38 protein-coding genes are annotated in these 54,661 nt (G+C 74.1%); 16 read left to right on the forward strand and 22 right to left on the reverse strand.

Annotation, left to right across the window (positions count from 1 at the left end):
• Positions 1-20: 20 nt before the first annotated feature.
• The 8 genes from EBN88_RS04575 to EBN88_RS04610 all read right to left on the reverse strand — a co-directional run bounded on the left by EBN88_RS04575 (position 21) and on the right by EBN88_RS04610 (position 8,818).
• Entirely contained in the window at positions 21-1,157 is a 1,137-nt protein-coding gene (locus EBN88_RS04575; protein ID WP_122182495.1) for an ADP-ribosylglycohydrolase family protein, read from the reverse strand.
• Positions 1,158-1,226: 69 nt separating this feature from the next.
• Positions 1,227-2,558: an ABC transporter substrate-binding protein gene (locus tag EBN88_RS04580; protein ID WP_122182496.1), complete on the reverse strand. Its 1,332-nt coding sequence runs from the start codon at positions 2,556-2,558 to the stop codon at positions 1,227-1,229.
• Positions 2,555-3,445, reverse strand: a complete 891-nt coding sequence (locus EBN88_RS04585; RefSeq protein WP_122182497.1) for a carbohydrate ABC transporter permease — start codon at positions 3,443-3,445, stop codon at positions 2,555-2,557. Before EBN88_RS04585 ends, EBN88_RS04580 begins: the two co-directional genes overlap by 4 nt.
• A complete protein-coding gene (locus tag EBN88_RS04590; RefSeq protein WP_122182498.1) occupies positions 3,442-4,407 on the reverse strand; it encodes a carbohydrate ABC transporter permease in 966 nt (321 codons plus the stop codon). The genes EBN88_RS04585 and EBN88_RS04590 overlap by 4 nt, the downstream gene beginning before the upstream one ends.
• 7 nt (positions 4,408-4,414) lie before the next feature.
• Positions 4,415-5,593: a LacI family DNA-binding transcriptional regulator gene (locus tag EBN88_RS04595; RefSeq protein WP_233580455.1), complete on the reverse strand. Its 1,179-nt coding sequence runs from the start codon at positions 5,591-5,593 to the stop codon at positions 4,415-4,417.
• Between the two features lie 356 nt (positions 5,594-5,949).
• Positions 5,950-6,789 carry a maleylpyruvate isomerase family mycothiol-dependent enzyme gene (locus tag EBN88_RS04600; RefSeq protein ID WP_122182499.1) on the reverse strand — a complete coding sequence of 280 codons (840 nt, stop codon included), beginning with the start codon at positions 6,787-6,789 and terminating at the stop codon, positions 5,950-5,952.
• The gene (locus EBN88_RS04605; protein ID WP_122182500.1) at positions 6,786-7,655 is read right to left on the reverse strand and encodes a fumarylacetoacetate hydrolase family protein; all 870 of its coding nucleotides are present in this window, start codon (positions 7,653-7,655) and stop codon (positions 6,786-6,788) included. The genes EBN88_RS04600 and EBN88_RS04605 overlap by 4 nt, the downstream gene beginning before the upstream one ends.
• Positions 7,652-8,818, reverse strand: a complete 1,167-nt coding sequence (locus EBN88_RS04610) for a cupin domain-containing protein (RefSeq protein WP_122182501.1) — start codon at positions 8,816-8,818, stop codon at positions 7,652-7,654. The genes EBN88_RS04605 and EBN88_RS04610 overlap by 4 nt, the downstream gene beginning before the upstream one ends.
• A gap of 382 nt (positions 8,819-9,200) precedes the next feature.
• Between EBN88_RS04610 and EBN88_RS04615 the strand changes: the two genes are divergently transcribed.
• The 4 genes from EBN88_RS04615 to EBN88_RS04630 all read left to right on the forward strand — a co-directional run bounded on the left by EBN88_RS04615 (position 9,201) and on the right by EBN88_RS04630 (position 12,812).
• The gene (locus tag EBN88_RS04615) at positions 9,201-10,439 is read left to right on the forward strand and encodes a flavin-dependent oxidoreductase (RefSeq protein WP_122182502.1); all 1,239 of its coding nucleotides are present in this window, start codon (positions 9,201-9,203) and stop codon (positions 10,437-10,439) included.
• On the forward strand, positions 10,411-11,313 hold the full coding sequence (locus EBN88_RS04620; RefSeq protein WP_122182503.1) for an IclR family transcriptional regulator: 903 nt from the start codon (positions 10,411-10,413) through the stop codon (positions 11,311-11,313). Before EBN88_RS04615 ends, EBN88_RS04620 begins: the two co-directional genes overlap by 29 nt.
• 162 nt (positions 11,314-11,475) lie before the next feature.
• Positions 11,476-11,928 (forward strand): SgcJ/EcaC family oxidoreductase, encoded by a 453-nt coding sequence (locus EBN88_RS04625; protein WP_122182504.1) that lies wholly within the window; start codon positions 11,476-11,478, stop codon positions 11,926-11,928.
• A gap of 92 nt (positions 11,929-12,020) precedes the next feature.
• Positions 12,021-12,812: a GNAT family N-acetyltransferase gene (locus tag EBN88_RS04630; RefSeq protein ID WP_122182505.1), complete on the forward strand. Its 792-nt coding sequence runs from the start codon at positions 12,021-12,023 to the stop codon at positions 12,810-12,812.
• A gap of 34 nt (positions 12,813-12,846) precedes the next feature.
• Here the strand turns inward: EBN88_RS04630 and EBN88_RS04635 are convergent, their stop codons facing one another.
• Complete coding sequence (locus EBN88_RS04635) at positions 12,847-14,469, reverse strand: MFS transporter (RefSeq protein ID WP_122182506.1); 1,623 nt, start codon at positions 14,467-14,469, stop codon at positions 12,847-12,849.
• Positions 14,470-14,671: 202 nt separating this feature from the next.
• On the reverse strand, positions 14,672-15,760 hold the full coding sequence (locus EBN88_RS04640; protein WP_122182507.1) for a glycoside hydrolase family 43 protein: 1,089 nt from the start codon (positions 15,758-15,760) through the stop codon (positions 14,672-14,674).
• 278 nt (positions 15,761-16,038) lie between these two features.
• Here EBN88_RS04640 and EBN88_RS04645 point away from each other — a divergent pair, with 278 nt between their 5' ends.
• Positions 16,039-16,797 carry a GNAT family N-acetyltransferase gene (locus EBN88_RS04645; RefSeq protein WP_122182508.1) on the forward strand — a complete coding sequence of 253 codons (759 nt, stop codon included), beginning with the start codon at positions 16,039-16,041 and terminating at the stop codon, positions 16,795-16,797.
• Between the two features lie 43 nt (positions 16,798-16,840).
• Here EBN88_RS04645 and EBN88_RS04650 read toward each other — a convergent pair whose 3' ends face one another.
• Positions 16,841-18,856: a translation factor GTPase family protein gene (locus tag EBN88_RS04650; protein ID WP_325052722.1), complete on the reverse strand. Its 2,016-nt coding sequence runs from the start codon at positions 18,854-18,856 to the stop codon at positions 16,841-16,843.
• Positions 18,857-19,225: 369 nt separating this feature from the next.
• Here EBN88_RS04650 and EBN88_RS04655 point away from each other — a divergent pair, with 369 nt between their 5' ends.
• On the forward strand, positions 19,226-21,190 hold the full coding sequence (locus EBN88_RS04655; protein WP_122182510.1) for a tetratricopeptide repeat protein: 1,965 nt from the start codon (positions 19,226-19,228) through the stop codon (positions 21,188-21,190).
• A gap of 75 nt (positions 21,191-21,265) precedes the next feature.
• Here the strand turns inward: EBN88_RS04655 and EBN88_RS04660 are convergent, their stop codons facing one another.
• Both EBN88_RS04660 and EBN88_RS04665 read right to left on the reverse strand, forming a co-directional pair.
• Positions 21,266-21,649 carry a peptidase inhibitor family I36 protein gene (locus EBN88_RS04660; protein WP_122182511.1) on the reverse strand — a complete coding sequence of 128 codons (384 nt, stop codon included), beginning with the start codon at positions 21,647-21,649 and terminating at the stop codon, positions 21,266-21,268.
• A 143-nt stretch (positions 21,650-21,792) separates the two neighbouring features.
• Positions 21,793-23,481: a translation initiation factor 2 gene (locus tag EBN88_RS04665; protein WP_233580456.1), complete on the reverse strand. Its 1,689-nt coding sequence runs from the start codon at positions 23,479-23,481 to the stop codon at positions 21,793-21,795.
• 86 nt (positions 23,482-23,567) lie between these two features.
• Here EBN88_RS04665 and EBN88_RS04670 point away from each other — a divergent pair, with 86 nt between their 5' ends.
• Positions 23,568-23,999: a hypothetical protein gene (locus EBN88_RS04670; RefSeq protein WP_122182512.1), complete on the forward strand. Its 432-nt coding sequence runs from the start codon at positions 23,568-23,570 to the stop codon at positions 23,997-23,999.
• A 53-nt stretch (positions 24,000-24,052) separates the two neighbouring features.
• Here the strand turns inward: EBN88_RS04670 and EBN88_RS04675 are convergent, their stop codons facing one another.
• The 5 genes from EBN88_RS04675 to EBN88_RS04695 form a co-directional block, all read right to left on the reverse strand.
• Positions 24,053-24,652, reverse strand: a complete 600-nt coding sequence (locus EBN88_RS04675) for a dihydrofolate reductase family protein (protein ID WP_122182513.1) — start codon at positions 24,650-24,652, stop codon at positions 24,053-24,055.
• The gene (locus EBN88_RS04680; RefSeq protein ID WP_122182514.1) at positions 24,649-25,503 is read right to left on the reverse strand and encodes a metalloregulator ArsR/SmtB family transcription factor; all 855 of its coding nucleotides are present in this window, start codon (positions 25,501-25,503) and stop codon (positions 24,649-24,651) included. Before EBN88_RS04680 ends, EBN88_RS04675 begins: the two co-directional genes overlap by 4 nt.
• A gap of 164 nt (positions 25,504-25,667) precedes the next feature.
• Positions 25,668-26,723: an MDR family NADP-dependent oxidoreductase gene (locus tag EBN88_RS04685; RefSeq protein ID WP_122182515.1), complete on the reverse strand. Its 1,056-nt coding sequence runs from the start codon at positions 26,721-26,723 to the stop codon at positions 25,668-25,670.
• On the reverse strand, positions 26,720-28,465 hold the full coding sequence (locus EBN88_RS04690; RefSeq protein ID WP_233580457.1) for a phytoene desaturase family protein: 1,746 nt from the start codon (positions 28,463-28,465) through the stop codon (positions 26,720-26,722). Before EBN88_RS04690 ends, EBN88_RS04685 begins: the two co-directional genes overlap by 4 nt.
• An 81-nt stretch (positions 28,466-28,546) precedes the next feature.
• Positions 28,547-37,960 (reverse strand): non-ribosomal peptide synthetase/type I polyketide synthase, encoded by a 9,414-nt coding sequence (locus tag EBN88_RS04695; protein ID WP_122182517.1) that lies wholly within the window; start codon positions 37,958-37,960, stop codon positions 28,547-28,549.
• Positions 37,961-38,568: 608 nt separating this feature from the next.
• Here EBN88_RS04695 and EBN88_RS04700 point away from each other — a divergent pair.
• The 3 genes from EBN88_RS04700 (at position 38,569) to EBN88_RS04710 (ending at position 41,383) form a co-directional block, all read left to right on the forward strand.
• Positions 38,569-39,792 (forward strand): cytochrome P450, encoded by a 1,224-nt coding sequence (locus EBN88_RS04700; RefSeq protein ID WP_233580458.1) that lies wholly within the window; start codon positions 38,569-38,571, stop codon positions 39,790-39,792.
• A 432-nt stretch (positions 39,793-40,224) separates the two neighbouring features.
• A complete protein-coding gene (locus EBN88_RS04705) occupies positions 40,225-40,677 on the forward strand; it encodes a hypothetical protein (RefSeq protein ID WP_122182518.1) in 453 nt (150 codons plus the stop codon).
• 88 nt (positions 40,678-40,765) lie between these two features.
• On the forward strand, positions 40,766-41,383 hold the full coding sequence (locus tag EBN88_RS04710; RefSeq protein ID WP_122182519.1) for a carbonic anhydrase: 618 nt from the start codon (positions 40,766-40,768) through the stop codon (positions 41,381-41,383).
• A gap of 50 nt (positions 41,384-41,433) precedes the next feature.
• Here the strand turns inward: EBN88_RS04710 and EBN88_RS04715 are convergent, their stop codons facing one another.
• A complete protein-coding gene (locus EBN88_RS04715; protein ID WP_122182520.1) occupies positions 41,434-42,123 on the reverse strand; it encodes a TetR/AcrR family transcriptional regulator in 690 nt (229 codons plus the stop codon).
• Positions 42,124-42,246: 123 nt separating this feature from the next.
• Between EBN88_RS04715 and EBN88_RS04720 the strand changes: the two genes are divergently transcribed.
• Positions 42,247-44,628 (forward strand): MMPL family transporter, encoded by a 2,382-nt coding sequence (locus tag EBN88_RS04720; RefSeq protein ID WP_158621322.1) that lies wholly within the window; start codon positions 42,247-42,249, stop codon positions 44,626-44,628.
• A gap of 337 nt (positions 44,629-44,965) precedes the next feature.
• Here EBN88_RS04720 and EBN88_RS04725 read toward each other — a convergent pair whose 3' ends face one another.
• The 3 genes from EBN88_RS04725 to EBN88_RS04735 all read right to left on the reverse strand — a co-directional run bounded on the left by EBN88_RS04725 (position 44,966) and on the right by EBN88_RS04735 (position 47,525).
• On the reverse strand, positions 44,966-46,201 hold the full coding sequence (locus EBN88_RS04725) for a beta-ketoacyl-[acyl-carrier-protein] synthase family protein (protein ID WP_122182522.1): 1,236 nt from the start codon (positions 46,199-46,201) through the stop codon (positions 44,966-44,968).
• The gene (locus EBN88_RS04730) at positions 46,198-46,467 is read right to left on the reverse strand and encodes an acyl carrier protein (protein ID WP_122182523.1); all 270 of its coding nucleotides are present in this window, start codon (positions 46,465-46,467) and stop codon (positions 46,198-46,200) included. Before EBN88_RS04730 ends, EBN88_RS04725 begins: the two co-directional genes overlap by 4 nt.
• An 80-nt stretch (positions 46,468-46,547) precedes the next feature.
• Positions 46,548-47,525, reverse strand: coding sequence for a beta-ketoacyl-ACP synthase III (locus EBN88_RS04735; RefSeq protein ID WP_122182524.1), 978 nt, complete (start codon positions 47,523-47,525; stop codon positions 46,548-46,550).
• Positions 47,526-48,040: 515 nt separating this feature from the next.
• Between EBN88_RS04735 and EBN88_RS04740 the strand changes: the two genes are divergently transcribed.
• The 5 genes from EBN88_RS04740 to EBN88_RS04760 form a co-directional block, all read left to right on the forward strand.
• Positions 48,041-49,135, forward strand: coding sequence for a hypothetical protein (locus EBN88_RS04740; protein WP_122182525.1), 1,095 nt, complete (start codon positions 48,041-48,043; stop codon positions 49,133-49,135).
• Positions 49,136-50,140 carry an NAD-dependent epimerase/dehydratase family protein gene (locus tag EBN88_RS04745; protein ID WP_122182526.1) on the forward strand — a complete coding sequence of 335 codons (1,005 nt, stop codon included), beginning with the start codon at positions 49,136-49,138 and terminating at the stop codon, positions 50,138-50,140.
• Positions 50,137-51,666 (forward strand): AMP-binding protein, encoded by a 1,530-nt coding sequence (locus tag EBN88_RS04750; protein ID WP_158621323.1) that lies wholly within the window; start codon positions 50,137-50,139, stop codon positions 51,664-51,666. The genes EBN88_RS04745 and EBN88_RS04750 overlap by 4 nt, the downstream gene beginning before the upstream one ends.
• Positions 51,663-51,947, forward strand: coding sequence for an acyl carrier protein (locus tag EBN88_RS04755; protein WP_122182528.1), 285 nt, complete (start codon positions 51,663-51,665; stop codon positions 51,945-51,947). Before EBN88_RS04750 ends, EBN88_RS04755 begins: the two co-directional genes overlap by 4 nt.
• The coding region (locus tag EBN88_RS04760) for a beta-ketoacyl synthase N-terminal-like domain-containing protein (protein WP_233580459.1) at positions 51,940-54,661 on the forward strand (2,722 nt) is incomplete at its 3' end. The genes EBN88_RS04755 and EBN88_RS04760, both read left to right, overlap by 8 nt.

A 54,661-nucleotide genomic window follows, 5' to 3' on the forward strand; every position in this document is an offset into this window, starting at 1 on the left:
GCCCGCCGGGGTGCGCGCGGTCATGCGACCGCCCCCGCCCTGCCGCCGGGCGGTGGGGTCAACCGCTCGGCCACGTCCAGCACATGGCGCCCCGCCATCGACGGCAGGCAGCTGCCGCGCGCCGGGCCGATCGCGCCGGCCCACTCGGCGGGGATCGCGGACTCGCCGCCCAGCGCCCCGGCCAGCGCGCCGGCCACGGCCGCCGTGGTGTCCGCGTCCCGGCCCATGTTGACGGCCGTGATCACCGCGTCCCGGAAGTCGCCCCTGGCCGCCGCGAACGCGCCGAACGCCAGCCCGACCGCCTCCGGCGCCAGATCCGTCCACGGATAGCCGCCGATCACGGTCGCCGAACGGACCGCGCGTTCCACCGACAGCTGGGTGGCCAACGGGTCGCGCCGGGCGCGCAGCGCCGCCGCCACCGCCCGGTGCAGCGAACGCGCCGTCCACGAGTCCTCCGGCACCACCGACAGCGCGGCCTGCACCACCACCTCGGGGCGGTGCCCGACCATCGCCGCCGCCACGCCGGCCGCGACCGCGCGCCCGCCGTAGATGCCCTCGCCGTCGTGCGAGACGGTGCCGTCGATGGCGACCAGCCGGGCCGCCTCCGCCGGCCGCCCTGCCGCGAACACCCCGAACGGAGCCGCCCGCATCGCCAGCCCGTCGCTCCAGGCGTGCCGGTGCTGCGCCGAGATCGGCGCGGCCAGGCCGCGCCGCAGGTTCTCCAGGGTGCCGCGCTCGCTGAACCCGGCGCCCCGGAACGGGCCCTCGTCCCGGTCCGCGATCCACTCGTGCCAGGCCGACTCGACCTGGGCCACGGTCAGCCCCGAGCCGTGCTCGGCGAGCAACAGCCCGGAGAAGATGGCGTACTCGGTGTCGTCGGTGCCGGCCGGCTCGTCGCGGACGAAGCCGTCGATGCGGCCCCACCGCTCCCTGATCTGGGACGGGGTCAGGTTCTCGGCCGGCGCGCCCAGCGCGTCGCCGACGGCCAGGCCAAGCATCGCGCCCCTGGCCCGGTCCCTGGGCACGACGGGGGCGGGCGGCTGGCGTCGGGGAACGGTCCTGAGCCTGCGCGGCCCGTCCTGGTCCCCGGCGGCCTGCGCCGCCGGGGTCGGCTCGGGAACGGGGTCGAGGCTGACGCTCATGTGTGTCGTGCTCATTTCTTCGGTCGTGCGGGTGCCGCCGGACGAGGGGCCTGCCGGCCCGACGCGTCCGTGGCGGCGCGTGGGTCAGCGCTGGTAGCGGTCGAGAATTCGCTGGCCGTCGTCGGTGAGCTTCTCGCGTAGCGTGTCCAGATCGATGCCGCCGCTGTAGTACTCCTGGAGGGCGGGGGTGGCGATCTTGTCCTTCCACTCGGGGTAGCCGCGCACCCCGAGCACCGGGGAGGGGCGCAGCTCGTCGGCTATTCGGGCCCCGGTGCGCCAGCCGTACTCCTCGGTGTCCAACGCCGGCTCGGCCAGCGCCCGCTGGCTGGTCGGCAGCATCCAGTCGCCCAGCGCCAGGTCCACCTGGTGCTCGGGCTGGGTGAGGAAGGCGATGAAGTCGGCGGCGGCCTGCTGGTGGTCGCTGTCCTCGGCGACCGACAGCGTCTGCGGCACCACGCCCTGGGCCAGCCCGTGCTCGGGCCCGCCGCTCGGCATCGGCAGCACCGTCCAGTCGAAGCCGTCGGGCGCCTGCTGGGCGACCTGCTGCCGGAACGAGAAGTTCAGCGGCAGCATCGCGTACCGGCCGTCGTAGAAGCCGGGCAGGGTGTCCGAGCCCGACATGCCCAGGCTGCTGGCGGCGGCCGTGCCGTCCTCGTGGACCTGGCGGTTGATCAGCTCGGCGACGGAGGAGTCGGCCGCGTCGTAGCGGATCACGTTCTTGCCGTCCTCGCGGGTGAAGACCTCGCCGCCCGTGGAGAGCGCCAGGTTCACCGTCTGGGTGACCGGCTCCTTCAGCGACCAGGCCACGCCGTAGGTGTCGGTGTCCCCGTCGCCGTCGGTGTCCTCGGTCATCGCGGCGCTGGCCGCCTCGAACTCCGCCCAGCTCCACGGCTCGTCGGGCGTCGGCACCCGGGCCCCCGACCGTTCCAGCAGCTCCGCGTTGACCACCAGGACCCGGGGCTCCTGGAGGAACGGCACCCCGTAGATCCCGGGGCCGTCCCCTCCGTCGTACTCGGTCGTCGACCAGGCCGCCTCGGGGATGTCGTCGCGTAGCTCCCGCGGGAGCAGCCCGGTCAGGTCGGCGAGATAGCCGCCGTTGGCGAAGTCGGTCAGGTCGGAGGCGTCGTTGTGGATGATGTCGGGGGCCTCGCCGCCCTCGAACGAGGTCAGCAGGTGGTCGTGGATGTTGTCCCAGGAGCCCTGGACATAGCGGACCCGCACGTCGGGGTTGGCCGCGTTCCACTCCTCGACCAGCGCCTTGTTGGCCTCAACCGACTCGGCCTGCCAGGCCAGGCTCAGGAACTCCAGGGTGACCTTGCCGTCCCCTTCGTCCGACCCGCCGCCGCAGCCGGCGACCGCCAGCAGGGTCAACGCGAGCGCCGCGCCCGTCGCGCGGACGCGTCCGGCGGCCCTCACGCCTTCACCGCCCCGGCGAGCATCCCGCTGACCAGGCGCCGCTGGAGCAGCGCGAAGAACAGCAGGCTGGGCAGCGTCGCCACCAGCGCGGCGGCGGCCAGCGGGCCCAGGTCGGCGACGCCCTCGGCGCCGATGAAGTGGGTCAGGATCACGGACATCGTCTGCTTCTCCGGAGACTTGAGCAGGACCAGGGCGAAGAAGAACTCGTTCCACGCGGTGACGAAGGAGAACATCAAGGTCGCTACCAGACCGGGCGTCAGCAGCGGCAGCACCACGCTGGTCAGGGTCCGCAACCGGCTCGCGCCGTCCATCGCCGCCGCCTCCTCCAGGGAGATCGGCACCGCCTGCACATAGCCGCGCAGCATCCACAGCGAGAACGGCAGGTTCCACACCACATAGACGACGACCAGGCCAGGCAGCGCGTTGATCAGGTGCAGGTTCCGCAGCACCAGGAAGAGCGGGATGATCACCAGGACGAACGGGAACATCTGGCTGACCAGCACCCACACCGTGCCGGCCTGGCCGATCCGGGAGCGGTAGCGCACCATCACATAGGCGGCCGGCACCGCGATGGCGACGGCGATCACCGCCGAACTGGTCGCCACCAGCGCGCTGTTGAGCGCGGAGCGGAGCAGCGGCTGGGTGTCGAAGGCGGCCCGGAAGTTCTCCAGGGTCGGGTGCTCGGGTATCCAGGTCGGGTTGATGGAGCCCAGCTCCTGCGGGGACTTCAGCGCCGTGGACAGCAGCCACACCAGCGGGAAGCCGAGGAAGACCAGATAGCAGGCCAGCGCCAGGTACTGCCCGGCGCGGCCGGCGCCGCGCGTCAGCCGACGGCGGGTCGGCGGCCGGGAGACGGCGGGGGGCGTGGGGGTGCGGGTCGTGCTCATTGGGCGTCCTCCTTGAGCCTGCGGCGCAGGAACAGCACCAGCAGCACCGCGATCAGGGCGACCATCGCCAGCCCCATCGCCGCCGCGTAGCCGTACTGCCCGTACTTGAACGCCTCCTCGTAGGCGAAGAGCATCGGCAACCTGGTCCTGCCGCCCGGCCCGCCCTGGGTCAGCACGTAGACCAGGCCGAACGAGTTGAAGTTCCAGATGAAGTTGAGCGCGGTGATGGCCAGCACCACCGGACGGATCGCCGGCCAGGTCACCGTGGCGAACCGCCGCCACGCGCCGGCCCCGTCCAGCGCGGCCGCCTCCCGCAGCTCGACGGGCACGTTCTGGAGGCCGGCCAGCAGCACCACCGTGGTCTGCGGCATCCCGGCCCACACGCCCACCGCGATCACCGAGGGCAGCGCCAGCGAGAGGCTGGTCAGCCAGTCCACGTTGGAGTCGATGATCCCCAACTGGCCCAGGGTCTGGTTCAGGATGCCGGCGTCCTGGTGGTAGACCAGCCGCCACATGACGCCGACGACCACCTCGGGCATCGCCCAGGGCACCAGCGCCAGCGTCCTCGCCAGCCAGCGCAGCCGCAGGTTCTGGTTGAGCAGCAGCGCCAGGCCCAGGGCCAGCAGGAACTGGAGCGTGGTCACGCACAGCGCCCACACCATGCCGATCCGGAAGGAGTCCCAGAAGAGGGTGTCGTGGCGCAGGTCGGTGAAGTTGAGCAGGCCGACGAACTGGGTCGGCTCGGTGCGCCCCGCCTGGGCGTCGGTGAACGCCAGCGAGACCGCGTAGAGCAGCGGCCCCACGCTCAGCACCAGGATGGGTATCAGGGCGGGCAGCAGCAGGAACCAGGCGCCCCGGTCCAGGCCCAGGGCGCGTCTGCGCTGCGCCGGGGTCCTGGGGGGCGGGGTGCCCCGGTTTCCCTGTCCCGGGACGGCCTTGGCCCGGGAGGGCAACAGAGTCATGCGAACCTCATCGCGTCGGGGTGTCGGTCGCCGGCGCGGTGGAGGCGCGCACGACGAGGCGGGGGTGGGCGGTGCTGGTGCGGGGCGGAGCGGGGGCGGGGGAGCGGGAGCCGGCGTGGGCCGCCTCGCCGCCCGTCCGGTCGGCGGGTGCGGCGACCGAGGAACGGGGCTCGCCGACCGGGGAGCCTCCCGGCCCGGCGCCAGGGCCGGCGGCGCCCCACGCACCCGGCCCGGCGGCCGGGCCCGAGCCCGGGCCTTCGAGCCGGTCGAGAAGCAACTCGGCGGCGCGCCGGCCGCGTTCGGACGAGCCCAGGTCGACGCTGGTCAACGGCGGCCAGCCGACCTGGGCCAACTCGCTGTCGTCCATGCCGGCGACCGCGAGGTCATCCGGAATCCGCAGGCCACGGGCGAGCAGCGCGTGCGAGGCGCCCAGCGCCAACTGGTCGTTGGCGCAGAACACCGCGTCCGGGCGGGCCGGCAGCAGCCGTTCGACGGCACGCGCGCCCGCGTCCACGCCGAACTCGGTGTGGGCCACCAGCTCCGGGTCGTAGGGCAGCCCGCACTCGGCGAGCGCCCTGCGGTATCCCAGCTCGCGGTTGCGCCCGGGGACGGTGTCCGAGGGGCCGTTGACGAACGCGATCCTGCGTCGCCCGATGGCGTGCAGATGGCGCACCGCCAGGGCGGCGCCGGCCACCGAGTCGGCCCGCACGCTGTCCACCGGCACGCCGTCGGGCAGCGAGCCGATGACCACCACGGGCCCGGCGGCCTCGCCGAGCGCCGCGATATGGGCCTCGGTGATCCGGATCGGGACCAGGATCAGCCCGTCGCTGGTGCGGTCCTGAAGGCTGCGCAGCACGGCCAGTTCGTCCTCGGCCACCGCGTCCGTCGAGTGCAGCAGGAGTCGGTAGCCGGCGGCCTTGGTCACCTCCTGGATGGCCCGGACCATCGCCACATAGACCGGGTTGCCGATGTCGGGTATCGCGAAGGTGAGTTGACGCGTGCGTCCGCCCTTCAGGGAACGCGCCACCGCGTTGGGAACGTAGCCCAGCTCGGCCGCCGCCCGGCGCACGCGCTCGGTGGTGTCCCGGCGCGCGCCCTGTCCGTTGAGGACGCGGGAGACGGAGGCTATGGACACGCCGGCGCGTTCGGCTATGGACACGATGGTCGGCTGGCCGCCGTTGGGCATGTCCCGTCCCCTTGTGGTGTGTTCATCCGTGTTCGGTGTCGCTCCTGCCCGCTGTCTCCCGTCTGCCGGCTTTCTGGTGTTCTCCCACCTCTTGTGGCGTCTCGCGCCGCTATCGGTGGGCTCCGGTAAACGTTTCCAGGCGCTGGAATCGTTTACAGATGCTCGTGGTGGGGCCGCATCCCGTCAAGGGGGTGTCGACTGTGATCCATTTCTCAGGGGGTGCCGCCCTCGATTATGGCGGTTCTGTGGGTGAGTTGTCGCCCTTCTGTGGAGGCGCTCATGAGTGAGCGCCGGCGCGCGTCGTCCACGAGTGCGGACGGCGCGCGCCGGCGCGAGAAGGTCGCGAGATGGTGGTGTTACAGCCAGCGCGGAAGCGCCGGTGGTGCGTCGCCCGGGTGCGTCAGGCGCCGTGCGCCCCGGCCGGTGAGCCAGCGCACCAGATCCGCCTGGGCGCCCACGACCTCGGGGCCCGAGCCGTCGCCCACCACCAGCGGCTCGTTCCGGTCGGTCGGTACCAGGGTCAACGCGACCCGTTCGCCCCGCCGTCGCCAGCCGGCGAGCACATCGGCGGCCAGCCGGTCCAGCAGCTCCGGCGGCAGCTCGCCGAAGCCCACGCCGTTCGCCAGGTCCACGGCGTGCACCCAGACCTCCCTGGCCCGCATCCAGGCCGTCTCGCTGACCGGCACGGTGCGGCCCTGCGCGGTGACCACCTCGGCGCTCCAGGCGGCCGACGGCAGATCGCGCCAGGCCACGTTGAGATGGACCTCGCTGTGCGCGAAGAGCGCGCGCAGCGCCCTCGGCGGCAGGCTCGCCCCGCGTTCGATCTCCCGCGCCCGCTGCTCGGGCGAGGCGTACATCGGGGTCTCGACGCCGGTCTCGGCCCAGGCGACCAGCCGGGTCAACGCCCGTGCGTTGTACCCGACATGGGCCACCAGCGCCGCCCGGCTCCAGCCGGGCAGCAAGCTCGGGCCGGCCAGCTCGGCGTCCTCCAGCCGCGTCAGCCGCCGGGCGAAGAACGCGGTGCCCAGCCGGGCCAGCGCCAGCTCCGCGTGCGGCGCCGCCGCCGCGTCCTCGCGCAGCCCGGCGCCCTGCCGGAGCCGCAACGCGGCCCTGGCCTCGGCGAGTTCACCGCCGGCACCGGTGCCAGCACCGCCGGCGGCGCCGTCGAGACGGGCCGCCGCCGTGTCGCCGCTCATGCCGTCGCGGCGCCGGCCGGCGCCGCGTCCCCGGCCCCGGCGGCCCCCGGGTCGGCCACCGTCACGTTGCGCAGCGTGCCCAGGCCCTCGACCGTGGTGGTCAACGTCTGACCCGGCGTCAGATAGCGCGCCGGCCTCCTCGCGTGCCCGACCCCGCCCGGGGTGCCGGTGGCGATCACGTCGCCCGGCCGCAGCGTCAACACGGTGGACAGATAGGCGATCAACTCGGCCGGCCCGAAGACCAGATCGTCCGTCGCCGCCCGCTGCACCTCCTCGCCGTCCACCGACGTCACCAGCGCGGCGCCCGGGCTGAACTCGTCGGGGGTGACCAGCTCGGGCCCGAACGGCGTGGTCGCCTCGAAGGACTTGCCCGGCAGCCACTGGAGCGTGCGGTACTGCCAGTCCCGCATGGTCACGTCGTTGAGCACCGCGTAGCCGGCGATCGCCGCCTCGGCCGTCGCCCAGTCGGCGCGCCGCACCGTCGCCCCGACGATCACGGCCAACTCGCCCTCCCAGTCCGCCTGTTCGGACTCGGGCGGCAGCAACACCGGGTCGTTCGGGCCCACCAGGGCCTCCGGGTACTTGGTGAACACCGTGGGCGCGGTCGGCAGTTCGCGGCCCATCTCCAGGATGTGGCTGCGGTAGTTCAGCCCCACGCACAGGATCTTCCCGGGTCGGGGTATCACCGGCGCCAACTCCACCTCGGCGAGCGGCCGTCGCGGTCCCTCCGCAGTCCGCGCCCGCTCCAGGGCGCCGGCCGCCAGCAGCGCGCCCACGTCCTCGAAGTCCAGCTCCGTGACGGTCTCGCCCGTCACCCGCGCCGCCGAGGTGCCGCCCTCGGGCAGCCGGATCGTCGCCAGCCTCATCGTTCGTCTCCCTCGTTCCCCTGCGGGCCGCCAGGGCCCTCCGGGCCCTCGAGACCCTCAACATGCGTGCGCGCGAAGCCGAGTCGTTCCATCACCGGCGCGTCGGAGAAGCGGAACAGGTCCAGGGGCGTGCCGCCCTCGGCGCCCACCCACCACGGCACCCAGGAGGGCACCACGAACAGGTCGCCCTTCTCGACGGTGTGTTCGACGCCGTCCAGCACGACCAGGCCGCGTCCATCGAAGACCTGGAAGACGCTGGAGCCCACCTCCCTGCGGGTGGCGGTCCGCGCGCCGGGGCGCAGCCGGTGGAACTCGGCCCTGATGGTGGGCATCACGTCGCCGCCCGTGGTCGGGTTGACGTAGCGGACCGCCGCGTGCCCCTGTTCGACGGTCGCCGGCTGCCCCTCCTCCTCCAACAGCAGCTGCTCGGTCAGCGCCCGGTCGGTGTGCTCCCAGCGGTAGGCCGCGATGGGGGAGGAGACGGTGTCGGCGAGCCCGGTCAGCGGGCGCAGCCCCGGGTGGCACCAGAGGCGTTCGCCGCGCGAGTAGTTGGGCGTGGCGTAGTCGGTGACCCGGTCGGAGCCGAACTCGAAGAAGCCGACGTCGGTGTGGTGCGAGAACGGGATGTCCAACCCGTCGAGCCAGGCCATCGGCCGGTCGGTCTCGTTGTGGTGGCCGTGGAAGTGCCAGCCGGGGGTGAGCAGGAAGTCGCCCCGGCTCATCCGCACCGGGTCGCCGTTGACCACCGTCCACACGCCCTCGCCCTCCACCACGAAGCGGAAGGCGTTCTGCGAATGCCGGTGCTCGGGGGCGGTCTCCCTCGGGCCCAGGTACTGGATCGCCGCCCAGAGCGTCGGGGTGGCGTAGGCGTGCCCGGCCAGCCCGGGGTTGGCCAGCGCGATGGCCCGCCGCTCCCCGCCCCGGCCCACCGGGACCAGCTCGCCGGCCCGGGCGGCCAGCGGGTGGAGCGTGGACCAGCGCCACACGTGGGGCCTGGCCCGGGGCGCCGGGCTCATCGGCATCAGGTCGCCGAGCTGGGTCCACAGCGGGATCAGGTGCTCGGCCTCGAAGTCCTCGTGGAGTCGCCGCAGTTCGGGCGAGTCCTCGCCGGTCATGGTGTTGGCGACCGAAGCGTGGTCGGTGGGTCGCTCCTCCACGGTCATGAGCCGCTCCTTGTCTGCGCGCGCGTCTCGCGTCTCGCGCCTTCGGCGTCGCGACGCCGCCGCCCCGTGGCGTCGGCGCCCTGCGGGCCGCCCGCCGGTCGGCCCGTTCCGCCCGCCACGCTAGGAGCGGCACCGGCGCGGCCGAGGCGGAGCCGTCCCGGATTCTGTTATGGCGAACCGTGGAGGGCCACGGGCGCGCAGGGAGGGTTCAACGAGGTCGTGATCAGGTCGTCTCTTGTCGGGACGCGTCCCGTATAGCAGAATCGCCGAACGGAAGCCGCCCACCCCGCCGGGCGGAGTTCCTAGGGTGCGAGGCCGTAGGCAGGCCCGTCAGCGGCCGAGGAGACGGCCGTCGGGGCGGCCGGAAGGAAGGGCACGGCACATGAACGTTCTCGTCGTCGGCGCGGGGATCGGCGGGCTCACCCTCGCCCTGGAGCTGCACCAGGCCGGAATCCCCTGCCGGGTGCTGGAGGCCGTGCCCCGGCTCGCGCCCATCGGCGCCGGGGTGAACCTGCTGCCGCACGCCGTCCGGGTGCTGGACCGCCTCGGGGTGGCCGACCGGCTCGCCGCCGTCGGCGTGGAGACCGCCGAGTCCGTGTTCTTCAACCGCTTCGGCCAGCTCTGCTACCGCGAGCCGCTGGGCCGCCGCGCCGGCTACGACCACCCGCAGCTGTCCCTGCACCGGGGCGACGTCCAACGCGGCCTGCTCGCCGCCGTCCAGGAGCGGCTCGGCCCCGACGCGGTCCAACTCGGCCGCCGCGTCGTCTCGTTCGCCGACGACGGCGAACGGGTCACCGTCACCGTCGAGGACGCCGCGACGGGCGCGCGCGGCACCGATTCCGCCACCGTGGTCATCGCCTGCGACGGCATCCACTCAGCCGTCCGCGCCCAGCTCTACCCCGAGGAGGGCGAGCCCAGGTACTCCGGGGTCACCATGTGGCGCGGCGTGACGCCCTGGCGCCCGTTCCTCAGCGGCGCCAGCATGGTCCGCGCCGGCTGGCTCGCCTCCGGGAAGATGGTGATCTACCCGGTGCGCAACGACGTCAACGAGGCCGGCGAGCAGCTCGTCAACTGGGTCGCCGAGGTGGAACGTCCCCGCGACACCACCCGGGACTGGACCCGCGCCGGCCGGTTGGACGACTTTCTGGACGTCTTCGCCGACTGGCACTTCGACTGGCTGGACGTTCCGGCGCTGATCCGGGGCGCCGAGTCCGTGCTGGAGTACCCCATGGTCGACCAGGACCCGCTGCCCCGCTGGACCTTCGGCGGGGTCACCCTGCTCGGCGACGCCGCGCACCCCATGGTGCCGCGCGGCTCCAACGGCGCCGGGCAGGCCATCCTCGACGCCCACGCGCTGCGCGCCGCCCTGGCCGGAACGCCGGGCGACCCGCGCCGGGCGCTGCTCGCCTACGAGGCCGAACGCCTCCCGGCCACCACCCGGGTCGTGATGACCAACCGCGTCCAACCGCCGGACACCATCCTCAAGGAGGTCCACGACCGCACCGGGGACCGCCCCTTCGAGCGGATCGAGGACGTCATCAGCCGGGAGGAGATGGCCGCGATCTCCGACCACTACAAGAGAGTCGCCGCATATGACAAGGATCTCGTCAACCGCCAGTGACGCCGCCCCCGCCGCCCCCGCCGGCTCCGTCACGTCCGCGGGCCGCCCGTCCGTCAGGGAGCGGGAGACCGCGACCCGGGGCGCGGCGGCCGGCTGGTCCGCCACGCCCCCGCCCTACAGCCTCGCCTCGGTTGACAACGCGCTGCGGCTGATCCACGCGCTGGACGAGCGCGGCGAGCTACGGGTCTGTGAGGCGGCCGAACTACTCGGCGTGGCCCGTTCCACCGCGCACCGCCTGCTGTCGACGCTCTGCTTCCGGGGCTTCGCGACCCAGCGCGGCGACAGCCCCGTCTACCGTCCGGGCCCCGCCCTGGTGGACGCCGGGCTGCGCGCCCTGTCCCGCCTCGACCTGCGGCAGATCGCGCGGCCCCAACTCCGCGCGCTGGCCGACGAGACCGGGGAGACCGTGCACCTGGTGGTGCTGGAGGGCAACGGCGCGCGCTTCGTGGACGGCGTCGAGTCCACCCAGCCGCTGCGCGTCGGGCTGCGGGTCGGCATGGTGCTGCCGGCGCACGCCACCGCCGCCGGCAAGGCGATCCTCGCGGCGCTGCCGCCGGAGCGGGTCACCGACCTCTACCCGCGCGGCGTGCAGACCCTCACCGACCGCACCCTGGCCAGCCTCGCGGAGATCCAACGCCACCTGGCGACCGTGGCCCAGGCCGGGCACGCCACCAACCACGGCGAGAGCGCCGACGACGTGGCGGCCGTGGGCGTGGTCATCCGCGACCAGGCGCGCCACCCGGTGGGCGCTGTCGCGCTGGCGGCGCCGGCGGAACGGCTGCTGCCGCCCCGGATTCCGCTGATCGCGCAGCGGATGCACCGCGCGGCCGGCATCATCAGCGGGCACCTCCTGCCGGGGGCCACGGCCGGCTGAGCGCGGGCGGCCGAGCCTGGCCGGCCGAGCGTGGGCCCGCGCGGGCGCCCGCGCTCCGCGTTCCGCACGCCCCGGGCTCGGCTTGACCTGAAGCGGACTTGAGGTTGTCTGCTGGGGCGCGACGGGAACGACCCGCCACCGCCACGCCCGAGGAGCACCGCCATGAACGCCACGCCCGCCGCCGTCCCCACGCCCGAGGACGAGGCCGCCATCCGGCAGCTGGTCGCCGACGCCTCCGCCCACCAGAGCGATGTCGAGCGCTTCCTCGCGCTGCACACGGCCGACGCGACCGTGGTCAACTTCGGCGGCCGCCGGGTCGCCGGCCGGGACGCGCTGGAGGCGGCGATGCGCGCGGCGTTGGCCTCGCCGCTCGCCGACGTGACCACCACGGTGGAGATCGAGGCGGTCCGGCTGATCCGGCCCGATGTGGCGATCGTCGCCTCGATCAAGAACGTCTACGACGGGCGCGGCCCCGGCGCGGAGGGCGAGGAGGCCGCCCCCCTGCCGGCCAGCTCAGGCCGGCTGACCTATGTGCTGGTCAGGGAGGACAACGGGGGCCGGGCCGGCGGCGGTTGGCGGATCACCTCGGCCCAGACCACGCCCATCCCGAGCTGACCCCGGCGCCCCCCGACGGGAGCCCGAAGCCTGGTCCCGCCCGCCGAAAACCGTTGGGCGGCGCGGGGCCCGGCGCCGTATCGTTCCCGCCCATGATCTCGACCGCCGACCCCGCCGCCCAACTCCCCGCGCTGCGCGCCTTCCTGGCCGCCTTCGCCCGCCGCCAGGCGCCCCGCGTGGACGAACTGCCCTGCGGCTTCGCGGTGGTGAACGAGGAGCTGCCGCACTCCCGCGCCGACAACCAGCTCTTCGTGGACCGCGCGGTCGTCGACCCCACGGCCCTGCCCGCGCTCGTCGACCGGGCCCTGGCCGGTCTCGCGCACCGGCTGGTCACCGTGCTGGACGACGAGACCGGCCAGGCCCTGGCCGCGCCCCTGACCGAGGCCGGCTACGACCACACCGTCCAACTGCTGATGGTCCATCAGGGACCGGTTCCGCAGGCCGAGTCGGGGCGGCCGCGCGCCGAGGTGGTCGATCTGGACGCGCTGCGCGCGCCCCTGACCCGCCGCTGGCGCGGCTTCCTGCCGGGCGCGGACGAGGAGACGCTCCGGCAGCTGGTCGAACGCCGCGCGGTCCGCCATCGGGGCGCCCCCGTCGTGCGGTTCGTCGGCTCCCGCGCCTCCGGCGGCGAGGTCGCCTCGTGGGCCGACCTCTATCTCGACCCGGCCGCCGGGCTCGCCCAGATCGAGGACGTGCTCACCGCCGAGGAACACCTGCGCGGGGGCCACGGCAACGCCGTGCTGGGCGAGGCGCTGCGCCTGGCCGACGCCGAAGGCTGCGCCACCCGGTTCCTGATCGCGGAGGCCGACGACTGGCCGCGCCACTGGTACCGCAGGCTGGGCTTCGTCCCCGTCGGCCGCGTCCACTGCTTCGAACGCGGCTGACGGGGACCCGCTGGCCCAAGCGCGGCCCGCCGGCTCAGGCCGAGCCGCTCAACGCGCCCTCGCCGGCGCGGCGTTCGCCCCGTTCCTCCGGCTCGGCGTGTTCGCCGTCCGCGCCGCCCCCGGCGGCCTCCGGCCGCTCGGCCCCGATCGGCCGGAGCCCGCGCAGTCCACGCAGCGCCAGCCAGGCGACGGCCAGCATCAGCCCGGAGCTGAGCAGCGTGGTCAGCCCGGCACCCGAACTGAACGCGTCCCGAGCCGAGTTGAGCAGCGTCTCGCCGGCCGCCCCGGGCATCTCCTCGACGACGGCCACCGCGCCCGGCAGGCTGTCCTCGGCGAACTCGGCCGCCTCCGCCGGCAGTCGCTCCGGGCTCTCGCCGTCCATCCGGTTCCGGTAGACCGCCGCGCCGACGCTCCCCAGCACCGCGATGCCCAGCGCCATGCCCAACTCGGTGGCCGTCTCGGAGAGCGAGGACGCGGCCCCCGCCTTCTCCGGCGGCGCCGTGCCCAGCACCAGGTCCGTGCCCAACACCATCGCTGGCGACAGTCCGACCGAGCCGACCAGCAGCCCGGTCACCGTCCACGCCAGCGAGCCGGGGTCCACCGACATCAGCGCATAGCCCACCGCCGCCAGCACGAACCCGGCCGCGACCACCCGCCCGGGCGGAACGCGGCGGGCCAGGGCGGGCGCCAGGACGGAGCCCACGATCATGCCCGCCGTCATCGGCAGCATCCACAGCCCGGCCCGCAGCGTCGACATGCCCTGCACCATCTGGAGGCCCTGGACGAAGAAGAGCAACACCCCGCCCGAGGTGAAGGTGGCGAGCAGCAGCAGCGTCAGCGCGCTCGTGAACGCACCGTTCCGGAAGAGCCTGATATCCATGAGCGGCGCCGGCAACGTCCGCTGCCGCCGCACGAACAGCAGTCCCATCAGCGCGCCGAAGACCAGCGAGGCCAGCGGCAGCGTCGCCAGGCCGTCCTTCGCCAGCTCCTTGATCCCGTAGATCAGCGGGATCATGGTGGCCAACGACTGACCGACGCTGATCGGGTCGAGCCGCCCCGGCTTGTCGTCCCGGTACTCCGGCAGCAGCAGCGGCCCGGACACCAGCAGCACCGCCATCACCGGCACGCCCAGCAGAAAAACCGAGCCCCACCAGTAGCGTTCCAGCATCACCCCGCCCAGCACCGGGCCCACGGCCGCGCCGGCGGAGAAGCAGACAATCCACACGCCGACCGCCATCGATCGTTGCCGGACGTCCTTGAACATGTTGCTGATCAGAGCCAGCGTGCTGGGCATCAACGTCGCTCCCGCGACGCCCAACAGCGCTCGCGACACGATCAACATCAGCGGCGAGGTGGCGTAGGCCGCCGCCACCGAGGCCGCGCCGAACGCCGTCGCGCCCAGCAACAGCAGCTTCCGTCGCCCGATCCGGTCACCGAGCGTGCCCATCGTCACCAGGAAGCCCGCGATCATGAAGCCGTACACATCGAGAATCCACAGCAGCTCGCTGCTGCTGGCCCCGAGATCAGCGCTCAGCTGCGGCGCGGCCAGGTGCAGCACGCTGATGTCCAACGCCAGCAGCAGCGTGGGCAGCGCCAGCACGCCCAGCCCGACCCACTCACGCGCCCCGGCTCTCTCGGTGGCCTCGTCGACCGTCATCACACGGCCCTCCCCTCACATCGTTCTCACCCTCTCAGGCGCGAGACGCGACCTCGCGACCGGCAGATCCGGTCTAGCGGCGGCCGGCGGCGGGCCCGGCCGGCGCGTTCCGGGCCCGGCGGGAGACGAGGCGGAACCGGCCGCTCCGCGCCGTCGCACCGTGCGGGGAGCGGCCGGCCCGGGGATGGGCGCGGACCCGGGGCTACTCGCCCGCCGGCCCGGGGAGTTCGACGCCCTCGGCGACGGGGGTGCCGAGGTTCGGCGTGCCGTCCGCGTTCCAGCGCACCGGCTGGGCGCGGCTGGTGCGGGTGCCGCTACAGCCGTCGGACGGCGAGGAGTTGGCGTGGTAGACGATCCAGGTCTCACTGCCGTCCGGCGAGGTGAAGAACCCGTTGTGTCCCGGGCCGTAGACGCCGGCGGCGTCGTCACGCTGGAGGATCGGCTCGGGGTGCTTGACCCAGCCAGCCGGGTCCATCGGGTCGCCGACCAGCTCCAACATGCCCAGCTTGTAGTCCGGGGTGTCGCAGTGCGAGGCCGAGTAGACCAGGAACGTCCGCCCGTCGTGGCGCAGGATCACCGGGCCCTCGTTGACGCTGCCGCCCTGCTGCTCCCACGCGTGGGTCGGCGTGGAGATCCGCACCCCGGGCGCCGCCGGGGTCCAGGGGTTGGTCAGCGGGGCGACATAGAGGTTCTGCGTGCCGCCCTCCCAGAACGAGTACAGGAGGTAGAGCCGGCCGTCGGGCATCGTGAGATAACTGCTGTCGATCATCCAGCGGTTGTCGCCATGGGGGTCGATCTGGCCCCGGTGGGTGTACGGGCCCAGCGGGTCGTCGCCGGCGCTCTCCAGCACGTGGACGTGCTGGTGGTCGATGTTCTCGGCGACGCCGGCCGAGTACGTCAGATACCAGCGCGGCCCGTCGGGGCCCTGGAGGCGGTGCAGCTCGGGCGCCCAGAAGTTGCAGCAGCGGCTGGGGTCGTTCTCGGTGTAGACGGTCACCGGCTCGGCGTTCCCCAGCCCGCCGAGGGTGTCGGCGACCCGCATCTCCCAGTGCGAGGCCCAGGTGGTACCCAGGTGGTAGTAGCGGCCCTCGTGTTGGACGATCCAGGGATCGGCGCCGTTCTCGGCGACGATCGGGTTGCTGAACGCGGCGGTCGGCGCCGGGTCGTCCGGCGCCTCCTGCGACGCGCCGGCGGGGCCGCCGGCCTGGAAGACCAGCAGCAGGCAGCCGAGCAGGGCGGCGGTCAGAGCGCCCAGCCGCCGCTTGCGGCGGAGGGGGTGAGGGGATCTCATCGCGGCTCCAGTGAGGGGACGTGTGTGGGGGCCATGCGGGCAACGGGCGCGGGAACGACCGGAGCGGTCGACCCGCCTGTTCGGCATATCGAACACATGCCGATATCCCGGAAACGCGAGGGTAGGGCGGAGCCGGGGCCCGGTCCAGGGACAAAACCGGCCCCATCCCCGGGGCAAACGTTCACCACGCGCGCGGCCGGCCGGCCCCAACTCCCGTGGCCGGCCCGCCGAACGAAAACCGGGTGTGGCGCGGTACGTTCCCGCCTACCCTCACGCGCATGACGCCGAGGGTGGAACGGCGGGCCGACCGGTGGCTCGCCACCGTGGCGGGGCGGCCGGCGGGCGAGTTGAGCTGGCTGGACCGGCCGGACGGGCGGCGGTTCCTGGTGGCGCGGGACTGCGCCGGCGAGGCCGTCGGGCCGCTGCTCGACGCCGCCCTCGCCGGGCTGCCGCCGGGGGAGTTGGCCATCGAGTGTGACGAGGCGGCCGACCAGGGACCGTTCCTGGAACGGGGGTTCACCGTACGGCGGCGCGAGCACGAACTCCGGCTGCCGGCCCGGGTGGCTCTCCGGCCGCTGCCGGCCGGCCTCGCCGTGATCACGGCCGCGACCGCCGACCCCGTGCGGCTGGCGGCGCTGGATGAGGCGTTGCGCCGTGACGTTCCGGGCGTGGGGAAGTGGCGCAACGACCCTCTGCGCTTCGCCGAACGGCTGCGGGCCGACCCGCAGTTCGACCCGGCCACCTGGCTGGTCGCCGTGGACGAGGCCACCGGCGACTACCGGGCCCTGGCCCGGATCTGGATCAGGGCGGGTGGCGAGCCGCGCCTGGGGCTGATCGGCGTGCTGCCGGCCGCCCGCCGGCGCGGCCTCGCCGGAGCCCTGCTGACCAGGGCGTTGACGGTGGTGGCCGAACGCGGCGCCGCCCGGGTGGTCGCCGGGGTGGACGACACCAACGCCGGCTCGCTCCGGCTGCTGCGCTCGCTGGGCGCCCAACGGGTAGGCGGCGCCGTCGAGTTGGTGCGCCCGGCCGTCGCGTGACGGCCGGGCCGGCACCGTCGGGAGACCGGGCGCCACCGCGCGGTCACTCGTACCCGGTGCCCGTCAACCCCAGGGCCAGGTACCGCTGGTACTCGTGGCCGTCCAGCGGGTTGCCCGTGTGCCGTGGCCGGCTCGGCGGGGTGCCGCGCATCCGGCGGTCGCCCTCGGGGCGCGACAGCGCGATCCCCTCGCCACGGGTCAACTCGGGTAGCGCGGCCAGCAGTTGGGGCGCCAGCCGGCTCGGCACCTCGGCGGTCAGGAGCCAGGCGTCCCCACGCTCCTCGGAGTTGAGCACCCGGCCCTCGGCCGTGGCCAGGTGGGCGGTCACCGCGCCGAGGGTGTCCGGCGGGATCTCGATCTCCAACGTCAGGCACGGCTCGAAGACATGGGTCCCGGCCGCCTGAAGGGCCCGCATCAGCACGACCGGGGTCAGGCCCCGGAAGTCGGCGGCGACGCTGTTGGGCGAGTGGTGGCCCACCCGGAACAGCGTGACCCGACAGTCCGTCACCTCCCAGTTGTGCAGGCCCTGACGCAGGGTGTGGAACACGGCCTCCTCCACGGCCTGGTGGAACGCGCGCGGCATCGCGCCCCACTCCACGTTCCGCTCGAACCGCACCCCGCCGCCCGGCGGCAGCGGCTCCACCCGCAGGCCCACGGTGGCCCAGAACTCGTTGGGTCCCCGCTTCCTCAGCTCCGTCAACGACTCCCCGACGCCCGCAGGGCGCTCGAAGTAGACCGGGGTGACCGGCGCGAAGACCGCCTCCACGCCGAAGTCGCGGCGCAGCCGCTCGCCGATCACCTCGCGCTGCACCGCCCCGTAGAGCAGCACGCTGAGCGTCCCGTCGAACGCGGTGCGCGTCCTGATCAGCGGGTCCTCGTCGGCCAGCGCCGTCAGCGCCGCGTGCAGGGCCACCCTCTGCTCGGGGCGGGTCGGCGCCACCACGGTCTCCAGGCTGGGCGGGGCGAAGTGCGTCGGCTCCGCCGCGCGCGGCGGCGACCCGATCCGGTCCCCGATGCGCACCCCGGGCAGCCCGTGCAGCCGCCCGATCTCCCCGGCGCGCAACGGCCGTTCACCGTACCCGGGCCCGACGGCGTCCGGTCCGTCGCCCGGCGCGACGACCTCGATCCGGCCGATCCGGCCGCCGAACTCGCCCTCGGCGCCCCCGGGTTCGCGCCGCCGGAAGGTAACCCGCCGCCGGGCGCGCAACTGCCCGTCGAAGAGCCGCAGATACGCCACCTTCGCGCCGTCCCCGCCGCGTTCGACGGCGAAGACCGTGCCGCTGGGCGCGGCCTCCTCGCGCGGCTCCCGGGGCGGCGACAGCGCGGCCAGCGCCCTCGCGAGCGCGGGCACGCCCTCCCCGGTGAGCGCCGAGCCGGCCAGCACCGGGTGCGCCTGTCCGGCCGAGGTCCGGGCCGCCAGCAGCGCGCCCAGCTCGCCGCCGGACGGCGGCCGGTCCTCGACCAGCCGGGCCAGCAGCGTCTCGTCCCGCTCGGCCAGCGCCTCCGCGACCTCGGCCGCCACCGCCGGGTCGTCCAGCGGGCGCGCCCGGGCCGCCGCCCGGCGGCTGCCGGCGTCGAGCACCGTGGTCAACGGGACGGCGGCCGGCGTCAGCCGCGCCCGGATGTCGGCGAGCAGGGCCGCGGGGCGGGCCCCCGGCCGGTCGATCTTGTTGACGAAGAGCAGGGTGGGCAGCCCCGTTCGGCGCAGCGAGCGCATCAGCACCCGGGTCTGCGCCTGGACGCCCTCCACGGCGGAGAGCACCAGCACGGCCGCGTCCAGCACCGAGAGGGCGCGTTCCACCTCGGCGATGAAGTCGGGGTGTCCCGGGGTGTCCACGAGGTTGATCTGGCGGTCGCCGAGCGCGAAGGGGGCGACGGCGGTGCGGATGGTGATGCCGCGTTCGCGCTCCAGCTCGCCGGCGTCGGTGCGGGTGCTGCCGGTGTCGACGCTGCCCAGCCGGGCGATGGCGCCGTTGTCGAAGAGGAGGCGTTCGGTCAGGCTGGTCTTACCCGCGTCGACGTGGGCGAGCACGCCGATGTTCAGAGTGGGCAAAGGCACGGAGGTCCTCGGAGATCAGGAAGGAACGGGTGGACGCTTCGACTGCTCCGAAGTGACGCCGCATCTGCCTCTCCTGTCCGTTTCCGTTCACACATCCGTATCCGTGCGCGCGGTCGGTGCCCCGGTCGAGGGGATCCCGCCCGGGCAGCGTACTCGCGCCACGGCGCGACGCCAGCCATTAAACGCCGGCGGCGCGACCCGGAGGCCCGACCGACCGAAACTGGCCTGAACAGGGCGGAAACGGACCGGTGTTCGCTGGTTCCCTTAGCTCCGGTGCACCTAGAGTGAGCAGACGCTCCACGGGGGGCGTCGCCCGGCGGCGGCCGATGCCGGCGTGGGCGTGCAGCGGACATGCGGAGTCGGCCCGGAATGGTGTACCAGGTTCCACCGGAGACAGCACACTTCGTCGATCGGGAGGAAGAGCAGGCCCGGGCGTTCCGCGCCGTCTCGGAGTGGAAGGGCGCCTCGCGGCCGCTGTGCCTTGCCCTCAGCGGGCTGGGCGGCACGGGCAAGACCGAGCTGGCCTACCGGCTGGCCCGCACCCTGCGCGACCGCTACCCGGACGGGGTGCTGCACGTCGACCTGGACGACCTGCGCCGGGACGGCGCCGTCGAAGTCACCGACGCCCTGGGCCAGTTGCTCGCCGCGCTGGACGTCGAGGGCCGCTGGCTCGACCGGACCCTGCGCGACCGCAGCCGGCAGTACTGGGACCGCACCGACGGACGCCGGCTGATCGTGCTGATCGACAACGCCCGCACCGCCGCCGAGGTGGTGCCGCTGCTGCCCGCCTCCGGCGACAGCCTCGTCATCGTCGCCAGCCACGGCCCGCTCTACGACCTGGAGAGCGGCTCCGCCGTCGAGCTGCCGCTCGCCCCGCTCGCCGACCGGGACGCCACCGAGCTGCTGCGGCTGATCGTGGACGACCCCCGGCTGGTCGAGGAGCCGGAGGCGGTCGGCGGGCTGCTGCGGCTGTGCTCGGGGCTGCCGGCGGCGCTGCTGGTCGCCGGGCGGTGGATGCGCCGCCACCGCAGGCGGCCGCTGGCCCGGCTGCTGGCCGAGCTGGACGCCCAACTCACCGACAGGGGACTGCCGATGATCGAAGCCGTGTGGGACGCCGCCTACCGTTCCCTCGACGAGAACGCCGCCCTGCTCTACCGACTGGTCCCGCTCTTCCCCGGCGGATCGTTCACCGCCGAGGGCGCGGCGGCGCTGCTGGGCCGGGGCCGCGAGGCGGCGGACGACGCGCTGGACGCGCTGGAGACGGCCGGGCTGCTCGACCCGAGGGGCCAACGGACGCGGCTGCCCGACCTGTTGCGCGCGCACGCCGAGCGCAGGTCGCGGGAGGACGGCGACGAGGAGGAACGGCGGGCGGCGGCGACCCGCGCCGTCCGCTGGTATCTGCGGCAGGCGCAGCGCGCCGACCTGCTGGCCGCCGGGCCCCGCCTGACCCTGGCCGCGCCGGCCGGGCCCGTGCCGGGAGCGCCCGACGTCGAGTTCGGCGAGGGCCGGCCCTCGGACGCCCACCGCTGGCTGGAGGCCGAACGCCACGCGCTGCACGGCTCGGTGGCCCTCGCGCTGCGGCTCGGCCTGCACGCGGAGTGCTGGGCGCTGGGCGAGCCGCTGTGGACCCACTTCCTCGACCACCCGCACCACGCGGAGACCGCCGAGTCCTTCGGCCTGGCCATCGAGGCCGCGCAGCGCGACGAGAACCCGCCGGCCCTGGTGCGGATGCGCAGCCAGCTGGCCCGAGTCCACTGGGAGCGGGGCGAGTTCGATGAGGCGTCCGAGCAGCTGACGCAGGCTCAGGCCACGGCCGCGCTGCTCGGCGACGGGGAACGGGACCGCAAACTCGCCGCCTCCGTCGTGGAGTTCAGGGGCACCCTGCACGGCAGGCGCGGCGACTGGCAGTCGGCCGCCGCCGACTTCGCCGAGGCCCGGCGGGCCCACCGGGCCATCGACAACGCCTACGGCGTGCTGCTCGGCACCTACCGCCTGGGCGAGGCGTTGGCCGCGCTCGGCGAACTGGACCGCGCCGAGGAGCTGTTGGCGCAGGCTCGCGCCGGCGCCGAGGAGCGGGGACGCGAACGCATCGCGGCCCGCGCGGCGTTCGCCCTGGCCGGCGTGCTGCGCCGCCAGGGGCGTGCCGCCGAGGCCCGCCCGCTCTATGAGGCGGCCCTGGCCGCCGCCCGCGCACGCGGCGCCGACTGGGACGAGGCCCGGGTGCTGCGCGCCTACGCCGACCTCGCCGAGGAGCAGGGCGAGCGCGCGGAGGCGGCCCAACTCCGCGCCGCCGCCCAGGCGATCGAGGAACGGCGCGGGGCCGCCGCCGGCTGAACCGTCCGAGGCCGAACGGGCCTCCCCGTCCCCCCGCCACGGGAAGGCCCGTTCGGCGTTCGACCGCTCTGCCCGTCAGCACTCGCCACCCCAGCGCGCCCACTCGAAGGTGACCGGGCCCGAGACAGTCCTGTAGTTCGGCGTGTCCGGCGGGTAGTGCGGGCAGCCCTCCACCACCTCGCCGTCCCCTTTCGTCACGCGATACCAGATGTGGTCGGCGTTCTGGTGGTGCACGCCGTTGTTGTAGATGCGGATGCCCGTGTTGGATGTGAGGTTGGTCTCGATGTCCCCCTGCGACATGCGCGTCGGCTCGCCCTCGAAGCTCGGGGTGTCCCAGACACACACATAGCCGCGCGGACAGTCGGCCTTGGCGGCCGACGCCGAGGGCGCCAGGGTCAGGGTGGTGGCGGCGACGGCGAGCGCGGCCCCCGCCGCGCCGACGGTCCTGCGAAAACGCATGAGGTCCCCCTCCGTTCACGACCCCGCCGGGATCGGCGGGGGATCTCAGCTTGCCGCCGGGGGAGGGGGATTGGGCGGCGCTTCAGTCCCGCGTGAAGGGACCCCGAGATCGCGCCGCCGATGCTATGCGGCCTGACGTCCCGTCACACCGCCCGCCCGGCCTCCTCCGCCGTGGCCCGACGCAGCACGACGGGGAACGGCCGGCCGCCGACCACGGCCGTGAACGCGCCCACACCGTCCGGGCGTTGGAGCAGCCGGGCGTGCGCGGCGCACAGCGCGGCCACCGGGTCGGTGTGGATCAGCCGCCCGCCCGTCGCCAGCGGCCCCAGTTCCAGCGCGAGCGACGGGCCGCCCCTGGCCCGCAGCACCACCCGGTCCGGGGAGAGCACCACGCCGGCCGTGGCGCACCCCGGATGGTCGTCAAGCGCCGTGTCGATCCAGCCGGCAGCCGTCCACGCGACCCGGTGCGCGGCGCCGGAACGCTCGACGTGCCGATAGAGCAACCCGGCGCTCTGGGCGTGCCGTTCACCCGCCACGCCCTGCTCGGCGGCGAGGAAACGGGCCGGCGCCTCACGCCACGGCGGGTGCCGTTCCACGGTGACCCGCTCGCCCGCCACGGTGGCGTTCACCGCGAACGCCGCCGGCACGCGCGGCGGTTCGGCCAGCACCGGCAGCGGCTCCGGCTCGGGCGGCGGGCCGACGGGTGCCAACTCCAGTAGCCCGTAAAGCTCTTCGCGTAGCAGCGCCAACGCCCGCCCGCGCCGGGCGAACGCCGCGTCGGCGGCGGCCCCGACACCGGGCGGCACCGGCGCCGACAGCAGCGCTGGCAGCTCCTCGGCGGCGGTCAACCGGGGGCTGGCGGCCAGTAGGTGGGCCATCGGGCTGCCCGGGATCAGCTCCCGACCGCCGTCATACGCCGCGATCACCCGCCGGCCCAGCGCTGCGGCGTAGAGCGCGGTCGAACCGTGGTCGGTGACCACGGCGTCCGCCGCCACCAGCAGCGTCGCCCACTCGGCGTGCGGCCCCGGCGCCAGCAGCCCCGCCCGCAACGCCGGCCCCAGCCACTGCTCCAGGTCGAACGAGCCCAGCTTGCTGCGCTCGTTGGGGTGGGCGACCAGCGCCAGCTGATAGCCGTCGCACGGCAGCGACCCCAGCAACTCCGTGGCCAGCCTCGGGCGTTGGGCCAGCAGCGACTCCGTGCCCCAGGTCGAGGCCAGCACCACCAGGCGCCGCGCCCCGGTGCCCAACGCCGCCCGGTACCGGTCCCGGTGCCCCACCGAGGCCAGCAGCCGCTCCAGCGTCGGGTCCCCGACCACCACGGCGCGGGCGGCGGCCTGCGGGCTGGCCTCGGCGAGCCGGGTCACCTGCTCGGGATGCGCCAACAGATGCCGGGCGGCCACGGTCGCGCCGCCGGCCAGCAGGAACGCCGGATCGAGCCCGGAGGGCGCGCCCTCGGTGCCCTCGTCCGGCAGGGTCTTGCCGAAGCCCGCGCCGTGCGGGAGCAGGGCCAGCGTTCCCTTCAAGGAACTCAGCTCGCCCTTGGGGCTGGCCGCCACGATCAGGTCAAACCTGTCGGCGTTCGCCCGCCCCCACGGCACCGTCCTGCCCCCGGCGCGCTCCACCGCCACCAGCGCCTCGGCGTCGAACTCCGAACCGGGAACCAGCGTGAACCTGCGGGCGATCCTGTCGTCCCCCGCGAAGACCGGCAGCACGTCCAACAGGCGGTGGAGCGCGGTCGCCGAGCGGGCCGCGAAGAGCACCGTCCGGGCCGTGCGCCGGTTGTCCGCCGTCGCCGCGCCGGCGGCGGACCTGGGGCTGTCGCCGCTGGTCACCGGCGGTTGCATGGGTTGTCCGACGGCATGGCTCGATCGTACTCGTCGGGGGTGGGAGGGCCAGCCGCCCTGGGAAGAATGCCGGCATGACGGAGTGGGGAGTGGCGTTGATCGCGGCCGGCTCGGCGTTGCTGGCCAGCCTGATCAGCGGGATCTTCGCCCGGTCGGCCGGCCGGCGGCAGGCGGCGGCGATGCTGGAGACGGTGCGCATCACCGTCGAGCAGCAGCGGCAGGAACGCGCGCTGGCCGCGCGCCGGGCCACCTACCTCCGCTTCCTCGACGCCGCCGAGACGGTGCTGCTGGCCCGCAGGGTCGGCGGCTCCACCGCCGAGGACCGCGCCGCGCTCCAACGCGCCATGGGCGCCGTGCAGTTGGAGGGCCCGGCGGCGAACGAGGCGAGCGCCCTGCTGGAGGCGCTGCGCCGCGAGCGCGGCCTGGACGAGCTGGAACGCGCGCGGTTCGCGTTCATCGCCGCCGCGCGGGAGGCCCTCCGGGCGGCGGACGCGCCGCGGGTGTGAGGGGGCGGTGCCGCCTGGCCCGGGAGGCCCGGGGGCCTCCCGGGGTGGCCGGATCAGCGCGACCGGTCGTAGACCAGGGCGATCTCGCCCAACTCGCCGGTCTCCTGGTGCGCGAGGTGCCAGCGCGAGCCCGGCAGGCCGTCTTCGAACAGCCGCTGCCCACCCCCGACGATCTCCGGAACGATCAGGAGATACAGCCGGTCCACCAGGTCCGCCGTGAGAAGCGGCTTGATGACGCTGGCGCTGCTGTTGACGAGGATGTCGCCCTCGCCGGTGGCCCTGAGGTCGGCGACGACGTCCGAGGCCGGCGCGTTCACCACGCGGGTGTGCTCCCACGGCGCCTCGGTCAGGGTGGTCGAGAGGATCACCTTCTCCACGTCGACCAGCCACTTCGCGTAGCCACGGTCACGTGGGTCGGCACTCTCGTCCTCGGCGACCGACGGCCAGTACCCCAAGAACCCCTCGGCGTTGACCCTGCCGAGCAGCGCCGTCGTCGCGCACTCCCAGATGCGGGTCAGGTGGTCGCGCGCGACCTCGGAGGTCACATAGGGGGCGAACGCGGCGAAGTCGTGCGCCCCGCCGGGGCCGTTGTACCGCCCGTCGAGGCTGAGGGCCAGGTTCGCGGTCACCTTGCGGCTGGTCGGGTGAGTCATGTGGTGCTCCTGGTGTTGGTGCTGGTGGTGTCTTGCGGGTCCCCGGCGAGGGTCGCCGCGAGTTTGTCGAGGCTCTGGCCGAAGCCGATCTCGATGCCGGCGACGAAGTCCGCCGCGTCGACGGTGCTGTCGCTGATCCGCCAGTGGGCGTCGAGGCCGGTGCCGGTGCCGGTGGGCGTGAGCCGGAGGTCGATGTGGGCGGTGAAGGCGACGCCACCGCCGGGCAGCGTGGGGGAGAGTCGGTAGACGAGGCGCTCGCCCGGGAGGAGGACCTCGACGGCTCCCTCCGCGCGGCCGACGACCTGGTCGGAGCCGCCTGAGTCCTCGGCGTCGCGATACTCCTGGATGATCCGCCCGCCCGGCCGTGCCTCGAAGACCAGCTCCGAGACGCGCAGGTCGTCCGGCGTCCACCAGTGGGCGAGCAGGGGCACCTCGGTGAGGTGGCGCCAGACCAGCTCGGGTGGCCCCGCCAGCGAACGGTGGAACTCGAACGAGCGGCCGTCGGCCCACCCCGGCTCCGCGGCGGCGAGCCGTTCCTCGCGGAGGCGGAGTCCGTAGCGGTCGTAGGTCGCGTGCGAGCTGCCGTCCTGGTCGGCGGTGTCGGCGAGTTGGTTGAGCGCGGCCGCCAGCTCCCGCAGCGGGGCGGACCTGAGGGCGTAGACGCGGCGCTGGCCGCTCCGCTGGGAGGAGACGATCCCGGCGCGCTCAAGGGTCTGGAGATGCTTGGTCGTCTGCGGCTGGCGCGCCTCGGCGAGCTGGCTGAGAACGCCGACCGAGCGGGGTCGCTCGGCCAGCAGTCCCACGAGCCGCCAACGGGCTGGATCGGCCAGCGCGATCAGGAGTGCGTGCATGGCCACGAATATTCCCCATCGAGAATATTCGTGTCAAGGAATAAATTGAAACCTCGCGCCTGCCGTCTTCGCCGCCCGCCCCCGCCGGGGGCGGGCGGCGCCGCCGCGCGCTCCCCGAAACCCCCGGAGGGAACCCGCCGGATGGGCCCGCCGGAGGGAAAGCGTCAGACCTCCACCAGCACCTTCCCCCGGCTGGCCGCCCGCAGGGCATACAGGTTCTGGTACGCCGTCGGGAACGCGTCGAAGCCCCGGTGGATCGTCTCGTCGAAGGCGATCTCGCCGCGTCGGACCGGTTCGCCCACCTCGCGGCGGAGCGTGGCCAGGTTCTCCTCCGTGAACCACTCCTCGGCGAAGATCCCGCGAATCGTCGTGCGCGGGAACATGATGTACGGCAGCAGCCTCGGGCCCATCCAGTCGCCGTTGACCGTCGTGGACCACTGCCAGCACACGGCGACCCGGCTGTAGGGCCGCAGCATCCGGAACGCCGCGTCGGTGACGCTGCCGCCGAGGTTGTCGAAGTAGCGGTCGATGCCGTCGGTCGCGGTCAGCAGCGCCTGGTGGGTGGCGTCCACGTCGTCGCCCTGCCGGTAGCGCACCACCCGGTCGAAGCCGAAGCGTTCCAGGTAGGGGATCTTCTCCTCGCTGCTGGTGGTGCCGATCACCCGCGCCGCACCGGCGCGCTTGGCGAGCTGCGCGGCGAGCGTGCCGATCGCGCCGCTGGCCCCGCTGATCAGCACCGTGTTCCCCGGCTGGACGTCGAGGAACTTCGTCACGGTGCCCCAGGCCGTGATCCCCGGCGTGCCCATGATGCCCAACGCCGTGGTGAGCGGGAGCCGTTCGTCGTGGTCGGCCGGGTCCAGGCGGCGCATCGCCGGCAGCCGGAGCGGGAAGCCGCCGTACCGCCAGACCCAGGCGCGGCCGTCGCTGACCAGGTGGGTGCGCCAGCCGCCGAAGCCCTGCACCAGGTCGCCGACGGCGAACGACGCCTCGGGGCCGGCCTGGATCACCTCCATGATGGAGTCGCCGCCGACGTGGTGTCCCAGCGGCGTCTCCAGCGACAGCCCCACCAGGTACGGGTCGACGGAGACATAGCGGGTCCGCAGCAGCATCTCGTCCTCGCGCAGCGAGACGTTCAGCTCCTCGGTGACCTTCTCGTAGATGCGGCTCGCCTCGGGGATGCCGGGAACGTGCTCGCGGACGACCCACTTCTCGCTCTTCAACGTGAGTGCTCCTCGGTGAGGTTGGGGACGGTGACCGGCCGCCGGGTCGGTGCGGGGGCCGGCTGTTCGGCCAACGGGCCGACGGGAATGACGAGTTGGCGGGGTGGCGGGAGGTGCCGGTCGATCTCGGCGGTGAACTCCCGCCCGTCGTCACGGCAGATGAACTGCATGACCTGCCGCCCGGCGGCCGCCGCGCGGATCAGCCCGCCGACGGTGACCCAGACGCCCGACATGTAGAAGTTGGCCAGCCCCGGCAGGACCGGGCCCAGGCGGTTGATCTCGCGTTCCAGGGTCTCGCCGCCGTCCTCCATGAACGGCTGCCAGCCGGGGAACGCCCCGTTGTGCGCGGCGGTGTAGCGGATCTGGGTCAGCGGGGTGGCGACGTCCCGCACCGCCACCGCGTCCCGCAGCCCGGGGAAGCGCTCGTCGAGAAACGCCTCAAGGGTTGTGCGCACGCGGCGCTTCGCCGCCAGGTACGCCTTGCCGTGCCGCACGGGCAGGGTGTGCAGGACCTGGCCGCGCCGCACCCGGCTGGCCTGTTCGGGGCCCTCGCGCAGCGCGCGCCAGGGCGCGGCCTCGGAGAAGTACGTCGCGTACACCACGCTGGTTCCGGCGGGGGACAGCTCGGGGTAGTGGCGGTCGCGGAACTGGACGTTGACGCTCGGGTGCCGCATCCCCGGGAGCCGGTCGGCGAGTTCGGGGTCGAGGAGGTAGGTGGTGCAGGGGTCGGCCTCGGGGAAGTCGCGGCGCAGCCCGAGGAAGAGGGAGACATAGCCGGGCGAGAGCATCCCCGGCTCGTCGATGGTGCGGGTGTAGAGCCTGCGGTAGGTGTCGTTGAGGTAGCGCCCGCCGAGCATCCCGAGCACGGCGGTGCGCATGTCGCAGGCGGCGACGACGATGTCGGCGCGGAACTCCCGGCCGTCGCTCAGCCGCACGCCCACGGCCCGGTCGTCCTCCACCAGGATCTCCTCGACCCTGGCGTTGTAGGTGATCTCGCCGCCCAGCCGCCGGTACCGCTCCTCGATGGAACGGGCCAGCCCCAGCGAGCCGCCCTCGGGCACGCCGGCCGAGCCGTTGGCGTGCGAGGCGAGCTGGAAGTAGAACGGCAGGACGGGGAAGTCGGGGTGCTTCTCGTAGAGCACGAAGTTGAACGCCTCGCGCAGCAACGGGTGTTGGAAGCGCCGCGCGTAGTCGGTCATCAGCTCGGTGATGGACCGTCGGATGGCGTTGAGGTAGGGGAGGAAGGAGGCCATCATCCGCCACCGCTCCAGGCGGCCCATCATCGCGACGGGTTTGAGGAACGGGTAGACGTCCAGGGCGCGTTGGAAGGTGCGCAGGTTCCGGCAGAAGTGCCGGATCTGGCGGGCGTCGGCGGGGGAGATGGCGGTCAGGTGGCGGCGCAGCCGCTCGGGGTCCGAGTAGAAGTAGACGGCCCGCCCGTCGCGGGCCCGGACGACGTTGAAGACGTCGAACTGCCGGATCGTCTTGCCCTGGAGGGCGCCCAGCTCCAGCCAGATCTGGTGCATCTCGTTGCCCGGGCCGCTGCCCAGCAGCCAGGAGACGCACCAGTCGAAGGTGAAGTCGCCCCTGGCCCAGGAGGTGCAGGAGCCGCCGGGGATCTCGTGCATCTCCAGGATGTGGGTGCGGTAGCCGTTCATCCTGGCGTAGGCGCCGGTGGCGAGGCCGCCCAGGCCGCCGCCGATGATGATCATGGTCTCTCGGGTCCCTCGTGGATCTGCCATCCTCCTGCGCTCTCCCTCTGTTCTCGCTCCTGGTGCTGTCTCGCGCCCCGCTGAGCCCGGGGCGGCCCCGGGCGCCCGGGCTCAGCGGGGCGCCCCGCCGTTGCACGGGCCGGCGTCCTGTCCGGCGTCCTGGCCGGTCAGCAGCGACCGCACCAGTGCGGCGGTGTGCTCCACCCCGTCGGCGTCGAGCAGTTCGGCGTGACCGCTCCCGCCGCGCAGCACGACCGTTCCGGCCGTGCCCGCGCCGTGCCAGCTGCCGGCGCCGCCCGGCGCGTACAGCTCGGCGTTGCCCCGCTCGGTGATCACGCCCAACGCGGCGCGCAGCGTGCCGGAGTTGGGCGTGCGGCTGGCGAACTCCAGGTAGTCCCTGGCCTGTTGGCGGGTCTCCTCGGCCACGACGCGGGAGCCGGTGTGGCGGCGCAGATGGTCGTGGAGTTCCTCGTCGAACGCGTCGAGCACCCGCTCGGTGAGCTGGAACGTCGCGGTCTGCCGGGGCGAGTCCACGACCACCACGCGTCGCACCGAACGGCCGCGCGCCTCAAGCGCCTTGGCGACCTCGAAGGCGAGGTTGCCGCCCAGCGAGTAGCCCAGCAGGTCGAGCGGCCCCTCGGGGGCGATCCCGGCGACCTGGTCGGCGTAGCGGGCGACCTTGTCGTCCCCGGCCAGGTAGTTGAACGCGACCAGCCGCCACTCGGGCAGCCGCTCGGCGAGCCGCCGGTAGACCAGGCCGTGGCCGCCGGCCGGCGGGAAGCAGAACAGCGTCGGCTCCCGGTCGGCGTTGAACGTCAGCCAGGGGCGGGCCCCGGCCAGCCGTCCGGTGACGACGGCCTCCACCGTGCCGGCCATCCCGTGCAGCGTGGTCACCCGGAACAGCTCGCTGACCGGGATCGTCACCTGGAACTCGACCTGGAGCGCGTGGATCAGCTCGATCAGCCGCACCGAGCTGCCGCCCACCGCGAAGAAGTCGTGGTGCAGCCCGGCGCGTTCGACGCCCAGCAGCCGCCGCCAGTGCGCCGCCATCCGCTGCTCGTAGAGGGTGACCGGCGCCTCGTAGGGAACGGCGTCGCCGCCGGCGGCCGGGGCCGGCAGCGCGGCCAGGTCGACCTTGCCGTTGGGGGTGAGCGGCAGCCGTTCCACGGCCACCAGGTGCGCGGGGATCAGCTGGGTCGGCAGCGCGGCGGCCAGGTGGCGGCGCAGCTCGGCCTCCTCGGGCGCGTCCCCGGGGACGCCCGGCACCCAGTAGCCGCAGAGCGCCGGCTCGCCGGCCGCGTCGGCCCGCACGGTCACCACGGCCTGGGCCACGCCGGGGACGGTCAGCAACTCGGCCTCGACCTCGCCGGGTTCGATCCGGTGGCCGCGCACCTTCAGCTGTGTGTCGGCGCGGCCCAGCAGCCACACCAGCCCGTCGGCGTCCCAGGTGGCCAGGTCCCCGGTGCGGTAGCGCCGCCGGCCGTCGCCCAGCAGGTCGGTGCGGAACCGTTCGGCGGTCAGCTCGGGCTCGCCCACATAGCCGAGCGCGACCCCGCCGCCGCCGATCCACAGCTCCCCGGTCACCCCGGGCGGCACCGGCTCGCCCCGCTCGTCCAGCACCCACAGCGTGGCGCCGGGGAACGGCCGGCCGATCGGCACCATCCGGTGCTCGTCCATGCCCTCGGTCGGGCCATCGAAGAAGCAGCTGTCCACGGCCGCCTCGGTCAGGCCGTAGGAGTTGACCACCCGGGTCTCGGGCCCGGCCAGGGCGACCAGCCGCCGGTACTCGCCGACCTTCCAGGAGTCGGAGCCGACCACCAACAGCCGCAGGAAGTCCAGCCGTTGGCCGGTGGACTCGCAGTAGGCGGCGAGGGTGCGCACCACGGCCGGCACGAACTCCGCGCAGTCCACCTTCTCCTGACGCATCGTCCGGTAGAGGGCTTCGGTCTGGAAGAGCAGCTCGCGCTCCACCAGCACCAGCCGGCCGCCGGAGCCCAGGGCGCGGGCGGTGTCGCCGAAGAACACGTCGAAGGACGGCGAGGCCAGTTGGAGATGCACCCCGACCTCGCTCTCCAGCAGGTAGGCGGCCCGCCAACCGGCGTAGGAGTGGGCCAGGTTGCGGTGGCTGACGGCCACCGCGCGCGGCCGGCCCGTCGATCCCGAGGTGAAGACCAGATAGGCCGGGTCGTCCAGGCCGGCGGGCCCGCCCCCGGCGCCGCCCGGTGTCTCCTCGTCCGCCGCGCCCTCCAGGTCGGCCAGCGCGGCCGTGGCGCCGGGCAGCCCCTCGGGCGCCGGCCCGTCGACCAGGGTCAGCGCGACGCCGGCCGTGGCCGCCATGGTCGCCAGCCGCGCCGCCGGATAGCCGGGGTCCAGCGGAACGCACGCGCCCCCGGCCTTCCACACCGCCAGCAACGCCACCAGCAGCGCGGGCGACTTGGGTAGGCACAGGCCCACCGCGGCGCCGGGCCGCACGCCCCGGGCGCGCAGCCGCCGCGCCAGCGCGCCGGCCCGCCGCTCCAACTCGCCGTAGGTGAGCCGGATCGCCTCGCCCGAACCGTCGGGCAGCACCACCGCCACCCGTTCCGGCGCGCGCCGCGCCCAGCCCGAGACCAGCTCGTGCACCGGCCGGGTCACCGTGACGGTCTCGCGCGCGCCGCTGAACTCGTCCAGCAGCCGGGCGCGTTCGTCCGCCGCCAGCATCGGCAGCGCGGTAGCCGAACGTTCGGCCTCGGCAAGGGTCAACGCGTCGAGCAGCCGGGTGTAGTGGCCGGCCATCCGCGCCACGGTCTCGGGCAGGAACAGGTCCGAGTTGTACTTGAGCACGCAGTGGAACCGGCCGTCGGCCGCCTCCTCGTACGCCGAGAGCGTCAGGTCGAACTGCCCCTCCTCCTCGGGGAGTTCGATGTACTCCAGCCGGTAGCCGTACTTCTCGGTGGCGACCCGGTGGTGCAGCAGGATGAACATCGCCTGGAAGACCGCCGAGCGGCTCGGGTCGTGGGCGAGGCCCAGCCGCTCCACCAGCAGCACGAACGGGTACTCCTGGTGGTCGAGGCCGCCCAGCACCACCGTCCGCACCCGGCGCAGGAGTTCGGCGACGGTCGGCTCCCCGGACAGGTCCAGGGCGAGCGGCAGCGGGTTGACGAAGTAGCCGTAGACCGAGCCGAACTCCTCCCTGGTCCGCCCGGTCACCGGGCTGCCCACCACGATCCGCTCCTGGCCCGCGTAGCGGTGCAGCAGCAGGTAGTAGGCCGCCAACAGCACCATGAACACGGTGGTGTGGTGCTCCCGGGCCAGCGCGTGCACCCGGGCGCTCAGCTCCTCGTCCAGCGCGAAGAACTCCGAGCCGCCGTTGTGGGTCCGCACCGCCGGCCGGGGCCGGTCCGTCGGGAGCGTCAACACCGGTGTGGTGTCGGGCAGTTGGTCCCGCCAGTAGCGGAACATCCGCTCGGCCTCAGGGCTGGCCAGGAACGTGTTCTGCCAGTTGAGGAAGTCCAGGTAGTGGGTGGTGGGCGCGGGCAGTTCGCCGGTGCCGCCGCGCCGCAGGTCCTCGTGGACCGCGAGGAGTTCCTCGATGAAGGTGAACGTGGAGATGGCGTCCGAGATGATGTGGTGGACGCCCTTGGTGATGATCCAGCGGTCGTCGGCCCGCCGCAGCAGCCGGAACCGCACCAGCGGGTCGCGTTCCAGGTCGTAGGGCCTGCGGTACTCGCGGATGATCAGCTGGTGGATCGCCTCCCACGGCTGGTCGGCGACGTCGAAGACCGCGCTGTCCTCGCGCGGCTCCGGCGCGATCCGCTGCACCGGACTCCCGTTCTCCAGAAGGAAGTTGGCGCGCAGCTGCGGATGGCGGGCCAGCAGCCGGCGGAACGCCTCCAGCATCAGCTCCGGGTCGAGGGCGGCCCGCACCTCGACCGCGCCGCCGATGTTGTAGGCGAAGCCGTCCGGGTCGAGCTGCTTGAGGAACCACAGCGCCTTCTGGTTCTGCGTCAGCGGGTAGCGGGTCGGGTCGGTGAGAACCGGAACGGCCGCCCCCTCCGAGCCCTCATCGCCCTCCGCCAGCCGCGCCAGCAGCTCCTGGCGCAGCTGGCCCCGCAGCTCGCCGACCGTCGCGCCGCTCAGCAGCGCCACCACCGGCAGCGTCACCCCCAGCTCGGCACCCAGCCGCGCCCGCAGCTCCATCGCCAACAGCGAGTCCAGGCCGAGGGGCTGGAGTCCCGTCTCCGCGTCGAGCCGCTCGGCCGGCACCCGCAGCACCGCGCCCACCACGGCGGCGAACCGCTCGCCCAGCAGCCGGTCCCGCCCGGCCTCGTCGGCCGCGGCGAACGCGGCCGCGAACTCCTCGGCGCCGGCCGCCCCTTGACCACCCGCCCCGTCCGTGCCGCCGGCGGCGGCGCCAGCGGCCAGCTCGGCGACCAGCGGCGGCGGAGTCGTGTACCAGGACAGGAACGTCGGCCAGTCCGCCACCGTGGCCACCAGCAGCTGTGGAACGTCCTGCCCGACGATCCGCTCCAGCACCGCCATTCCGGCGGCCGGCGCCAGCGAGGTCATGCCCCTGGCCTGCCGGTAGTGCTCGACCAGCCCCAGCTCCTCGATCATCCCGGTCGCCCACGGGCCCCAGTCCACGCTCAGCGCCGGCAGCCCCAGCGCCCTGCGGTGGTGGGCCAGCGCGTCCAGGAACGCGTTGCCCGCCGCGTAGTTGGTCTGTCCCGCCGTCGGCAGCCAGGCCGCGACCGAGGCGAAGAGCACGAAGTGCTCCAGCGGCTCCCCGGCCAGCCGCCGGTGCAGCGCCCAGGCGCCCAGCACCTTCGGGTCGTGCACGGCGGCGAACGTCTCCCGGTCCATCCCCGCCAGCAGCGTGTCCCGCACCTCGCCCGCCAGGTGGAAGACGCCCCGCACCGGCGGCAGCGCGGCCGCCCGGTGCCCGTCGAGCCACGCGCCGAGCGCCGCCTCGTCGGTCACGTCCACCGTCACGGGCGTGACCTGTGCCCCCAGCGCCTCCAACTCGCTGACGAACCGGACCCGTTCGGCGGTCCGCTCGTCCAGCCCGGCGACCTCACGCCAGCGGGAGCGCTCCGGCAGCGCGGTGCGCCCCAGCAGCACCAGCCGCCGGGCCCCGCGCGCCGCCAGCGTCCGGCACAGCAGCCGGCCCAGCGCGCCGAAGGCGCCCGTCACCACATAGCAGCCGTCGGCGCGCAGCCGCAGCGGCAGCGGCCGGGTCAGCCCCGACGGCGGCCGCAGCCGGCAGCCGAACCGCCGCCCGCCGCGCAGCGCCACCTCGTCCTCGCCGGCCCCGCCGACTCCGTCAGCCCCGGCGCCGCCCGCCCACAGCTCGGCCAGCAGCGCCTCGGCCTCCTCGCGCGGCCCGGCCGCGCCCGCGCCGTCCAGGTCGACCAGCACCCCGGGCCAGCCCGTCAGCTCCTGGTAGCGCAGCACCCGCACCACGCCCCAGGCGCGCGCCCCGAACGGCGCCACCGGCTCCCCGGCGCGCACCGCCTGGCTGCCCCTGGTGACCACATGCAGCCGCCCGGAACGCCCCGAGGCCAGCAGCGTCCGGGCCAGCGCCACCAGCCCATACGGGCCCAACGCGGCGTCTGCGGGGGACAGTTGGGCATCGGCGGCCGGCTGGTCGAGCGCCCTCAGGTCCACCACCGCGTCGCACGCCCCGAGCCCGTCCAGCGAGCGCGCCACCTCCTCGGCGACGTCCGCCCCCAACGGGCCGTCGGCCCGCACCAGGTGGCAGTGGCCGCCCCGCTCGGCGACCAGCGCGGCCAGCGCGTCGGCCACCCCGCCGGGCGGGTCGGCGAGGACCAGCAGACGCCCGGGCGGCGGCGCCGACTCCCGCTCCAGCGGCGGCAGTTCGTCCCAGGCGGGCGCGCTGAGCCAGCCGTCGACGGTGGCCGTCGAGACCGCGCCGGCCGCCCGTTCCACGTCGGCGGCGCGGAAGCCGGCCACCGCGCCCAGCGGCGCCCCGTCGTCCCCGTACACCGTCAGGTCGCCGACCAGCAGCTCGGCCGTCCGCTCGGTGACCCTCGCCCGCACCCACACCGGGCGCTCGCCCACCGGGCCCAGCCGCACCTCGTCGATCGCCACCGGCAGCCGCACCGCGCCGCCCTCCCGCGCCGGCTCGCCGGCGAGCGCCCCGGCCAGCAGCGCCTGGAAGCAGGAGTCCAGCAGCACCGGGTGCAACTGGTGGTCCCCGCCGTCGTGTTGATGCGCCGCAGCCGGCAGCCGCAGCCGGGCCAGCGCGCCGTCGGGCCCCAGCCACAGCTCCTCGATCCCCTGGAACGCCGGCCCGTAGTGGTAGCCGTGCTCCGCCAGCAGCCCGTACACCTCGGGCCCCGAGCGTCGTTCCGCCGCCCGTCTCCGCTCCGCCGCCAGGTCCAACGGGGCACCCAGGGAACGGGGTTGGCCGCTGCGCACGGTGCCACAGGCGTGCGTGACCGGCTCGGGCCCGCCCGTGGCCACCACATGGAACGCGGCCGACTCCGGGGCGAACGTCAGCCGCACCGGCACCGCCCGGTCCTCCGGCAGGAACAGCGCCCGGCGCAGCTCCACCTCCGCGACGGCCGTGTGCTCCCCGCCGGTCAGCGCGCGCACCGCCTGCGCCGCCATCTCCAGATAGCCGGCCGCCGGGAAGAGCGCCCGCCCCTCGACCCGGTGGTCGCGGAGATAGGGCGCGCGTTCCAGGTCGAGGGCGGTCTCCCAGGCGGGCGCGGCGCCCGGCAGCCTGCGGCCGAGCAGCGGGTGGTCCCGCTCCCCGAGCCGCACCCCGGCCACCGCCGGCGGCTCCGTCCAGTACCGCTCGTGCCGCCACGGATAGGTCGGCAGGGCGACGGGCCGGCCGGCGGGGTGCAGCGCGTGCCAGTCCGGCTCAACGCCCAGCGTGAACAGCGCGCCCAGCGTGCGGGCGAACCGTTCCGGCTCGTTCTCGCCCCGCCGGATCGACGGCAGCGCCAGCCCGGCGACCTCGCGGCGCGCCAGGCACTCCCCGATGGAGTGCCCCAACACCGGGTGCGGGCCTATCTCCAGGAACAGTTCGAAGCCGTCGTCGACGAGGCGGTCAACCGCCGCCTGGAACCAGACGGTGTCCCGCACATTGCGCCACCAGTAGTCGGCGTCCAGCTCCTCGCCGCGCGCCACCGCGCCCGGCAGCGCGGTCAGATAGAGCGGCACCTGGGCGCGGCGCGGCTTGAGGTCGGCCAGCGCCTCGCGCAACTCGCCCTCGATCAGGCGCATTCCGGCGCTGTGGTAGGGCACGTCCACGTCGAGGAAGCGGGCGAAGACCCGCTCGCCGCCCAGCTCCTCGGCGAGTTCGGCCAGCGCGGCCGACTCGCCGGCGAGCGTCACCGAGCCGGGCCCGTTGACCGCCGCCAGGTCGATCCGCCCGCCGTACCGCCGCGCCCTGCGGGCGGCCTCCGCCTGCGGCAGGCCCACCGCCAGCATTCCGCCGGTGCCCACCAGCCGGTGCTGGAGGCGGCTGCGGTGCACCGCCACCGCGACGGCGTCCGCCAGGTCGTACACCCCGGCCTCGTGGAACGCGGCGATCTCCCCGGTGCTGTGCCCCACGATCGCGTCCGGGGTCACGCCCCGGGACCGCCAGAGCGCCGAAAGCGCCGTCTGGAGCGCGAAGTTGGCCGGCTGCGCCAGCCAGGTCTCCGCCATCAGGGAGCGCTCCTCGTCGGCCAGCAGCTCCTCGCGCAGCGACCAGTCCACCAGCCGCGAGAACTCCCGGTCGCAGCGGTCGATCGCCTCCCGGTAGACCGGCTCTTCGGCGTAGAGCCGCCGGCCCATCGCCCACCACTGCGGGCCCATCCCGGTGAACACCCACACCAGCCGCCGGCGCAGCCCCTCCCGGCGCTGCCCGGTGACGACCAGGGGGTGCGGCTCGCCGCGCTCGGCCGCCGCCAGCGCCTCGTCCAACTCCTCGGCGGAGGAGTAGGCGACGGCCATCCGCCGCCCCAGGTGCTCCCTGCGGTGCGCCAACGTCCAGGCCACGTCGGCGAGCTGACCCTCGTTCAGCTCGCGCCGCACCGCGCCGGCCAGCTCGGGTAGCGCCTCCTCGGCGCGGGCGGTCAACGGCAGGACGGTGTAGGCGGGTTGGGGCGACTCGGGCGCGTCGGGCGGGGCCTGGGGCGGCGGCTCCTCCAGCAGCACATGGGCGTTGGTGCCGCCGAAGCCGAACGCGTTGACCCCGGCCCTGGCCGGCCCCTCGTGCTCGGGCCAGGGCGTCGCCTCCCGGGGGATGCGGAACGGGAGCGCCGCCTCGTCGATCGCCGGGTTGAGCCGCTCAATGTTGAGCTGCGGCGGGATCGTGCGGTGCTTCAGCGCCAGCGCGGCCTTGATCAGCCCGGCGACGCCCGCGGCCGACTCGGTGTGCCCGATGTTGGCCTTGACCGAGCCAACGTAGGGCAGGTTCCCGGGAGTTCGGCCGACGGGCAGGGCGCGGGCCAGGGCGGCGGCCTCGATCGGGTCGCCGACGGCCGTCGAGGTGGCGTGCGCCTCCACGTACTGGAGGTCGCCCGGGGTGATCCCGGCCTCGGCGCAGACCCGTTCGATCAGCCGGACCTGGGCGTCGGCGCTGGGCACGGTGATCCCGGCCGTGTGGCCGTCCTGGTTGACCCCGCTGCCGGTGATCACCGCGTGGATGGGGTCCCCGTCGGCCAGCGCGTCCGCCAGGCGCCGGATCGCGACCAACGCCACGCCCTCCGCCCGCACATAGCCGTCGGCCGAGGCGTCCCAGGGGCGGGAGCGGCCGGCGGGGGAGAGGAAGCCGCCCTTGGTCTCGGCGATGGTGTACTGAGGCGCGGAGTGCAGCAGCGTGCCGCCGGCCAGCGCCAGGCCGGTCTCGCCCCGCCGCAGGGACTCGCAGGCCAGGTGGACGGCGACCAGCGAGGAGCTGCACGCGGTGTCCAGGGAGAGGCTGGGGCCCCGGAAGTCGAAGCAGTACGAGATCCGGTTGGAGACCATCGTCATCATGGTCCCGGTCGCGGTGTGGGCGGCCAGTGTCTCGAAGTCCAGGTCGGCGAACTGGAGGATCTTGTAGTCGAGGGTGAACGCCCCGACGAACACGCCGACATCGGTGCCGGCCAGCCGCCCGGGGAGCTGGCCGCCGTCCTCCAGCGCCTCCCAGGCCACTTCGAGCAACTTCCGCTGCTGCGGGTCGAGATGGGCCGCCTCGCGGGGGCTGATGCCGAAGAAGGCGGGGTCGAAGGCGTCGAAGCCGTCGATATAGCCGCCGCGTCCGCCGACCAGGCGGCCGGGCTTGTCGCGGTCGGCGCTGCCCAGGGTGGCCACGTCGTAGCGGTCGCGTGGCGTGGGGGTCAGGCAGTCCCGGCCCTCGACGAGGTTGCGCCAGTAGGAGCGGTGGTCGTTGGCGCCGCCGGGGAAGCGGCAGCCGATGCCGACAATGGCGAATCCGCCGGAGCCGGGGCCGAATTCGGACGCGGATTCGGACCTGGAGTCGGCCCCGGATTCGGGGGAGGCGGGGGCACCGGGGCAGGAGGGGACGGGGACGGAGTTCTTCATGGTGATCCTTCGGGGATGACGCGGGGATGGGTCAGCCGGAGGAGGGGGGACCGTTTGCCCGTCCCGCCGTTTCGCGGGAGAGGACAACACGCCAAGAGAACCGGAATATCCCGAGGGGCATTCCTGTGGTCGTGCGGTGATGTGATCGTGTGCCCTCATGGTAAAGGCGGTGTGTTTCCGTGGGTGACGCTCGGTGGCGTCAACGCGCGCCGGCGCACGGGGAGTTCACCGGCGGAGCGAACGGCGTGAACGGCCCTGACGTGCGACGTTGCCGGCGGAGGTGGCGTCGGGGGGAGGGCGCCTGGCCGCGCGCCGATTCACGAAGAGGCGATCAGGGGAAAGCATTTCTGATTTCCCGGTTCGAAGGTGTGAACGGGCGGGTTCGGGGCGTGCTTTGGAAACACGCGCCCCGGGATGCGGCGTTTCCCGGGCCCGCTTCGGGCCTTCGTGGAAACCGTTCCGTCGAACCCGGTCGGTCGCCATCGCCAAACGACAGAACCGTTCCCCGGGCGCCTCTCCCGGCGCGGGGCCTTCGGGCGGTCTGTTCCGTCCGCCGGCCGCTCCATAACCTGGAGGGCCGCGGCGCACACCGATCCGAGGAGCGTTCCGTGTCTCTCCCCCAGGTGCCCGACATCCTCTCACCCGAGTTCGCGGCCGACCCCTACCCGGCCTACCGCGTGATGCGCGAGAGCGCGCCGCTCATCTGGCACGAGGCCACGCGGAGCTACCTCGTCTCGCGCTACGAGGACGTCCAGCGGATCTTCCGGGACAGGAACGGCGAGTTCACGACCGACAACTACGCCTGGCAGATCGAGCCGGTGCACGGCAGGACCATCCTCCAGCTCGACGGCCGGGAGCACGCCGTGCGCCGCGCCCTGGTCGCGCCCGCGTTCCGGGGCGCCGAGCTGCGGGAGAGGTTCCTCCCCGTGATCGAGCGCGACTCGCGTGAACTGATCGACGCCTTCCGGCACGCCGGCTCCGCCGACCTCGTCGCCGACTACGCCACCCGCTTCCCGGTCAATGTGATCGCCGACATGCTGGGCCTCGACAAGGCCGACCACCCCCGCTTCCACCGTTGGTACACGTCCGTCGTCGCCTTCCTCGGCAACCTCTCGGGCGACCCGGAGGTGAGGGCGGCGGGGGAGCGGACCCGCGTCGAGTTCGCCGCGTACATGCTGCCGATCATCCGCGCACGCCGCGAGAACCCGGGTGACGACCTGCTGTCCACGCTGTGCGCCGCCGAGATCGACGGCGTGCGGATGAGCGACGAGGACATCAGGGCGTTCTGTAGCCTGCTGCTCGCCGCCGGCGGCGAGACCACCGACAGGGCGATCGCCAGCCTCTTCGCCAACCTGCTGCGCCACCCCGACCAGTTCGCCGCCGTCCGCGCCGACCGTGGTCTGATCCCCCGGGCCTTCGCCGAGACCCTGCGCCACACCCCGCCGGTCCACATGATCATGCGGCAGTCGGCGGCCGAGGTGACGCTCAGCGGCGGCACCGTGCCTCCCGGGGCCACCGTCACCTGTCTGATCGGCGCCGCGAACCGGGACGAGACCCGCTACCGCGACCCCGACCGCTTCGACATCCGCCGCGACGACCTCACCACCACGACCGCCTTCTCCGCCGCCGCCGACCACCTGGCCTTCGCGCTCGGCCGGCACTTCTGCGTCGGCGCGCTGCTCGCCAAAGCCGAGGTGGAGACGGGCGTCAACCAACTCCTCGACGCCCTGCCCGACCTCCGCCTCGCCGACGGCTTCGAGCCGGTGGAGCGGGGCGTCTTCACCCGTGGCCCACGGTCCCTCCCGGTGCGGTTCACCCCCGCCGGCTTCTGAGGGGCCACCTGCCCAACTCGACGGTCTGGCGGGCCGGTTGCCCATAAACGGGACTAGACTGGCTGGTCGGTCGGCTGTTACTGTGGTCGCGACCAGGACCGAAGCAGGGGGAAGAGACGTGGGGAAGCAGACGGGATCGGACGGCCCGCGGAGAACGCCGCGCCGCGTCCTCGGGCATCATGCCCACGCGAGGCCAGAAACTAATCTCGCTCGTTCACCGATCTGTGCCCGTTGGCTCCCTTCCCGTGGAGCCCACCGTGCCTGACGGGACGTCAGGCTGAGCCTCCGGGCCGCCACGCCCGTTCGCGGTGCTCACCCGCACCGTCCGTCCACCCCGCCGGGGCCGCTCGTGCCCGCCTCGGCGGCGGCACAGCCCAACTCACCGCGCCTCGACCCGACCGGTCGACGCCGCGCTCACTCGGGAGTCGCTTCGTGACCGGGACCATGCTCCGCGCGCGTGCCCTGTGCGCGCTGCTGATCGGCATCATGGTCTGGCAGGGACTCTTCATCCACACCCCCACCCAGGGCGTCGACCGCCTGACCTTCACGCCCAGGGGCCTGACGCTCGACCACCAGCACAGCGTGGTGCCCGGGCACTTCCTGGCCAGCGAGCTGTTGCAGCGCCCGGTGCCGCAGCACACGCACACCCAGTCCGACCGCGAGGACGCCCGCGCGATGGGCGGCTGCCGGGGGAGGGCGATCCCGGTGGCGGCGCCCGGTCCGGGCGGCCCTGGCCTGCCGACGATGGCGGTCTGCTCCCACCCCGGACTCATCCCGGCCAACCAGCGCCGAGGGCCGCCGCTCTCCGGCTTCCATTTCGCCTGGGTGCTCGTTGACTCCCCGCCGGGGGTCGCCCGAGCCGTCCTCCAGAGCTGGCGGACCTGACCGCGACGCGCTCCCGACCCGGCACCGCCGGCCGTGAGCGCACGTCGCCACGATCCGTTCGCCACCCAGAGAAGGGGAAGCACGCGCAATGCCTTCACGCCTGGACCAGCCACGCCCCATCGCCGTTCGCACCGACGAACCCCTGGGCCGTCGCGCCCACTTCACCCGCCACCAGCAGGCGCTGTTCATCAGCTGCACGGACGCCCGGCTGGTGGCCACCCGGCTGACCGGGATCGCCCCCGAGCGGCTGTTCGAGCTGCGCAACATGGGCAACATCGTGCCCCGTTACCGCACCGACGTGATCTCCAGCGAGATCGCGGCCATCCAACACGTGCTGCGCGAGCCCAGCGTGCGGGACGTCGTGCTCTGCGGGCACTCCCGCTGCACGGCGGTCGCCTGCCTGCTCAACCGTCACACCGCCTCCGTGCGGCCGGCGATGCGCCGTTGGCTGGCGATAGGCCGCTCCAAGGTGGCCTGCGACACGGCGGCCGGCCGGCTCGCGGCCGGCCCCCTGAACGAGGTGGCCTGGGACCGGGCCTCCCGGGCCCATCTGGTCACCCAGCTGACCCATCTGTCCGAGTACCCGGAGGTGCGCCACCGCCGCGCCGCCGGCGAACTGCGGCTGCACGCCTGGTTCTACACCGCGAAGGGAACCGTCGAGGTGTACCGCTTGCGGGAGGAGATGGAGGCGCAGGCCCTGGTGTGAACGCGCGGGCGGGCGGGCGGGTGCGGCGCGCACCCGCCTCAGTCCCACCCTCAGTCCCGGCGGCTCCCGTCCCGGCCGTCCTCGTTCCCGTCGTCCTGGTGGCGCAGCCCCGCGATCAACACGTCGATGGCGTCGGCGAGTTGTTCCTGGAGGTTGACCCGCGAGGGGGAGAGGGCGTGGTGTAGGGCCATCCCGTCCGCCATGGCCGCCAGGGTCATCGCCCCGGCCCTCGCCTGGCGTTCGGAGGCCGCGCCCCGGGAGACCGCCGTCAGCAGCTGGGTCAGTATGTCGGTGTAGCGCTCGTGGTACTGGGTGAACGCCGTCCGGATCTCCGGGATGCGCTGGCCGAGTGAGAGCAACTCCAGGGCGAGCGGGGCGCGTTCCGGGGTCGAGGCCAGCTCCGTCGCGAACGCCTGGGCGAGCGCGTGGAGTTGACGCTCGGGGTCGGGCGCCGCCGCGCGTTGGTCGCCGTGTGTCATGTCGGCCAGGGAGTCCTCCTCGGACTGGAGCATCCGCCGTACCAGCTCGACGGCGATCTCCTCCTTGCTCTTGAAGTACCAGTAGAGCGCGCCCTTGCTGAGCCCCGACTCCCGCACGATGTCGTCCATCCGCGCGCCGTGGTAGCCCTGGCGGGCGAAGACGGCCGTGGCGGCGCCGAGGATCTGGGCTCTTCTCGCGGCGCTCCGCTCGGCGTTGCGGTCCTCGCCCGTCCCCGCCGATGCGCCGGCGCCTCCTGTCATGTGCCCCAGCCTTCCGTGGACTCGTTTCCCGCCGATCCGGACGGATCTTTGCCCGTCACTCTAGACCGACCGGTCGGCCCGCGCTAACGTTACCGACCGACCAGTCAGTTGATGGAGGGGTGCATGAAGAACGACACGGGCCGGGACGCCGGGCATCCGGCGCTCTACCGCCTGGGGGTGTGGTGTGCCGAGCACGCCTGGCGGATGGTGGCCGTCTGGCTCGTCGTCCTGGTGGGGGCGGGGCTGCTGGTGCCGAGGTTCACCGACAGCCTCACCGGCTCCTCCCTCGGCGTGGACGGCTCGGACTCGGCCAGAGCCGCCGAGCTGGTGAGCGAGAAGTTCGACTCGCCGGTCTCCGAGGACGCCGTCGTCGTGTTCGACGCGCCCGAACTCACCGCCCAGGACCCGGAGTTCCGCGCCGCCGTGGAGCGGGTCGTCGAGCGACTGGACGGCGAGTCGGGCGTGGTGAGCGTCGAGGACCCGTACACCGCCGACGACCCCACGCTCTTCGCCGAGGACGGCCGGACCGCGCTGGCCCCGCTGGGCCTGGGCGGCGACGAACGGACCCGGCAGGACACCGTTCCCCGACTCCAGGACCTGCTCGTCGAGGGCGAACAGGGTGGGGTCTCCGCCTATCTGACCGGCTCCAGCGCGCTGAACGCCGCCGTGGTGGAGCAGCAGGACAAGGACCTGGCGCAGGCCGAGTCGATCGGCCTGCCCATCGCCCTGCTGGTGCTGATCCTCGCCTTCGGCACGCTGGTGGCCGCCGGGCTTCCGCTGCTGCTGGGCGTCGTCGCCGTGTTGACCGCGTTCGGGGTGCTGGGCGCGCTCAGCTCGCTGGTGAGCTTCGACGTCTTCGTGCAGGCCGTGGTCACCATGCTGGGGCTGGCGCTGGGCATCGACTACTGCCTCTTCGCCGTCACCCGCCAGCGCGAGGAACTCGCCCTGCGCAAGGGCCGCGACGTGCCGGGCGCGGTGGGCGCGACCATGGCCACGGCCGGCAAGGCGGTGCTCTTCTCCGGCACCACGGTGATCATCTCGGTCGCCGGGCTGCTGCTGGTGCGGGCGCCCGTCTTCCGCACGATGGCGCTGGGCGTGATGATCGCCGTCGCCGTGATGCTGGCCGTCACCATGACGCTGCTTCCCGCCGTGTTGGCGCTGCTGGGGGACCGGATCAACAAGCTCGCCGTGCCGGGGCTGAAGCGTTCCGTGCGCCGGACGGACCCGAGCGACTCCCTGTGGGCCAGGTGGACCCGGGTCGTGATGCGTCGGCCCGTGCTGGTCGGCGGGGTCACGGCCGTGGTGCTGCTGCTCGCGGTGTTCCCGGCGGCACAGCTGCGGCTCGGCTTCGACGTGGGCGCCAGCGCGGTCTCCGACGCCCCGGCCGGGCGCGGCTACGAGCTGGTCTCGGAGAAGTTCGTGCCGGGCGCCGCGACGCCCGTCCAGCTGGTGGTCGACTCGCCGGAAGGCCCGCTGGACGAGGAACGGCTCGCCGCCGTCGATGAGTTGACCGAGCGGCTGCGCGACCACCCCGAGGTGGTCGAGGTGATCTCGGTGACCGACGTGCTGCGGCAGGGCGGCGCCGGGCTCACCGAGGAGGGCGTGGCGGCCCTGGTGGCCGCCGACGACCCCGTGCTCGACCGGCTGGTGGGCTCGGCCGGCGATGTCACGGCCATGAACGTGATGCTGCGGCACGCCGCCGACAGCGACGAGAGCGTGGATGTCGTGCACTGGATGAGGGACGTCGCCGTGCCCGAGGCCACCGCCGGCGTCGCCGGGCTGACCGTGCTGGTGGGCGGGCTCACCGCGCAGACCATCGACGTCTCCGAGGAGGTCTCCCGGGCCACCCCGCTGGTGCTGGCCGTGGTGCTGGGGCTGTCGTTCGTCCTGCTGCTGTTGGCGTTCCGCAGCCTGCTGCTGCCGCTGAGCGCGATCGTGATGAACCTGGTCTCGGTGGGCGCGGCGTTCGGCCTGCTGACCTGGGTCTTCCAGGAGGGCGCCGGCGCCTCGCTCTTCGACTTCACCAGCACCGGCTATATCCAGGCGTATCTGCCGCTGTTGACCTTCGTGATCCTCTTCGGGCTCTCGATGGACTACGAGGTGTTCCTGATCTCCCGGATGAAGGAGGAGTGGGGGATCAGTGGCGACAACACCAGGGCCGTCACCCAGGGCGTGGTCCACACGGCCAAGGTGATCACGGCAGCCGCGGTGATCATGATGGTGGTCTTCGCCGCGTTCATGCTGACCCGGGTGAGCGAGGTCAAGCAGATGGGCTTCGCCCTGGCGGTCGCCGTGCTGGTCGACGCCACGCTGATCCGGGTGGCGCTCGTTCCGGCGCTGATGCGGCTCTGTGGGCGCGCCAACTGGTGGCTGCCCGGATGGCTGGACCGGGCGCTGCCCCGGGTCGAGTTGACGGAGAGTTCGGCGTCGGTGGGGCTGGCCAGGCAGGAGGAGGAAGAGCGGCGCCGCGAGCCGGCCGCCGCCGGGTCGGCCCCGGCCGACTGAGAACGTCCCGGTCGGGCCCGCGCTTCCCCCGGGCGCTGGGCCCGACCGGGCACCACGGGTGCCGCGTGGACCGACGCCACGCGACACCCCCGCCCCCGAGTCGGGCACGGCGCCGATTTCCCCCCGGCCCGCCCGACTCGGGGGCCTTGCCCTGCGAGGGCGCGCTCCCGCAGGGCGCGGAGGGGGCCGGCGAACGGCCCGGGGAACGGGCGTCGCCGCCGGTTCCGTCACCCGGGCGCGAACGCCGGTTCCCCGACGGCGTGTTGGGATGCGCGAGGGCCCCGGCCTGACCGTCGGGGACGGGGTGGCCGGGGCCCGTGGGGCGGGTCGGACGGGTTCAGGGGCGGGTCAGGGCGAGGACCGCGTTCTGGCCGCCGAAGCCGAAGGAGTGGCTGACCATGGCGTCGAGCCGCCCCTCCCTGGCCTTGTCGGCCACCACGTCGACCGGGCAGTCCGGGTCCTGGCGTTCCAGGTTCGCGGTCGGCGGCACCGTCTGGCGTTCCAGCGTGAGCACGCCCACCGCCGCCTCGATGGCGCCGGAGGCGCCCAGGCAGTGGCCGGTGACGCCCTTGACGGAAGTGACGGCGGGGCCCGTGCCCAGCACGCGGGAGATCATCCGGGACTCCACGGCGTCGTTCAACGGCGTTGACGTGCCATGGGCGTTGACATGCCCGATGTCATCGGGCGACAGCCCGGCGTCCGCCAGCGCGGTGCGCAGCGCCGCCTCGGCGCCCCGGCCCTCGGGGTCGGGGCGGGTGGCGTGGCCGGCGTCAGCCGAGGCACCGTAGCCGCTGACGCTGGCCAGCGTCCTGGCGCCTCGGGCGGCCGCGTGCTCGGGGCGTTCCAGCACGAGCACGGCCGCGCCCTCGGCGAGGACGAAGCCGTCGCGGTCGGCGTCGAACGGTCGCGAGGCGCCGGCCGGGTCCTCGCCCCGGCCGGACAGCGCGCCCATCTTGGCGAAGGTGGTCAACACCAGTCGCGTCAGGGCGGATTCGGTGCCGCCGGTGATCACGATGTCGCAGGCGCCGGAGCGCAGCAACTCCCGCGCCGTGCCGATGGCGGTCGTTCCCGAGGCACAGGCAGTCGCCGTGACGAAGTTGGGGCCGCGCGCCCCGAACGCCGAGGCCAGCTGGCCGGCGGGCATGTTGACCGCCGCCATCGGGATCAGCATCGGGGAGACGGTGCGCGGCCCCTTGGCCGCCAGCTTGGCGTACTCGCTGTCCCAGGTGGACATGCCGCCCAGCGCGGTGCCCAGCACCACGCCGACCCGGGAGCCGTCCCAGTCCTCCGGCGTGAGGCCGGCCTGTGCCAGGGCCTCCCGGGCGGCGACCAGGGCGAGCTGGGTGCAGCGGTCCAGCGACCACGCGGTGCGCCGGCCGAGCGCGGCGTTGCCGTCGAAGGCCGTGGCCGCGCAGCCGAACCGCACGGGCAGGTCGTCGAAGGCGGGGATCTCGGCGGCCGTCGGCCGGGCCGCCACGATGGTCTCCCAGCTCCGCTCCGTGCCGACGCCGGCGGCGGTCACCAGGCCGAGGCCGGTGACCGCCGCGTGGAACGGTGGGTTGCCCACGGTCATCCGGCGGCCTGCCCCTGCGCCGTGAGCTTGTCGGCCATCAGCGCGGCCAGTTCGCCGACGGTGTTCTCGGCGGTGACGTCCTCCTCGTCCACCGGCACCCCGAAGTCCTCCTCCAGGGTCACGGTGAACTCGACCAGCGCCAGCGAGTCCAACTCCAGCGAGCTGAACGTCACCTGGGGGTCGATGGTGGTCTGGTCGAGTCCGAAGCGCTCGGCGAGCAGGGCGATCAACTGGTCCTGGATCGCCAGGGGCTGGGCGGTCGTCATGTCGACTCTTCCTCGTTCTCTCGGGTGTGAGATGGGATGGGGTGGGTCGGATGGGTTCGTTCGGCGGGGCGGGTCGGCGTTCAGACGGCGACCGGGGTGATGTCCGGCCAGGTCAGGGCCGCCCCGCCCCAGGTGGCACCCCCGCCGAAGGCGGTGAGCAGCGTCCGGTGGCCCGGGCGCAGCGCGCCGGCCGTGGCGGCGTCGGCGAGGGCGAGTGGGATGGACGCGGCGGCGGTGTTGCCCAGCCGGTCCAGGTTGACCGCGCAGCGTTCCGCCGGCAGCCGCAGCCGTTCGCCGACCGCGCTGATGATCCGCGCGTTGGCCTGGTGGGCCACCAGGTGGTCCACCTCGGACAGCCGCCAGCCGGCCAACTCGCAGGCCCGGGTGGCCGACTCCACCATCCGCTGCACGGCGTGCCGGTAGACCGACTTGCCGCGCATGGTGAAGTACCGTCCTTCGGCGGTGAGTTCGTCGCCGACGGGGTGGCGCGAGCCGCCCTCGGGGATGGTGATCAGGTCCCTGAGCGCGCCGTCGCTGCCCAGCGTGACGCCGGCCAACTCGCCCGGCTCGCCCGGGTGTCCGGCGCGCAGCACCATGGCGCCCGCGCCGTCGCCGAAGATCGCGCGGGTGGTGCGGTCGGTCGGGTTGAGGATGGTGGAGTAGGTGTCGGCGCCGATGAGCAACACGCGCTCGGCGGCGCCCGATCTGATGAAGCCGGCGGCGCAGGACAGCCCGTAGAGGAAGCCGCTGCACACCGCGGACAGGTCGAAGGCGGGCACCCCGGTCAGCCCGATGCGCTGCGCCACGTCGGGCGCGGTCGCCGGACAGGGATGGTCGGGCGTGGTGGTGGCGAGGATGACGAGGTCGGCCTCGCCGCTGCCGGCGGACTTCAGGGCGCCCTCGGCGGCCAGCACCGCGAGGTCGCCGGTCGAGGTGCCGGGACGCACCACCCGACGCTCCCGGATACCCGTCCGCTGCCGTATCCAGGCGTCGGACGTGTCCAGGAACTCGGAGAGGTCGTCATTGGTGACGACCTGTTCGGGAATGGAGGTTCCCATTCCGCAGACGATGGGCGCCGGATTCAATACTTCCCCCTTCCGTTGAGAATTGCGGAGAGCAGAGAGAGGCCCTGTTGTCGTGGCCGGATGGCTTTCGCCGGCGCCTGGGGCGGGAACACGCGAACGGGGCAATGGGAACGGCAGGTTCCGTTTTGGCTTGCGTGGGCGACTGGACGTCGCAATGGCGGCGACCGTAGCACCGGCCGAGATTGCCGCGCAACTCCCGTTTCTCGGGCCGTAGTTGGGCATGGGTTTCATTTTGCCAGCGTTACATGAAAACGACTCCCAATTGCACTGCCCTGACCTGCGACTTTAAGGAAATTTAGGGGTGGGCATGGGTGAGCCTCTTGTTGATCTTGCTTTCGTTCATTCCCGCCGGTTGAATCCCTGTCATCTTTCCCTTCCCGCTTCGATTTCCCGGTCTTCGCAAATGTGAAGTGGCGGACGTGTCGGGGCAGTGACGTGCTGAGAAGGAATACTCTGTGGTTTCCGTAATCCCCGTTCGTGGCCGGCGTATGGTGCGCGACTTCCTCGCGTTGCCGCTGCGCCTCCACCGGGAGGACCGGCAGTGGGTCGCTCCCCTCACCTCCGACAACCGACGCTTTATGGACCCCCGCCACAACCCCTATTTCGCGGAGGCGGAGATCGACCACTTCCTGGCCCGCGACCACGCGGGCCGCACCGTGGGGCGCATCTCCACCACCGTCGACCCGCGCTATGTGGAGCGGTTCGGCCGGCACGGCTACTTCGGCTGGTTCGAGTGCGTGGACGACCCCGAGGTCGCCCGGGCGCTGCTGGAGACGGCCGAACGCTGGGCCGGGGAACGCGGCATGGAGCGGTTGACCGGGCCCCACTCCTACTGCGCCACCCAGGAGTTCGGGCTGCTCGACGCCGGCCACGACCGCAGGCCGGCCGCGTTCCAGCCGCACAACCCGCCCTACTACCGGGAGCTGTTGGAGAAGGCCGGCTACACCAGGGAGTTCCGGGTCGACACCTTCAGCTACCGCGCCGACCGCGACGAGGAGCAGCTGCGCCGCCTCGTGCGCCGGGGCGAACGGATGGTGGCCGCCCACGACCTGACGGTCCGTGACCTCGATCCCACCCGCTGGGAGAGCGAGATGGACCTGCTCCACGAGCTGGTCACCGTCTCCTTCGCCAGGGACCGGGCCATGGTCCCCATGAGCCGCGAGGTGCTCGGCTTCCAGACCGACCAGCTCAGGCCGTTCCTCGACCCGCGCCTGACCCGGATCGTGGAGCTGGACCAACGCCCCGTCGGCTTCAGCATGTTGATGGCCGACGCCAACGAGCTGCTGGCCACCATCAACGGCCGACCCACCCCCGGCTTCCTGCTCCGCTACCCCTGGCTGAAGCGCCGCATCGGCGCCGCCATCGTGCTGATGATCGGCGTCCGCCCCGAGGTCGCCGGCCTGGGCGTCGGCCGGGTCCTGGCCGGCGAGATCGGCCGTGTCGGCCTGGGTGAGGTGCCGCCCTACCGAGCCGTCCACACCACCTGGGTCCACGAGAAGAACTGGCAGAGCCGCGCCTACATGAACCTCACCGGCGCCGCGCCGGCACGCACCTACGGCATCTACGGAAAGGAGTTGAGCTGAGTGCCCCGCATCCTGGTGACCGGCGCCTCCGGCAGTCTGGGCGCCACGTTCACCCGTCAGCTGATCGACCGGGGCGCCGACGTCGTCGCCCTGCTCAAGCCCGGCGAGGGCCCCGGCGGACTCGCCGGCGTCGAGGGCCGGTTCGAGACCCGCCAGGCCGACGTGCGCGACCCCGCCGCGCTGCGCGCCGCGATGCGCGGCATCGACGAGGTGTACCACTTCGCCGGCGTCGCCATCACCCTCAACCGGCTGCGCGGGCTGATGGAGGAGATCAACGTGCGCGGCACCGGCCATGTGGTGCGGGCCGCCGGCGAGGCCGGGGTGCGGCGCGTCGTTCACGCCTCCTCGATCTCCGCCATCGGCTACCCGCCCGCCGGCGAACTCGCCGACGAGGACTTCGACGTGCGGCGCTCGGTCACCCGCAACAGCTACATGGACACCAAGCTCGGCGGCGAACGCGAGGCCCTCCGCGCCTCGGCCGAGACCGGCGTCGAGGTCGTCATGGTCAACCTGGGCGCGGTCATCGCCCCCTACAGCCACCCGCGCTACGGCTGGGCGATGCTCGTGGAGCAGACCAGACGCGGCCGGATGCGCGGCTACCCGCCCGGCGGGCTCGCGATGTGCTCCATCGAGGACCTCACCTCGGGGATGCTCGCCGCCATGGCCAAGGGGCAGCCGTCCCGCCGCTACATCGTCCACTCCACCAACATCAGCTACCGCGACCTGATCGGCACCATCGCCGGCGTCGTCGGCGCCCCGCCGCCCCGCCACGCCGTGCCCGCGCCCGCCATCCGCGTCGCCGGCCGCCTCGGCGCCGCGTTCGGCGCGCTGCGCCGCGACCCGATGCGCTCGCCGTTCGTGGTGCCCGAGAACACCACGCTGATGCTGCTTCCCCTCTACTACGACACCACCCGCGCCGAGACCGAACTCGGCCTGCGCCCCACCCCGTTGGAGAACTCGATCGCCGCCGTCGACCGGTGGCTCGACAAGGAGCGGAAGCGTTGAACCCGCCCGGCACCACCCCGCAGCTGCCCCAGCCCGCCACCCTCGCGCACGCCCTGGCCCGGCACGCCGCCGAACGCGGCGACGCGCTGGCCGTGCACTACCTGACGGCGGGCGGCGTCCGCCGCGAGCACAGCTACGCCGAACTCCACCGCGCGGCGCTGGCCCTCGGCGCGCGGCTGGCCGACCTCCCGGGCGACCAGTCCGACCAGCCGTTCGTGCTGATCGCGCTGCCAGGCGGCCTCGACTACGTCACCGCGTTCTTCGCCTGCCTGGCCGCCGGCGCCACCGCCGTCACCTACCACCCGCCGGCCCTCTCCAGCGCCCGGGCCGGCCGGGGCTACGACGAGCGCCTCGCCCGCATCCTGCGCGACTGCCGCCCGTCCGCCGTGCTCGCCGAGACCGACCTCCACGAGCGGCTGGCCAGGGTCGGCGCCGAGGTGGGCCTCACCCCCTGGCTGCTCGACCCCACCCGGGCCGACGAGGCCGCCGAAGGACCGCCGCCGCTCGCCGAACCCCTCGCCAGGCCCGAACGGTTGGGCCTGCTCCAGTACACCTCGGGCTCCACATCCGAGCCCAAGGGCGTGATGGTCAGCAACGCCAACCTCGTGCACAACGCGGCCGGCCTGGCCGCGAACCTCGGCTCCGGCCCCGGCCAGACCGCCGTCGGCTGGCTGCCCCTCTTCCACGACATGGGCCTGATCGGGATGATCTGCCACCCCGTGCTCGCCGGCATGGCCGTGCGGATGTCCACCCCGGCCGTCTTCCTGCGGCAGCCCGTCAGCTGGCTGCGCGAGATCTCCGACCACCGCGCCACCGTCACCATCGCGCCCGACTTCGGCTACGCCACCGCCGCCCGCAAGATCCCCGAACACCGCAGGGACGGCCTCGACCTGTCCAGCCTGCGCCACGCCCTCAACGGCGCCGAGCCCGTCCGGCCGCGCACCATCGAGGAGTTCGCCAAGCAGTACGCGCCCTGGGGCCTCGACCCGCACGCCATGATGCCCGTCTACGGGCTGGCCGAGGGCACCCTGTGCGTCACCTGCCTGGACCACCGCGCCGAGCCCGCGCTCAGCGAGGTCTCGGCGCCCGAGCTGCGCGCCGGCCGCGTCGCACCGGCCGATGGGCCGCGCCGGGTGGTGCTGGTCGGCTGCGGGCGTTCGTTCACCGAGGACACCGACGTCGCCGTCGTCGACCCGGCCACCCGGCGGCGCCAGCCCGAGGGGCACGTGGGCGAGATCTGGGTCAACGGGCCCAGCGTCGCCGGCGGTTACTGGCGTCGGCCCGAGGCGACGGAGGAGATCTTCGCCGCCGTGCGCCGCGCCGTCGTGGAGACCCACGGCGTGCCCGTCTCCGAGATGGGCCTGCTCCGCCCGGGCGCCGTGCCCCGCACCACCAGCGGCAAGGTCCAACGCCGGGAGAGCGCCCGCCGCTGGGCCGCCGGCGAGTTCACCACCCTGGCCCGCTGGCCCGACACCGGCGACGCCGACCCCCGCACCCCCGACACCACCACCGAGGAGTCTCAATGACCGACACGCCCGTGGCGCTCAGCGAGCGCGAGACCGCCGAGCTGGTCGCCAGGCTCGTCGCGGCGGACCTCGACCTGCCCGAGGGCCAACGCGTGGACCACGACACGCCGTTCACCGACCTCGGGCTCGACTCGGCGGGCGTGCTCGCGGTGGCCGGCGAACTCTCCGACGCGCTCGGCGTCGAGGTACCGCCCGAGTGGCTCTTCGACCACGCCACCGTCGCCGCCCTCGCCCGCCACCTGGCCGCCGAGGCCCGCACCAGCGGCGGTGCCGATGGCTGACGGGGAACGGGAGGAGGCCGTCGCCGTCGTCGGCATGGCCTGCCGGGTGCCGGGCGCCGAGACCCTGGACGACCTGTGGCGGCTGCTGCTGGCCGGCGGCGACGCCATCGGCCCGGTGCCGGCCGACCGCACCGCGCTGGCCGCCGCCGTCGGCGACGCCGAGGACGGCGCCCGCTACGGCGGCTTCCTGCCCGAACTGGAGTCCTGGGACCCGGAGTTCTTCGGCGTGACGCCCGCCGAGGCCGCCCGGCTCGACCCCCAGCAGGCACTCGCCCTCGAAGTGGCCTGGCACGCGCTGGAGGACGCGGGACTGGTCCCCGCCGAACTGGCCGACACCCGCACCGGCGTCTTCTTCGGCCAGGCCACCCACGACCACGCCCTGCGCGCCGCCGCCGAAGGCGACGAGATCGGCGCCACCACCAACTCCGGCCTCTCGCAGGCCATCACCGCCAACCGGCTCTCCTACCTGTGGGACCTGCGCGGCCCCAGCCTGGTGGTCGACACCGCCTGCTCCTCCTCCCTGGTCGCCGCCCATCTGGCGCTCGCCGCCCTGCGCTCGGGCGAGTGCGACCTGGCCATCGTCGGCGGCGTCAACGCGCTGCTCTCCCCGGTGCCGCAGCTGGGCGCCGCCCGCTCAGCGAGCCTGGCGCCCGACGGCCGCTGCCGCACGCTGGACGCCGCCGCCAGCGGCTATGTCCGCGCCGAGGGCGCCGGCGCCGTGGTGCTGCGCCGGCTGGCCGACGCCCGCGCCGCCGGCCAGCGGGCACACGCGGTGCTCGCCGCCACCGGCGTCAACCAGGACGGCCGCACCAACGGGCTGACCGCGCCCAGCGGCCGCGCCCAGACCGCCCTGGTGCGGGACGTCCTGGAGCGCGCCGGCGCCAAGCCCGAACGGCTCGGCCATGTCGAACTCCACGGCACCGCCACGACGTTGGGCGACTCCATCGAGGCCAGGGCGCTGGCCGCCGCCCTGCCCGGGCGCTCGGCGCCGCTGACGGTCGGCTCGCTCAAGCCCAACCTCGGACACCTGGAGGGCGCCGCCGGCATCCTCGGCCTCATCAAGACCGCGCTGGTGCTGTCCAGGGAGACCATCCCGCCGCTGGCCCACTTCGAGCGGCCCAGCCCGCTGGTCAACCTCGCACGGCTGGGGCTGACCGTCCCGACCTCGCCCCAACCGCTGCCCGACGACGCCGAGTTCGCCTCGGTGAGCGCCTTCGGCTTCGGCGGCACCAACGCCCACGCGGTGCTGGCCAGGGCGCCCGAGCCGACGGCGGAGCCCGCCCGTTGGCGGGGCCCGGTGCTGCTGCCGCTGTCCGCCAGGGACGGCGAGTCCCTGACCGAGGTCGCCGCCGCCTGGGGCGACCGGCTGCGCGCGGAGAAGGACTGGTCGGCGGTGGCCGCCGACGCCCACGCGGCGGCGACCCTGCGGACCCACCACCGGCTGCGCGTCGGCGTGGCCGGCGCCGACCGGGCGGCGCTGCTGCGCGGGCTGTCCGCCGTGGCGGCGGGCGAACGCGCGCCGCGCGACGCCGGGCGTGCCCGCGCTGACCGGGGCCGGCTGGCGATCGCCTTCGCCGGCGACGCCGACTACTGGTCGACGCTTGCCGACCAACTCGCCGCGCACGACGAGCACTTCGGGGCCCACCTGACAGGGGCGACCGGCTCGGACGCGGCCGAGCGGGCGCGGAGCGCCCTGCTGGCGACCCTCGCCGAGCTGGGCGTCGAGGCGGCGGTCGAGCCGGCCGGGTCCGCGCCCGGGCCCGCCGAGCTGGAACGGCTCGCCGACCGGGGCGTCAGCCATCTGCTGCTGCTCGGCCCCGCGCCGACGGCCGACCACGCCGACGGGCCCGTGACCGTCGTGAGCGCCCCCGGCGAACGGCCGACCACCGTCGCCGCGATCGCCGGCGCCCTCTACGAACACGGCCTGGCGCCGCGCCCCGCCGTCACCGCCGCGCACTTCGCACGCGCCGGCGACGTTCCCCGCCACCCGTTCCGCCGCCGCCGGCACGCCCCGCCGGCCGGGCCGGAACGCCAAGGCGCCGCCGCGCTGCGGGAGTTGTCGATCCTGCCCGGCACCCATGTGGCGGAGCTGACCGACCTCGCCGCCGGGCACGGCCCCGGCGACCCGGGCACCCTCGTCCACGATCCCGTGGCGCTCGCCCGGTGGGCGGCCGAGGAGCTGGGCCAGCCGGCCGGCCGCGTCGCCGACCTCACCATCCACCCGGGCGCCCCAGCCCCCCGGCAGCTCGTCGCGACCCTCACGCCCGATGGCCTGAACGTGCGGCTGATGGGCCGGCGCCACCAACGGTGGCTGCCCGCCGCCAGCTGCCTGCTCACGGCGGGGAACGGGGCGCACGCGGCGCCCGAACCCGCCCTGCGCGCACGGCTGTTGGCGCTGCCCCCGGGCGAGCCCCGGCACGCGGTGCTGCGCGAGCGCCTGACCGAGCTGCTGGGCGCCCTGCTGCCCGGCGGTGCGCCCACCGAGCGGCAACGGTCCGCCACCTTCGCCGAGTTGGGGCTGCCGTCCCTGCTGGGCGTTGAGCTGCGGAACCGACTCCAACGGGAGTGGGGCGCGCCGCTGTCCATGGCCGTGGTCTGGGGCCATCCGACGATCGACCGCCTGTCGGCCGCCCTGGCCGACGGCCTGGACGGCGAGGCCGCCGGCGGCGGCGTGCCGTCGCCCGGCGCTGGCGCGCCCACGGGCGCGGGCGACC

The sequence above is a fragment of the Streptomyces triticirhizae genome (assembly GCF_003696235.1).
In the GTDB taxonomy this organism is placed as follows: Bacteria; Actinomycetota; Actinomycetes; order Streptomycetales; family Streptomycetaceae; genus Streptomyces; species Streptomyces triticirhizae.

Excerpts from the sequence above, each read along its gene's own strand:
- EBN88_RS04575 (WP_122182495.1), bottom strand. The coding sequence starts at position 1,157 with ATGAGCACGACACACATGAGCGTCAGCCTCGACCCCGTTCCCGAGCCG.
- EBN88_RS04585 (WP_122182497.1), bottom strand. The coding sequence starts at position 3,445 with ATGAGCACGACCCGCACCCCCACGCCCCCCGCCGTCTCCCGGCCGCCG.
- EBN88_RS04590 (WP_122182498.1), bottom strand. The coding sequence starts at position 4,407 with ATGACTCTGTTGCCCTCCCGGGCCAAGGCCGTCCCGGGACAGGGAAAC.
- EBN88_RS04595 (WP_233580455.1), bottom strand. The coding sequence starts at position 5,593 with ATGCCCAACGGCGGCCAGCCGACCATCGTGTCCATAGCCGAACGCGCC.
- EBN88_RS04600 (WP_122182499.1), bottom strand. The coding sequence starts at position 6,789 with ATGAGCGGCGACACGGCGGCGGCCCGTCTCGACGGCGCCGCCGGCGGT.
- EBN88_RS04605 (WP_122182500.1), bottom strand. The coding sequence starts at position 7,655 with ATGAGGCTGGCGACGATCCGGCTGCCCGAGGGCGGCACCTCGGCGGCG.
- EBN88_RS04610 (WP_122182501.1), bottom strand. The coding sequence starts at position 8,818 with ATGACCGTGGAGGAGCGACCCACCGACCACGCTTCGGTCGCCAACACC.
- EBN88_RS04615 (WP_122182502.1), top strand. The coding sequence starts at position 9,201 with ATGAACGTTCTCGTCGTCGGCGCGGGGATCGGCGGGCTCACCCTCGCC.
- EBN88_RS04620 (WP_122182503.1), top strand. The coding sequence starts at position 10,411 with ATGACAAGGATCTCGTCAACCGCCAGTGACGCCGCCCCCGCCGCCCCC.
- EBN88_RS04625 (WP_122182504.1), top strand. The coding sequence starts at position 11,476 with ATGAACGCCACGCCCGCCGCCGTCCCCACGCCCGAGGACGAGGCCGCC.
- EBN88_RS04630 (WP_122182505.1), top strand. The coding sequence starts at position 12,021 with ATGATCTCGACCGCCGACCCCGCCGCCCAACTCCCCGCGCTGCGCGCC.
- EBN88_RS04635 (WP_122182506.1), bottom strand. The coding sequence starts at position 14,469 with ATGACGGTCGACGAGGCCACCGAGAGAGCCGGGGCGCGTGAGTGGGTC.
- EBN88_RS04640 (WP_122182507.1), bottom strand. The coding sequence starts at position 15,760 with ATGAGATCCCCTCACCCCCTCCGCCGCAAGCGGCGGCTGGGCGCTCTG.
- EBN88_RS04645 (WP_122182508.1), top strand. The coding sequence starts at position 16,039 with ATGACGCCGAGGGTGGAACGGCGGGCCGACCGGTGGCTCGCCACCGTG.
- EBN88_RS04655 (WP_122182510.1), top strand. The coding sequence starts at position 19,226 with ATGGTGTACCAGGTTCCACCGGAGACAGCACACTTCGTCGATCGGGAG.
- EBN88_RS04660 (WP_122182511.1), bottom strand. The coding sequence starts at position 21,649 with ATGCGTTTTCGCAGGACCGTCGGCGCGGCGGGGGCCGCGCTCGCCGTC.
- EBN88_RS04670 (WP_122182512.1), top strand. The coding sequence starts at position 23,568 with ATGACGGAGTGGGGAGTGGCGTTGATCGCGGCCGGCTCGGCGTTGCTG.
- EBN88_RS04675 (WP_122182513.1), bottom strand. The coding sequence starts at position 24,652 with ATGACTCACCCGACCAGCCGCAAGGTGACCGCGAACCTGGCCCTCAGC.
- EBN88_RS04680 (WP_122182514.1), bottom strand. The coding sequence starts at position 25,503 with ATGCACGCACTCCTGATCGCGCTGGCCGATCCAGCCCGTTGGCGGCTC.
- EBN88_RS04690 (WP_233580457.1), bottom strand. The coding sequence starts at position 28,465 with ATGGCAGATCCACGAGGGACCCGAGAGACCATGATCATCATCGGCGGC.
- EBN88_RS04695 (WP_122182517.1), bottom strand. The coding sequence starts at position 37,960 with ATGAAGAACTCCGTCCCCGTCCCCTCCTGCCCCGGTGCCCCCGCCTCC.
- EBN88_RS04710 (WP_122182519.1), top strand. The coding sequence starts at position 40,766 with ATGCCTTCACGCCTGGACCAGCCACGCCCCATCGCCGTTCGCACCGAC.
- EBN88_RS04715 (WP_122182520.1), bottom strand. The coding sequence starts at position 42,123 with ATGACAGGAGGCGCCGGCGCATCGGCGGGGACGGGCGAGGACCGCAAC.
- EBN88_RS04720 (WP_158621322.1), top strand. The coding sequence starts at position 42,247 with ATGAAGAACGACACGGGCCGGGACGCCGGGCATCCGGCGCTCTACCGC.
- EBN88_RS04725 (WP_122182522.1), bottom strand. The coding sequence starts at position 46,201 with ATGACCGTGGGCAACCCACCGTTCCACGCGGCGGTCACCGGCCTCGGC.
- EBN88_RS04730 (WP_122182523.1), bottom strand. The coding sequence starts at position 46,467 with ATGACGACCGCCCAGCCCCTGGCGATCCAGGACCAGTTGATCGCCCTG.
- EBN88_RS04735 (WP_122182524.1), bottom strand. The coding sequence starts at position 47,525 with ATGGGAACCTCCATTCCCGAACAGGTCGTCACCAATGACGACCTCTCC.
- EBN88_RS04740 (WP_122182525.1), top strand. The coding sequence starts at position 48,041 with ATGGTGCGCGACTTCCTCGCGTTGCCGCTGCGCCTCCACCGGGAGGAC.
- EBN88_RS04755 (WP_122182528.1), top strand. The coding sequence starts at position 51,663 with ATGACCGACACGCCCGTGGCGCTCAGCGAGCGCGAGACCGCCGAGCTG.